We start from the raw sequence: 57,671 nt of genomic DNA on the forward strand, positions 1-57,671 counted from the left end.
CCATCGACCAGCTGCTGCGGCTGGCCGAGGTGGAACAGCATGGCTGGCTGCAGCGGCGCAGCGCGGTGGACCTGGCGGCGCTGTGCCGGCAGCTCGCCGAGGACGCGGCGCCGCGCCTGCAGGCCGCCCGCCTGGCGCTGCACTGCGAACTGCCCGCGCACGCCAGCGTGCAGGGCGATGCGTTCCTGCTGCGGCAGGCGCTGGACAACCTGCTGGACAACGCCATCGCGTTCTCGCCGGAAGGCGGGCGGATCGGGCTGCGGCTGGCGGCCGCGCAGGGCGGCTGGGAGGTGGCGCTGTCCGACCAGGGGCCCGGGGTGCCGGACTACGCGCTGGAACGGGTGTTCGAGCGCTTCTACTCGCTGGCCCGCCCCGGCAGCGGCCAGCGCAGTTCCGGGCTGGGCCTGCCGTTCGTGGCCGAGGTCGCGCGCCTGCACGGCGGCCACGCGTCCCTGCGCAACGGCCCGGCCGGCGGGGCGCAGGCCACGCTGTGGCTGCCAATGACGTAGGTGCCGGGCTTGCCCGGCACGGGGCTGCGCCGGGAAAGCTTCATGCGGGGCAAGCCCCGCAGCTACGCCGGCGGTGATGCGTCATCGCCCAGCGGAGCAGGTTCCGGCGCAGGGCGGTCGGCGAAGACCGGATGGTCGGCGCGCGGCCGGTCCAGGTGGTAGCCCTGCACCATGTCCACGCCCAGCGCGCGCAGCATCTGCAGCGTCGCCTCGTCCTCGACGAACTCGGCCACGGTCAGCTTGCCCATGCCGTGCGCCACTTCGATGATGGCGCGCACGAACACCTGGTTGTCGCGCTCGCTGGGCAGGTCGCGGATGAACATGCCATCGATCTTGAGCACGTCGGCCTGCAGATTCTTGAGGTAGGCGAACGAGGAAAACCCGGTGCCGAAGTCGTCCAGGCAGATCGGGCAGCCGGTGTCGCGCAGGGCGGCGATGAAGCGCGCCGCGTCGCCCATGTCCGAGACCGCCGAGGTTTCGGTCAGTTCCACCAGCAGCCGCCGCGGCGCGACCTGCCGCTGGCGCAACTGGCCGCTGATCCATGCCGGCAGCTCGGGGTCGTCGAACGAGCGCCCGGAAATATTGACGGCGATGGCCGGCAGGTTCGGGTGGCTGGCCAGCAGTTCGATGCTGCGGCCGATCACCCAGCGGTCGATCTGCAGGATCTTGCCGCTCTTCTCGGCGGGTTCGATGAACTGCGCGGGCATGATGAGCTGGCCGGGGTTGGCCTCGTCCTCCATCCGGATCAGCGCCTCCAGGTGCGCCAGGCGGCCGTCGGCGGCGTGGTGCACGCCCTGGAAATGCAGGCGCAGCAGGTCGTGTTCCAGCGCGCGCGCGATGCGGTCGTTCCATGCCAGGCGGGTGGCCATCTCACGCGAGCTGTCGCGGTCGGGGCGGTAGACGTTCCAGCGGTTCTTGCCGGTGTGCTTGGCCTGGTACATCGCCGCGTCGGCATGGGCGACCAGGTCCTCGGCATTGTCGGCGTGGGTGGGGAAGTGGGCGATGCCCAGGCTGGTGGTCAGGCGCACGGTGTGTTCGTGCAGGCGCAGCGGCGTCTGCGAGATCCGCGCCACGATGCGTTCGGCCAGGTGCTGGGCGTCGTCCAGACTCGCATGCGGCATCAGTACCGCGAACTCGTCGCCGCCGAGCCGGAACAGGGTCTCGCCGCTGCGCACCAGGGTGCGGATCTCGACCGCCATGCGGTTCAGCACCGAATCGCCGGCGCGGTGGCCGAAGGTGTCGTTGATGTACTTGAACTCGTCCAGGTCGAAGAACAGCAGCGCGGCCTGGCTGGGGATGCGTTCGGCGGCGTGGAAGAAGCGCGCCAGCTCGTCCTCGAAGCGGCGCCGGTTGTACAGGCTGGTCAACGGGTCATGCTGGGCCAGGCGTACCAGCTGTTCGGCGGTCTGGCGCTCGTGGGTGATGTCCTCCTGCACCCACAGCCGGCCGATGAAGTGTTCCTGCGCGTCGCGCACCGGGTAGGCGTCGTGCATGACGATGCGGCCGTCGTGCAGGCGGATTTCCAGCCGCTTGTGCAGTTCGGGCGAGACCTTGGCCTCGTCCATGTGCCGGCGGAACTCCAGCGGGTCGATCATCAGCCGCTGCGACGCTTCCAGCCACTGGTCGGTGGTGTTGCCGACCACAGTGATGCCTTCGGGGAAATCCCACATGGCCAGGAACGCGGCGTTGCAGTAGGTGGCGCGGTTCTCGTGGCTGACGAACAGGATCCCCAGGTTCATCGCGCCGAGCAGCGCCAGCAGGCGCGCGCGCTCCTCCTCCAGCCGGGTCATGAACTGGCGGCGTTCGTCGATCTCGGTCTGCAGCGCCTGGGCGTGCGCGAACTGCAGGGCGCGCTGCTGCACCAGTTCCTCGACCATGTCGTCGAACGCGTCGGCCAGGTGCCCGAGCTCGTCGTTGCCCTGCATCGCGATCGGCCTGGGTTCGCGGCCCTGGCTGAGCTCGTCCACCGCCTGGGTCAGGCGGGTGAGCGGTGCCCCGAACAGCAGGCCGACCCGCCGCCGCAGCAGCCACATCGCCGGCAGCAGGCCGAGGATGCCGAACGCGGACACCGCCAGCAGGCCCCACATCAACACGTGGTCCACCCGTGCCTGCGGCAGCAGGAACACCTGGTACCAGCCGGGGCCGTGGATCCTGGACCATGCGACCCAGTGGCTGCCGTCCGGGGAGCGGCCCACGCCGTGGTCGCCGCGGCCATGGGCGATCATCCCGTGCACCTGGGCCAGCAGCGGGTCGTCGAGCGCGGACAGCTTCAGTTGCCCGTCGGCGGCGGCGATGCGGCGGCTGAACTGCGGGTGCGCGATGAGCGCGCCGTCGGCGGCCATGACCAGCTGCACGCCGGTGCTGTCGTTGTCGGTGGCGTGGTCGATCAGGCTCTGCACAAGCACATCGTGGCCGAGCGTGCCGACCCAGCGCCCCTCCCAGTCCAGCGGCTTGATCACCGACACCATCCAGGTATTGGCCTGCCGGTCCAGGTAGACCGGCGTCCAGAACACCCTGCGCTGCGGGTTGCGTCGCGGGTCCGAGCCCTGCATGGTCGGGTAGCCGGCATTGGTGGCGCTGGCGTCGGCGTTGCTGCCCCAGTCCATGCCATGCGCATAGACCATCAGCCCGTCCTCGACGAAGTCCATGTAGACCGAGAAGAACGGCGGCACCAGCGCCGGGCCCTGTTCGCGCAGCAGGTCGTAGGCGACCACCGCGCGCAGGCGCGCCGAAGCGTCCAGGCCGTGCGCGGGCTGGTGCAGGTACAGGGTGGGCGCGCGCTCCGGGTCCACCTGCCCGGGCTGCAGCCGCCACAGGCCGTCGGGGCTGCGCGCGAACAGGGTGTCGAAGCGGGCCAGCGCGGCCTGCCGGTCGGCGTGGTCCAGCCGCCACAGCAGTTCCCGCTGCAGCCGCTGCACGCTCTGTTCGGCCTGCAGGAACTGGCCTTCGCTGGCCCGGGCGCGCAGGTCGACGCTGCGCTGCGCGACCATCGGCACCACCCGGTCGGTGATCACCCGCATGGCCACGTAGCCGAATGCGCAGAGCAGCACGAGGAGGGCGAGGAACAGGCCCCAGATGCTCAGGGACAGCCGGTGGATCAGCGACGTACGCGACCTGGCATGCAGCACGTAGGGTTCCTTCGGGGAATGGCGGCGCAGCCAGAGGGTGCCGGGCGGCGGGACAGCGCGGATTCATACTATGTCGTGGCAGGTGTCCGCAACCGGCCGCTGCCGCCGCTGCGCGGCACTCGCCGCCAGCGGCTTCACCCCCACTTCAAATTCGCCACAAACCGCGCCCATCCGGCACGGCCACGCTGTGCCCGTTTCCACACGAGGACGGGCCATGACTTCCCTGAAACTGCTGTTGCGCTTCGCCGTGGTCGGCGGGCTGGCGTTGCTGCTGCTGATTCCCCTGCTGCTGATCCGCGGCACCATCGCCGAGCGCGAGCGCTACCGTGACCAGGCCATCGAACGGGTGGCGCAGAGCCGCGCCGGGGCGCAGTCGCTGATCGGCCCGGTGCGGGTACTGCCGTGGACCCAGCAGCGCGAGGTCGAGGTGGTCGAGGCGGGCGTGCGCAAGAGCGAGCTGCGGACCGAGCACGGCCATGACCTGCAGATGCCGCGGCAGTTGCGGATACAGGGCGAGCTGCGCCCGGACGAGCGCCGGGTGGGCCTGTTCCGGGTGCCGGTGTACAGCTGGCACGCGCGGGTGCAGGCCGAGTTCGCCGATGCCGCCTATGCCGCCGTGCCGGGCCGCGTCTACGGCCGGCCCTACCTGGCGCTGGGCATCGCCGACGTGCGCGGCCTGGTGGGTACGCCCAACCTGCGGGTGGACGGGCGCGCGCTGCCGCTGCACGCCGGCTCGCTGGCGCTGGAGGGCGCGTCCAAGGGGCTGCACGCCATGCTGTCGCCGCTGGGCCAGCCGCAACAGGGCACCCTGGCCGAGGGCCGCAGGGTGGAGCTGGAGTTCGTGCTCGACGGCACCCGCTCGCTGTCGGTGGTGCCGGTGGGCGACGACACCCGCGTGTCGCTGGCCTCGACCTGGCCGCATCCGCTGTTCGGCGGCAGCTTCGCGCCCAATGAGCGCCACATCGACGATGCCGGGTTCAAGGCCGACTGGGCGGTGTCCTCGCTGGCCTCGGCCGCGCAGGAACAGCTGCGCCGCGACCTGCGCAGCGATGGCGGCGCGGTCGAGGCGCTGGAGGTGGCGCTGGTCGACCCGGTCGACGTGTACACGCAGGTCGACCGCGCCAGCAAGTACGGCATCCTGTTCGTGCTGCTGACCTTCGTCGGTTTCGCCCTGTTCGAGCTGATCAGGCGGCTGCGGATCCATCCGCTGCAATACCTGCTGGTCGGGCTGGCGCTGGCGATCTTCTTCCTGCTGCTGCTGAGCCTGTCCGAGCACATCGTCTTCTGGCAGGCGTACCTGGTGTCGGCGCTGGCGTGCATCGGCCTGCAGGGTTTCTACCTCAGCGGGGTGTTGCGCAGCTGGCGGCACGGGCTGGGCTTTGCCACCCTGCTGACCCTGCTGTACGGGGTCCTGTACCTGCTGCTGGCGTCGGAGAACAATGCGCTGCTGATGGGCTCGCTGCTGCTGTTCGGGATCCTCGCGGCGATCATGTGGCTGACCCGCAAGGTGGACTGGTACGACCTCGGCGGCGGTCTGCGGTGAACCCGATGCGGTTGAGCACACGGTTGCTCCGGCGGCTGCGGCAAGGGCTGCCGCCGGGGCTGGCGGCAGCGGTGCTGCGGGTGGAGCAGGGCGCTGGCTGGGCCGCTTCGCCGCTGGCGGCACTGGGACTGGGGACGGCCCCGCGCCACGGCTGCCTGTGCCTGCAACTGGACGCAACGCTGGTCGAGCGGATCCGCCAGCGCGGCGCCGCAGGCCTGCCCGCGCTGGACGGCGCGGGCCGCTGGCAGGCGCTGGGTCGTCGTGGCCTGCGCTTCAGGGCGGTGCTGCGGGAACGCCAGGTGGTGGTGTGCGATGCCGTGCACCGGCGGCTGTGGCTGTTGTGGCGCGAACCGGGAGCGGCCCGGTGCGCACGCGGCTACTGAAGCTGGAACGGGGGCGCGATGCGTTTCCATCATGCACTGTCACTGCTCGCGATCGTCGCGCTGCCGCTGCTGGCCGGCGTGGCGGTGGCCATCGAGGCGGGGTACAGGAGGGTTCCGGCCGTCGGCGTGGTGTTGTCGGCGTTGCCCGCGATGGGGCTCGCTTTGATCGTCATCGTGCCGTTGGCATCCCGGTGTTCGGCGTCATGGGATGTCAGCCTGGCGATGCCACGGCTGCTCGCGCCGGAAGAACGCCGGACCTTGCGGCGCACGAGCGTGCTGTGCCCTACGGTCTACCGGTTCAGGCGCGATGGCCGCGGCGAATGCCTCGTCTCCGACGGGGATGGCGGTGCCCTGGTCGGCTGAGGTTGAGGCGCTGCTGCGCGGCAAACGCGCGGCGCTAGAATTCCGCCATGGACGCCTCTCCCTCCATCGCCGCCCTGCGCGGCACCGACCTGCTGCCGGTACTGGACGACGTGGCGCGCCTGCGCATCCGGGTATTCAATGACTGGCCGTATCTGTACCGGGGCAGCCTGGACTACGAGCGCGACTACCTGGCCGCCTATGCGGCCACGCCGGATGCGGTGTGCGTGGTGGCGCGGGCCGGCGATGAGGTGGTGGGCGCCTCCACCGGCCTGCCGTTGCTCGATGACGGCCCGGCGTTCCGCGCGCCGTTCGAGGCGGCCGGCATCGATCCGGCGCAGGTGTTCTATTTCGGTGAGTCGGTGCTGCTGCCGGCCTGGCGTGGGCGTGGCATCGGCCATGCCTTCTTCGACGCCCGCGAGGCGCATGCGCGCGCGCTCGGGCGCTTCGCGATGACCGCGTTCTGCGCGGTGGACCGCGACCACGACGACCCGCGCCGGCCCGCCGGCCACCGCGACAACGACGGGTTCTGGCGCAGGCGCGGCTATGCGCGGCAGCCGGGCATGACCCTGCACCTGTGCTGGGACGAGGTCGGTCGCGGCGAGCTGTCGCACGCGCTCACTGTCTGGACCCGTGCATTGGAGCCGGCCGCATGAAGATCGCCGTTGCCCGTTACCGGATCGGCGCTCCGGCCGGTTTCGACGCCTTCGCCGCGCGCCAGCGCCAGCAACTGGAGGCCGCCGCCGCGGCCGGTGCGCGCATCGCGGTGCTGCCCGAATACCTGTCGCTGGAACTGGCGGCCACCTTCGACGCGGGCATCCAGCGCGACCTGGCGGCGTCGCTGGCGGCGATCCAGCGTTACCGACAACCCTGGCTGCAGCTGTTCGCCGGCCTCGCCCGCGACCTGGACATGCACGTGGTCGCCGGCACTTTCCTGCTCGACACCGGTCATGGCCGCTACCGCAACCGCTGCGACTGGCTGACGCCGCAGGGCACGCACCTGTGGCAGGACAAGCTGCAGCTGACCGGCTTCGAGCAGGCCACCGGGCTGATCGACGGCGGCGACGTACTGAAGGTGTTCGAGATCGACGGCATCCGCGCCGGCGTGGCGGTCTGTTACGACAGCGAGTTCCCGCTGCCGGTGCGCGCCCAGTACGAAGCGGGTGCGCGGCTGCTGGTGGTGCCCAGTTGCACCGACACCGAGGCCGGCGCCACCCGCGTGCGCGTGGGCTGCCTGGCGCGGGCATTGGAGAACCGCATGTTCGTGGCGCAGTCGGTGACCGCGGGCGAGGCCGGCTGGAGTCCGGCGCTGGACGTCAATACCGGCGAAGCGGCGGTGTATGCGCCGATGGACCGCGGCTTCCCCGACGACGGCGTGCTGGCGCGCACCGCTGACGGCCAGCCCTGGACGGTCGCGGAACTGGATTTTGCCGCCTTCCAGGCCAGCCGCGCGCAGGCGCAGGTGGCCAACGACCGCGACTGGCCGGGGCAGTGGCGACCGGCGCTGCAACGCGCCGTGGTGTCGCCGGGCTGAGCCCGCGCCGGCGCTGCGCGGGCCCGCTGCGGCGGCAACGTGCCGCTGCCCATGCGCGACCATGACCATTGGCCGGCTCGGCCGCCGGCGGCGCTGGCTAGACTCGGGCCTTTGTCGTGATCGGCCGCGGGCCGGGGGAAATGATGATCAAGCGGTGCTTGCTGGTACTGGGCATGGGGCTGGCGTTCGCCGGTGGCGCGGGCGCGGCCGAACAGGTCGATCTGGACATGGTGGGCAAGATCCGCCAGGAAGCGTTCCACCGTTCGCAGGTCATGGATACCTTTTCCTACCTCACCGAAAGCATCGGCCCGCGCCTGACCAACTCGCCGGCCATGACCCGGGCCAATGCCTGGACCCGGCAGAAGTTCGGCGAATGGGGGCTGACCAGCGCGCATGACGAGGCCTTCGACGACTTCGGCCGCGGCTGGGAGTTCGAGTCGGCCAGCGTGGAGATGCTGGAGCCACGCCTGACCCAGCTGTATGCGCTGCCCAAGGCCTGGACGCCGGGCACCAACGGCACCGTCGAAGGCGAAGTGGTCAAGGTCGACATCAAGAAGCTGGCCGACCTGGAAAAATACAAGGGTACGCTGCGCGGCAAGATCCTGCTGCTGGGCGACGCGCGTGAGTACAAGCGCGGCACCGAGGCCGACTCGCACCGGCACGACGCCACCTCGCTGGAGGGGCTGCAGGAGTTCACCATTCCAAAATCCGCGGACAAGGACCGCGCCAAGCGGGTCAAGGAGTACGCCGAACGCCAGGAACTGGTGCGTGCGACCAATGCCTTCTTCGCCGCGGAGGGCGCGCTGGCGTCGATCAGCATCAGCGGCTGGGACAACGGCATCATCCGCGTCGGTGGCGGCGGTTCGCGCAAGGCCGGCGAACCGGTGGGCATCCCCGAGCTGGCGATGATCGCCGAGCACTACAACCAGCTGGCGCGCGCGCTGGAGCGCAAGCAGCCGGTGAAGCTGCGGGTCAACGTCGATGCGCGTTTCACCGACGAGACCGACCAGCCGGGCCACAACACCATCGCCGAGATCCGCGGCACCAGCAAGGCCGACGAGATCGTGATGCTGGGTGCGCACATGGACTCCTGGCACACCGGCACCGGCGCGGCCGACAACGCCGCCGGCGTCGCGGTGATGATGGAGGCCATGCGCATTCTCAAGGCGGTGGGCGCCAAGCCCCGGCGCACCATCCGCGTGGCGCTGTGGAGCGGCGAGGAGCAGGGCCTGATCGGCTCGCAGGCCTACGTGGCCAGGCACTTCGCGCATTACCCCGAACCCACCGACCCGGCGCAGAAGGCGCTGCCGGCCTCGCTGCGCGAGCCGACCGGTCCGCTGCAGAAGCTGCGCGACTACGACAAGTTCTCGGTGTACTTCAACATGGACAACGGCTCGGGCCGCTTCCGTGGCATCTATGCGCAGGAGAACATCGCCGCGATGCCGATCTTCGAGGCCTGGCTGAAGCCGTTCAACGACGTCGGCGCCGCCACCGTGGCCAGCCGCAACACCGGCAGCACCGACCACATCAGCTTCGACCGCGTCGGCCTGCCCGGCTTCCAGTTCATCCAGGACCGGCTGGACTACTTCAGCAACGTCCACCACAGCAACCTGGACACGTGGGACCACGCCGAACCGGAAGACCTGAAGCAGGCCGCGGCGATCGTCGCCGCGTTCGCCTACAACGCCGCCATGCGCGAAGAGAAGATGCCGCGCAAGCCGCTGCTGGAAGACTGACGCCACGCACCGCTGGCGGAAACGACAAGGGGCCGCATCGCGGCCCCTTCGTCTTCCGGCGGTCCTTCGCTGCCGCCGGCAGCGGCCATGGCTCAGCTCGACGCCGCGCGCACGGCCTCGGGCAGTGGCGCGCTGCGGCCGGTCTGGGTGTCCATCCACACCACCACCACGTTGCCGTCGGAGTACAGCTTGCCCGGGTCCTTCTGGTCGACGATGCGGTGGCCGATGGTCACGCTGCTGTTGCCCAGGCGCTCGACGAACAGCTCGACCACGATGTCGTCGGGCCACACGATCGGCAGCCGGTAATTGATGTTGGTGTTGGCCACCACCGGGGCGATGCGGTCGTTCATCGACACGCCTTCCACGCCCAGCATCCAGCGCACGCGCGCTTCTTCCAGGTAGGAGACGTACTTGGCGTTGTTGACGTGGCCCATCGAGTCCATGTCGCGCCAGCGCACGCTGATCGGCACGCGGGCCAGCTGCTTGTGTGCGGTGCTCATCACGAAACCTTCTTCTTGCTGGTGGCGGATTTGTTCGCGGCCGCCACCTTTGCGGGCTTTTCCTTGCGCGGCGGTCGCGCGTCGGGCTTGTTGGCCACGGCCGCGGGCTGCTCCGGGCGCGCGCTGGTGGAGGGCAGCAGCTTGGCCAGGAACTGGCCGGTGTACGACTGCGGGCAGGCCGCCACGTCTTCCGGCGTGCCGGTGACCAGCACGGTGCCGCCGCGGTGGCCGCCCTCGGGGCCGAGGTCGACGATCCAGTCCGCGGTCTTGATCACGTCCAGGTTGTGCTCGATCACCACCACCGTGTTGCCTTCGTCGCGCAGCTTGTGCAGCACCCCCAGCAGTGCCTCGATGTCGTGGAAGTGCAGGCCGGTGGTCGGCTCGTCGAGGATGTACAGGGTGCGGCCGGTATCGCGCCGCGACAGTTCCTTGGACAGCTTCACGCGCTGCGCCTCGCCACCGGACAACGTGGTCGCGCTCTGGCCCAGCTTGATGTAGCTCAGGCCCACGTCGACCAGGGTTTCCAGCTTGCGGGCGATGGCCGGCACCGGCTCGAACAGCTTCAGCGCATCCTCGACGGTCATTTCCAGCACGTCGTTGATGTTGTAGCCCTTGTACAGGATCTCCAGCGTCTCGCGGTTGTAGCGCTTGCCGTGGCAGACGTCGCAGGGCACGTACACGTCCGGCAGGAAGTGCATCTCCACCTTGATCAGGCCGTCGCCCTGGCAGGCCTCGCAGCGGCCGCCGCGCACGTTGAAGCTGAAGCGCCCCGGCGAATAGCCGCGCGCGCGCGCTTCCGGCACCTGCGCGTACAGTTCGCGCAGCGGGGTGAACAGGCCGGTGTAGGTGGCCGGGTTCGAGCGCGGGGTGCGGCCGATCGGCGACTGGTCGATGTCCACCACCTTGTCGAACAGGTCCAGGCCCTCGACCTCGCGGTACGGCGCGACCGGGTGCGAGGCGCCGTTGATCTCGTTGGCCGCCAGCGAGAACAGGGTGTCGTTGATCAGGGTGGACTTGCCCGAGCCGGACACGCCGGTGATGCAGGTCAGCAGCCCGGCCGGAATGTCCAGGTCCACGCCCTTGAGGTTGTTGCCGCTGGCCCCGCGCAGGTGCAGCGTCATCTTCGGGTTGGGCCTGTGGCGCCGCGCCGGGATCTCGATCGAGCGCTTGCCCGACAGGTACTGGCCGGTCAGCGAGCGCGGCGCGGCCAGGATGTCCTCCAGCCGGCCTTCGCCGACCACCTCGCCGCCGTGCACGCCGGCGCCGGGACCGATGTCCACCACGTGGTCGGCCAGGCGGATGGCGTCCTCGTCATGCTCGACCACGATCACCGTGTTGCCGAGGTCGCGCAGCCGGGTGAGGGTGCCGAGCAGGCGCTCGTTGTCGCGCTGGTGCAGGCCGATGGACGGCTCGTCGAGCACGTACATCACCCCGACCAGGCCGGCGCCGATCTGCGAGGCCAGGCGGATGCGCTGCGCCTCGCCGCCGGACAGCGTGTCGGCCTTGCGCTCCAGGGTGAGGTAGTCCAGGCCGACATCGACCAGGAAGCCGAGCCGCTCGCTGATCTCCTTGACGATCTTGGCGGCGATCTCGCCGCGCCAGCCCGGCAGGCTGAGTTCGCCGAAGAAGCGCTTGGCCTCGTCGATCGGCAGCACCGCCAGTTCCGGCAGCGGACGGTCGGCGACGAACACGTTGCGCGCGGCCTTGTTCAGGCGCGCGCCGCCGCACTCGGGCAGGGCCGTTCGCTGATGAACTTGGCCAGTTCCTCGCGCACCGCCGGCGATTCGGTCTCGCGGTAGCGGCGCTCCAGGTTGGGGATGATGCCCTCGAAGCGGTGCTTGCGCTGGCTGCGGCCGCCGTTCTCGGTGAAGTAGGTGAAGGTGATCTGGTCCTCGCCGCTGCCGTACAGCACGGCCTGGCGCACGTCCGCGGGCAGCGACTGCCACGGCGCGTCGACATCGAACCGGTAGTGCTTGGCGAGCGAGGCGATCAGCTGGAAATAGTAGGCGTTGCGGCGGTCCCAGCCGCGCACCGCGCCGGCGGCCAGCGACAGCTCCGGGTGCACCACCACGCGCGCCGGGTCGAAGAACTCGGCCATGCCCAGGCCGTCGCAGCCGGGGCAGGCGCCGACCGGCGAGTTGAACGAGAACAGGCGCGGCTCCAGCTCCGGCAGCGCGTAGTCGCAGACCGGGCAGGAGTACTTGGACGAGAACAGCTGCGGTGGCGCCTGCGCGTCGTCCAGCGACTGCACGGTGGCCATGCCGTCGCCCAGCTTGAGCGCGGTCTCGAAGCTCTCGGCCAGGCGCTGCTTGAGGTCCTCGCGCGGGCGGAAGCGGTCGATCACCGCCTCGATGGTGTGCTTCTGGCGCAGCGCCAGCGGTGGTACCGCGTCGATCTCGTGCAGCTCGCCGTCCACGCGCACGCGCACGAAGCCCTGCGCGCGCAGCTGGTCGAACACCTGCACGTGCTCGCCCTTGCGCTCGCGGATCACCGGTGCCAGCAGCATGTAGCGCTGTTCCGGGTCCAGCGCCAGCACCTGGTCGACCATCTGGCTGACGGTCTGCGCTTCCAGCGGGTAGCCGTGGTCGGGGCAGCGCGGGCTGCCGACGCGGGCGTAGAGCAGGCGCAGGTAGTCGTAGATCTCGGTGATGGTGCCCACGGTCGAGCGCGGGTTGTGGCTGGTGGACTTCTGCTCGATCGAGATCGCCGGCGACAGGCCCTCGATGTGGTCCAGGTCGGGCTTCTCCATCACGCTCAGGAACTGCCGCGCGTAGGCCGACAGCGACTCGACGTAGCGGCGCTGGCCCTCGGCGTAGATGGTGTCGAACGCCAGCGACGACTTGCCCGAGCCGGACAGGCCGGTGATCACGATCAGCTTGTCGCGGGGCAGGTCGAGGTCGATGTTCTTGAGGTTGTGCGTCCGCGCGCCGCGGATGCGGATGAAATCCATCGCCATGGGAGGTCCGTTCTGGGCCGCGCGGCGGAAACCGGGCGCGGTGGGGGCAGGGGATGCAGCTGACGGCAGTCGATCAGCCTAGCGAGCTTGGGATTTGGGGGCAATTGCCGGAATTGCCAGCGCGCACGCCTGCGCCCGGGCCGGGTGCAGGCCGTTGTTCAGGCACGGGTTTTCCGCCCCGGGGGCGACTTGACCCGGGCGGCTGGGTGCCGGTAAAATCCCGCTTCTGTCCGCCCTCGATGGTGGGCAGATCCCAAGAATAACTACAGAAGAGACATCCCATGTATGCAGTCCTGGTAACTGGCGGCAAGCAGTACCGCGTCGCGCAGGGTGAGACCCTCCGCGTTGAGAAGCTCGAAGCCGAAGCCGGCAGCGAGATCAAGTTCGACACCGTCCTGATGCTCGGCGACGCCGACGGCATCAAGATCGGCGATGCCCTGAAGGGCGCTTCGGTGACCGCCAAGGTCGTGGCCCACGGCCGCGCCGACAAGGTGAAGATCATCAAGTTCCGCCGGCGCAAGCACCACATGAAGCGCCAGGGCCATCGCCAGTACTACACCGAAATCGAAATCACCGGCATCGCCGGCTAATCCAAGGAGAATCCGTCATGGCACATAAAAAGGGCGTAGGCTCCTCGCGCAACGGCCGCGACTCCAACCCGAAGTACCTGGGCGTCAAGATCTTCGGCGGCCAGGCCATCGAAGCCGGCAACATCATCGTGCGTCAGCGCGGCACCCAGTTCCACCCGGGCGCCGGCGTCGGCCTGGGCCGTGACCACACGCTGTTCGCGCTGGTCGACGGCAAGGTCGAGTTCACGGTGAAGGGCCCGAAGAAGCGCCGCACCGTCAGCGTCGTCGCGGAAGCCTGATCTTCCGCACGTGCAGGCGCCCGGGCCACGGCGTGGGCGCCGCCGACGAAAGCCCCGCTTCGGCGGGGCTTCTCGTTTGCAGGTGATCCCGCGGGCCGCGCATGGCAGGAGGCAGGGAAGGTGATCCGTTACCGGGCTGTGGCCCTGCTGTGCGGCCTGCTGGCCTGCGCGGGATGCGCGGCCGACATTCCCAGCGACCGTGACACCCTGGCCGTGACCGGGCCGCTGGCATCGCTGCAGGCTGATACCCTGGCCCTTCCGCCGGGTTCGCCGCAGTTGCCGGCGTTGTTGGCCGATCCGCAGGGCTGGCGGCCGGCGCCCGGCGCCGGGGGCGTCGAGCGCAGCAGTGCCCGTGGCGATTTCGATGCCGACGGCTGGCTGCGCACCACGGTATTCAGCTGGGACGGGAGTCGCGGCTGGGAAGTCCACATGGCGTACGGCGAGGACGGGCGCGCGCCGCCGGCCACGGTGCGGATCTGGCTGCGGGCGCCACAGGGCAGCGGGCAGCCGGACTGGCCGATGGGCGAGGGCACGGTCCGCTATGCTGGCGCCACGCGCACCCTGCGCTATAAAGGCCAGCGCCCGGGCATCGAAGGTCGCGAGGACTTTGAAAGAACCCTGACCCTTGGCGCGTCCAACCGGGTCGAGCTGGAAGAGTCCACCAGCGTCGCGCCCGATGGCGCCCCCGTGCGCAAGCGCCGCCAGGTCCTGGCGCGCGATGCGCAGGGGCGTCCACTGGACGACGCGGAGCTGCTGGAAGGTGCGCAGTACCGCGTCTCCAATCACTATTTCCTGCCCGACGGGCGGGGCAACCCCCGCCGCATCGTGCGCCTGTACCGCGCCGCCGGCGCGGCGCAGGACGCGCCGGTGCTGCGGGCCGAAGTAATTCTGAGAACCTTGCGATACCAAGATGAAACTCGTTGATGAAGCCGAAATCTCTGTAATCGCCGGCAACGGCGGCAATGGCTGCGTCGGTTTCCGCCGCGAGAAGTTCATTCCGCTTGGCGGGCCGGACGGCGGCGACGGCGGCGACGGCGGCAGCGTCTGGCTGCGCGCCGACGAAAACCTGAACACCCTGGTCGACTTCCGCCACGAGCGCATCTTCAAGGCGCAGCGCGGCGAGAACGGCATGGGCCGCCAGGCCTACGGCAAGGGCGGCGAAGACCTGGTCATCACCGTGCCGGTCGGCACCGTGGTCATCAACGTCGACACCGACGAGGTGATCGGCGACATGACCCGCCATGGCGACCGCCTGCTGGTGGCCAAGGGTGGCAAGGGCGGCCTGGGCAACATGCACTTCAAGAGCTCCACCAACCGTGCGCCGCGCCAGGCGCTGCCGGGCGAGGAGGGCGAGCAGCGCCTGCTCAAGCTGGAGCTGAAGCTGCTGGCCGACGTCGGCCTGCTGGGCTTTCCCAATGCCGGCAAGAGCACCCTGATCCGCGCGGTCTCGGCGGCGACGCCGAAGGTGGCCGACTACCCGTTCACCACCCTGTACCCGAACCTGGGCGTGGTCAAGGTGGAGAACTACCGCAGCTTCGTGATCGCCGACATCCCCGGCCTGATCGAGGGTGCGGCCGATGGCGCCGGGCTGGGCGCGCAGTTCCTGCGCCACCTGCAGCGCACCCGGTTGCTGCTGCACCTGGTCGACATCTCGCCGATGGAGGGGGGCGTGGAAGGCGTTTCCCCGGTCGAGCAGGTGCGCGCGATCGAGCGCGAGCTGGGCAAGCACGACCCGGCGCTGCTGGAGAAGCCGCGCTGGCTGGTGCTGAACAAGGCCGACCTGATGTTCGAGGACGAGGCGCGGGCCGCGGCCGAGCAGGTGGTCAAGGAGCTGGGCTGGACCGGTCCGTGGTACCTGGTCTCGGCGCTGGGCCGCGAGGGCACCTGGCCGATCATGAAGGACATCATGGCCTTCTTCGACCAGCAGAAGCTGCTCGAGGCCGAGGAACGCGAAGCACAGGGCTGAGGCGGCGTTTGCCCCGGAACGCGCGAAAAACCCGGCCGCGGCCGGGTTTTTCGTTCCTGTCCGCGCCCCCGGCGCCCGCTCGCGGGGTGCGGTTGCGGCCGCGCTGCCCCTTTCCGATGGGCTCCGCCCATGCCGTGACGGCAGCTGCCGGATGCCTCGCGGCGCCGGGCGGCAGAAATCCGCAGGGGGGGGGCTTTCCAGGTCTGCGGTCGGCGGCCCGGCTGCTGATCGGTGGGGGGGGGGGGCGCCCGGAAGCCGCCAGAGCGACTTTCTACATGCCCTGTCGCCATGGCCCGCAGCGTGTCGGCGATGGAAGGCAGGCACAGGGAAGCTGCCTGGAGCGGTTTCCGACATCGCCTGTCGATGGCCCGAAGGGTGTCCGCCCTGGATGGCGGACACAAAAAACCCGGCCGGAGCCGGGCTTTTCGCGTCGGGAGCCGGGCGGCTCCCGGTGATCGCGCCGATCAGGCGGCCTTGAGGGCCTTGATGCGGGCGGTCAGGCGGCTCTTGTGACGGGCGGCCTTGTTCTTGTGGATCAGGCCACGGGCGCTGAAACGGTCGAGGATCGGCTGGGCGACAGCAAAGGCAGCCTCGGCGCCGGCGGCGTCATTGGCATCCAGAGCCTTGATCACCTTCTTGACGGCGGTGCGCAGCATCGAACGCTGAGCCGTGTTACGCGCGTTGCGCACAACGGTCTGCTTGGCGCGCTTCTTGGCGGACTTGATATTGGCCACGGTGGTGGTTTCCTGAAAATCGGTATGGTGGGAACAGCAAGCACGCAAGTATGATGGTTGGCCGAATGAACGTCAAGTCAAGTTGTCAAGGGGGCCGTGGGTGAGTTCACCGCGCATGTTGCGGGGGCTGCTGTCGTTCAGCAGCATGACGATGATCTCGCGGGTGCTGGGCCTGGTCCGCGACCAGGCGATTTCCATCACCTTCGGTGCCAATGCCACCACCGACGCGTTCTGGGTGGCGTTCCGCGTGCCCAACTTCCTGCGCCGGCTGTTTGCCGAGGGTTCGTTCGCTACCGCCTTCGTGCCGGTGTTCACCGAAGTGAAGGAGACCCGTCCGCACGCCGACCTGCGCGAACTGATGGCGCGGGTGTCCGGCACCCTGGGCGGGGTGCTGCTGGTGCTGACCGCGCTGGGCCTGATCTTCACCCCGCAGATCGCCTGGCTGTTCGCCGATGCCGACGCCGCCGACCCGGTCAAGTACGGCCTGCTGGTGGACCTGCTGCGGCTGACCTTCCCGTTCCTGCTGTTCGTGTCGCTGACCGCGCTGGCCGGCGGGGCGCTGAACAGCTTCCAGAAGTTCGCGATGCCGGCGCTGACCCCGGTGATCCTCAACCTGTGCATGATCGCCGGCGCGCTGTGGCTGGCGCCGCGGCTGGAGGTGCCGATCCTGGCCCTGGGCTGGGCGGTGCTGGTGGCCGGCGTGCTGCAGCTGCTGTTCCAGCTGCCGTCGCTGAAGGGCATCAACCTGCTGACCCTGCCGCGTTGGGGCTGGAACCATCCCGACGTGCGCAAGGTACTGACCCTGATGGTGCCGACCCTGTTCGGCTCGTCGGTGGCGCAGATCAACCTGATGCTGGACACGGTGATCGCGGCCCGGCTCAGCGACGGTTCGCAGTCCTGGCTGTCGCTGGCCGACCGTTTCCTGGAGCTGCCGCTGGGGGTGTTCGGGTGGCGCTGGGCACGGTGATCCTGCCGGCGCTGGCCCGGCACCACGTCAAGACCGATGGCGAGGGCTTCTCCAACGCGCTGGACTGGGGCCTGCGCATGACCCTGCTGATCGCGGTGCCGTCCATGCTCGGCCTGCTGCTGCTGGCCCAGCCGCTGATCGCCACCCTGTTCCAGTACCGCGAATTCACCGATTTCGATACCCGCATGACCGCGCTGTCGGTCTACGGGCTGAGCTTCGGCCTGCCGGCGTTCGCGCTGCTGAAGGTGGTGCTGCCGGCGTTCTATTCGCGCCAGGACACCAGGACCCCGGTGCGCGCCGGCGTGGCCGCGCTGGTGGCCAACATGGTGTTCAACTTCGTCCTGCTGGCGGTGCTGTACCAGGTGATGGTGCCCGAGGCACTCAAGGCGCAGGGCGTGATGGCGGCGCTGGCGGCGCAACCGGGCCTGCACCTGGCGCTGGGCATCGCCAGCGCATTGTCCAGCTACCTGAACCTGGCACTGCTGTGGTACTGGCTGGGCAGGACCGGGGTTTACCAGCGCCGCCCGGGCTGGGGCGGCTACGTGCTGCGGCTGGTCGTGGCCTGCGCGGCCATGAGCGCGGTGCTGCTGGGGCTGCTGTACTGGCTGCCCGGCTTCGGCGGCATGGACAAGTGGCAGCGCATCGGCAGCCTGGCGCTGCTGGTGGGCGGCGGCGGCCTGACCTACCTGCTGGCGATGCTCGCCATGGGCTTCCGCCCGCGCGACCTGCGCGGGCAGTGAGGCGGCCGTGCCCGCGCCGCCGCTATACTTCCCGGCTACACATGGCAAAGCGCCGGCCCGCCAGGGCCGGATCCGGGTTTGAATGAGCAGGCTGTTTAGAGACGTCGAGGGCGGGGTGTTGTTCCCGCAGGGAAGCGTGGTCTGCATCGGTGCCTTCGATGGCCTGCACAGGGGCCACCGGGTGCTGGTGCGCCACGCGGTCGAGCGCGCGCGCGCGCTCGGCGTGCCGGCGGTGGCGCTGGCCTTCGAGCCGTTGCCGCGCGAGTTCTTCGCCCGCGACACCCCGCCGCCGCGGCTGATGCTGGCCCGCGACAAGGTGGCCACGCTGCGCGGGCTGGGCATCGACAGCGTCGGCCTGCTGCGCTTCGACGCGAAGATGGCGGCCATCACCGCCGAGGATTTCGTGCGCGGCATGCTGGTGCGTCGGCTGGGCGCACGCGAGGTCTGGATCGGCCCGAAGTTCCACTTCGGCCATCGCCGCGGCGGCGACCTGGCGCTGCTGCAGGCCATGGGCGCCGAGCTGGGCTTCGCCGCCGGCGAGATCGCGCCGGTGCACCTGAACGGCGAGCGCATTTCCAGCACCCGCATCCGCGAACTGCTGGTGGCCGGTGAATTCGGGCAGGCCGCCGACCTGCTGGGCCGCCCGTACACGATCGGCGGCCGGGTGGTGCGCGGGCAGCAGCTCGGACGCACCCTGGGCTTCCCGACCGCCAACTTGCGTTTCCCGCGGACGCCCGCACTTTCAGGGATCTACGCTACCTGGGTGCACGGCGTCTTCGAGCAACCGTGGCCGTCGGTGTCGAGCTTCGGCACGCGCCCGACCGTGCAGGGCGTGGAGCCGCTGCTGGAAGCCCATCTGTTCGATTTCCAGGGCGACCTGTACGGCCGCCACATCGAGGTCGAGTTCGTCGCCAAGCTGCGTGACGAAGAGAAGTTCAACGATCTGCCGGCGTTGACCGCGCAGATGCACCGCGATGCCGAACAGGCGCGCACCCTCCTCAACGAATATTCGAGTCCCTCGCAACAGCCCGCACATCCCTGTGCGGACGCCGGAAATGCGAGTCCCCCAACAGCCCGCACATCCCTGTGCGGACTCTTCAATAACCGCCGCGCAAGGGTAAGTACCCGTGACCCAAGACTACAAAGCTACCCTCCACCTGCCGGCGACGGAATTCCCGATGCGCGGCGACCTGCCCAAGCGCGAGCCGGGCATCCTGGCGCGTTGGGAAGAGCAGGGCATCTACGCGCAGCTGCGCGAGAACGCCAAGGGCCGGCCGCTGTTCGTGCTGCACGACGGCCCGCCGTACGCCAACGGCCAGATCCACCTGGGCCACGCGGTCAACAAGATCCTCAAGGACATCATCGTCAAGTCGCGCTACCTGGACGGCTACGACGCGCCCTACGTGCCGGGCTGGGACTGCCATGGCCTGCCGATCGAGATCGCGGTCGAGAAGAAGTGGGGCAAGGTCGGCACCAAGCTCGATGCCGGGCAGTTCCGGCAGAAGTGCCGCGAGTACGCCGAGGAGCAGATCAACCTGCAGCGCGCCGACTTCAAGCGCCTGGGCGTGATCGGCGACTGGGACAACCCGTACAAGACGCTGAGCTTCGATTTCGAGGCCAACGAGATCCGCGCGCTGGCCAAGATCGTCGCCAACGGCCACCTGGTGCGCGGCGCCAAGCCGGTGCACTGGTGCTTCGACTGCGGCTCGGCGCTGGCCGAGGCCGAGATCGAATACCAGGACAAGACCTCGCCGGCGATCGACGTGGCCTACACCGCGCGCGATCCGCAGCAGCTGGCCGCCCGTTTCGGCGTCACGCTGCCGGCCGGGGTGGAGGTGGCGGTGCCGATCTGGACCACCACCCCGTGGACCCTGCCGGCCTCGCTGGCGGTGTCGCTGGGCGCGGACATCGAGTACGCGCTGGTCGAAGGCCCGGCCCACGACGGCCGGCCGCGCTGGCTGGTGCTGGCCGCGGCGCTGGCCGAGCGTTCGCTGGCCCGCTACGGCGTGGCCGAGGTGGTCGTGCACGGCCATGCCAAGGGCGCGGCGCTGGAGAACCAGCTGCTGGCCCACCCGTTCTACGCCGGGCGCGACCTGCCGCTGCTCAACGGCGAACATGTCTCCGATACCGACGGTACCGGTGCGGTGCACACCGCGCCCGGCCACGGCCAGGAGGACTTCGCGGTCAGCCAGCAGTACGGGGTGATGGATGCGTACACCGCCGCCCAGATCAACCCGGTCGATGGCCGTGGCGTCTACCTGCCGTCCACGCCGCCGGCCGGCGACGTCGAACTGGCCGGCGTGCACCTGTGGAAGGCGCAGCCGCTGATCGTCGACGTGCTACGCGGCAACGGCGCGCTGCTGGCCTTCGCCGAGATCCAGCACAGCTACCCGCACTGCTGGCGCCACAAGACGCCGGTGGTGTTCCGTGCCACCCCGCAGTGGTTCATCTCGATGGACAAGGCCGGGCTGCGCGCCGATGCCATGGCCGCGATCGACAACGTCGGCTGGTTCCCGGGCTGGGGCAAGGCGCGCATCGCCAGCATGGTCGATGGCCGCCCGGACTGGTGCATCAGCCGCCAGCGCACCTGGGGCGTGCCGATCGCGCTGTTCACCCACCGCGAGACCGGGCAGCCGCACCCGCGCACGGTCGAACTGATGCAGCAGGTGGCCGACCGCGTGCAGGACGGCGGCATCGACGTGTGGTACTCGCTGGATCCGGCCGAGCTGCTCGGCGACGAGGCCGCGCAGTACGAGAAGGTCACCGACATCCTCGATGTCTGGTTCGACTCGGGCGTCACCCATGAAGGGGTGCTGCTGGCGCGCGGTTTCGGCAAGCCGGCCGACCTGTACCTGGAAGGCTCGGACCAGCACCGCGGCTGGTTCCAGTCCTCGCTGCTGACCGGCGTGGCCATCGACAAGGCGGCGCCGTACAGGCAGTGCCTGACCCATGGTTTCACCGTGGACGAGCACGGCCGCAAGATGTCCAAGTCGCTGGGCAACGGCATCGAGCCGCAGGAAATCATGCGCACGCTGGGCGCGGACATCCTGCGCCTGTGGATCGCCTCGGCCGACTACAGCAACGAGATGTCGCTGTCGCAGGAGATCCTCAAGCGCAATGCCGACGCCTACCGGCGCCTGCGCAACACCGCGCGCTTCCTGCTCGGCAACCTGGACGGCTTCGATCCGTCGCGGCACCTGCGCCCGCTCGAGGACATGGTGGCGCTGGACCGCTGGATCGTGCACCGCGCATTCGAGCTGCAGGAGAAGATCAAGGCCGCCTACGCCAGCTACAACATGGCCGAGATCGTGCAGCTGCTGCTGAATTTCTGCAGCGTGGACCTGGGCTCGCTGTACCTGGACGTGACCAAGGACCGCCTGTACACGATGCCGGCCGATTCGCGCGGGCGCCGTTCGGCGCAGAGCGCGATGTACCGCATCGCCGAAGCGTTCGTGCGCTGGGTCGCGCCGATCCTGACCTTCACCGCCGACGAGCTGTGGGGCTACCTGCCGGGCGAGCATGCCGGCAACGTGCTGTTCACCACCTGGTACGACGGCCTGGCGCCGCTGCCGGCCGACGCGCAGCTGTCGGCCGCCGACTTCGAGCAGTTGCTGGCGCTGCGCGAGCAGGTGGCCAAGGTACTGGAGCCGATGCGCGCCAATGGCGCCATCGGTGCCGCGCTGGAGGCCGAGATCACCGTGGCCGCCAGCCAGGAGCAGGCGGTGCGCTGGCAGCCGCTGGCCGATGAACTGCGTTTCCTGTTCATCAGCGGCGACGTGAGCGTGCGCCCGGCGACCACCGACGAGGTGTTCGTCAGCGCCCAGCCGACCGAGAAGGCCAAGTGCGTGCGCTGCTGGCACTATCGCGGCGACGTCGGCGCCAACGCCGACCACCCGGAGCTGTGCGGCCGCTGCGTCGGCAACATCGACGGTGCCGGTGAAGACCGCCGCTGGTTCTGATCCGCGCGTTACCCGGGACGGAGGCCGCGCGATGGCGCCGCCTCCGTCCCATGCCACTCCACTACAGGCGCATTACATGCAAGCAAAGGCTGTCAAACCCAACGCATTGATCTGGCTGCTGGTGTCGGCAGCGGTCATCGGCCTGGACCAGTGGAGCAAGGCCTGGGTGCTGGCCAGCCTGCCCGAATTCACGCCGGTGCCGGTGATCGAAGGCTTCTGGAACTGGTACCGCACCTACAACACCGGCGCGGCATTCAGCTTCCTCAGCGACGCCGGCGGCTGGCAGCTGTGGTTCTTCACCGCGCTGGCGGTGGCCATCAGTGGCCTGATGGCGTTCTGGCTGTCGCGCACCGCGCGCGGCAACTGGCGCGCGGCGCTGCCGTACGCGCTGGTGATCGGCGGTGCCATCGGCAACGTCATCGACCGCCAGCTCCACGGCCACGTGGTGGACTTCATCCAGTGGTATGTCGGCGACCACTACTGGCCGTCGTTCAACATCGCCGATTCGGCGATCGTGGCCGGCGCCATCGGCATCGCCCTGTCCGGGCTGTTCGACGGGAAGAAGCGCGAACAGGGCGCCGGGAGCGGGCAATGACGCGGCGCGGTTTCGCTCCGGTTCCCCTTGTTTCCCGTTGCCGCCGTTAGAATCGCCGCATGGACGTATTGCTTGCCAACCCCCGCGGCTTCTGCGCCGGCGTCGACCGCGCCATCGAGATCGTCAAGCGCGCGATCGAGACGCTGGGCGCCCCCATCTACGTGCGTCACGAAGTCGTGCACAACCGCTTCGTGGTCGACGACCTGAAGCAGCGCGGCGCGATCTTCGTCGAGGAGCTGCACGAGGTGCCGGACGGCAACACGGTGATCTTCAGTGCGCACGGCGTGTCGCAGGCGGTGCGCGACGAGGCCGACCGGCGCGGGCTCAAGGTGTTCGACGCGACCTGCCCGCTGGTGACCAAGGTGCATTTCGAGGTCGCGCGGCATTGCCGCGCCGGCCGCGACGTGGTGCTGATCGGCCACGAGGGCCATCCCGAAGTCGAGGGCACGATGGGGCAGTGGCGCAATGAAGCCGGGGCCGGTGCGATCTACCTGGTCGAAGACGAGGACGACGTGGCCGCGCTGGTCGTTGGCCAGCCCGAGAACCTTGCCTACACCACCCAGACCACGCTGTCGGTGGACGACACCCGCAGCGTGATCGCCGCGCTGCGGGCCAAGTTCCCCGCCATCCAGGGGCCGAAGAACGACGACATCTGCTACGCCACGCAGAACCGCCAGGACGCGGTGCGCGAACTGGCGCAGCAGTGCGACCTGGTGCTGGTGGTCGGTTCGCCGAACAGTTCCAACTCCAACCGCCTGGCCGAACTGGCCCGCCGCGAGGGCGTGGAGTCGTACCTGATCGATGGCGCGCACGAGATCGACCCGCAGTGGGTGGCCGGCAAGCAGCGCATCGGCCTGACCGCCGGCGCCTCGGCGCCGCAGGTGCTGGTCGATGGCGTGATCGAGCGCCTGCGCGAACTCGGTGCCGGCGGCGTCGCCGAGCTGGCCGGCGAGCCGGAGTCGATGGTGTTCGCGCTGCCCAAGGAACTGCGCCTGCGCCTGGTCGATTGACCACATCGCCGGCCAGCCCCTACAATTCGCGGCTCCGCCGGAATAGCTCAGTTGGTAGAGCGGCGCATTCGTAATGCGTAGGTCGCAGGTTCGACTCCTGTTTCCGGCACCAGCATCGAACCAGAGGCCAGGCGTCCGCGCCTGGCCTTTTGTTTTGCCGCGCATGCCGGCCAGTGGCGGTCAGTGGAACTGCAGGGTGAGCTGGAAATAGCGCCCCAGCGGATCGTCCAGGCCGGCGGACAGGCCGCCGTTGCCGGGCAGGTAGTTCACCGGCTGGGTGTCGAGCAGGTTGAGGACGTCCAGCGCCGCGGTCATGCGCGTGCCGATGCGGCGATCCAGGTGCAGGTTCCAGCGCAGCTGCGCCGGGTTGCTGCACTGGTCGTTGCCGCGCTGCGCCGCCGGGCAGCTGCCTGCGGCCGGCCAGGCGCGGGTGCTGCCGGCATAGCGCGCATGCAGCGCACTGCCCCAGCGCGCGCCCTGCCAGTGCAGCGAGGCATTGGCCGCCGTGCCCGGGGTGGCGTGGCCACGCAGGTCGATCCAGCGGTTGCCGGCGCGCTCGCGACGGCGCAGCGTCTGCTGGTGGACCGCGTCCAGCGACAGTCGCCACTGGCCGGCGGCGGAGCTGCGCAGGTAGTCGCCGTGCAGCACCCAGTTGCGCGACACGGTGCGCCCGATGTTGTCGAAATACAGGCGCAGCGACTGCAACCGGCCGCGCTCGTCGAGCAGCCAGGTATCCGCGTTCCAGCCGGCATCGGCCGGGCGCAGCGCCAGGATCTCGTTGCGCAGTTCGACGCGGTTGTGGGTGAGCGACAGGCTGAGTGCGGGCGTTGGGCTCCAGATGGCGCCCAGGCTCTGGTTGCGCGAGGTTTCGGCGCGCACGCCGGTGTTTTCCACCACCTGCACGTCCACCAGGCAGGCGCCATCGACGGGGTGCGCGCAGGCTGGCAGCGTGGGCGACCACGGCACGGCTTCGGCGCCGAAGTAGCCCGGTGGGCGGCGTCGTTCGAACAGGCTCGGCGCGCGGTAGCCGCGGCCGCCCGAGAACAGCAGCGACCACGCCGGCGAGGGGTTCCAGCGCAGCCCGGCGCGCGGCGAGAACGAGAATTCGCCGGCGTCGTGGTCCAGCCGTGCGGCCAGGTCCAGGCGCAGTGGCTCGGCCAGCGGCAGGCCCAGTTCGACGTAGCCGGCGTTGCTCTGGCTGGAAAGGCGCCGGCGGTCGGTGGGCAGGCCCAGCGCCAGTTCGCCGTCCTCGAGCAGCCGGTCCGGGCGCGAGGTCCAGGTTTCGTGCCGCAGGTCGATGCCCGTCGCCAGTTGCGCGGTACCGCCTGCCAGCGTGCCCAGGGCGTGGCGCACGCCCCACCACGCCAGCCACTGGTCGGTGCGGCCGCGGTTGCGGCTGCGCGGGAACAACTGCGCGCGCAGTGCCGGGTCCAGCGCGGTGAAGCCCGGGATGTAGCCGTCCGCCACGGCATCGAACAACCGCGCGGTGCGCACCGCGCCCTCGGTCGAGAGCGTGGTTTCGCTGCGCTGCCGGCCCAGCCCGGCTTCCCAGCCGCCATCGCCGCGGTCGCGGCCGATGCCGGCGGCAAGGTCCAGTTCGAGGCTGCGGACCGCCGGGCGCACGCTGCCGCCTTCCTGGAACACATGGTTGATCAGGCTGCCGTCGGCCAGGCGCAGCGCCGCCGCCGTCGGCCCCAGTTCGTAGCGCTGGCGGGCAAGGCTGGCGCGCAGTTCGGCATGGGCGTGCAGGCCGTTGCCCGCGTCGTGCCGCCAATGGCCGTAGGCGGCGGCGGTGGAGGCGGCGGGCTGCAGCGAGCGCGGGCGCGAACTGTCGTACCAGCAGCCGCTGTCCTCGCGCATGCCCGACGGGCACAGGTAGGCCGGCAGGTAATACCCGTCGCGGGTCAGCAGGCCGATCGGATAGCGCTGCCGTTCGCGGTGCCAGCCACGGCGGTCGCCGGCGACATGGTCGGCCCGTTGCAGGTCGATGCCGAGGAACCAGTCATCGCCGGCAGCGCCATTGCCGGTGGCGGCCTGCACCCGGTACTGGGCGCCGTCGCCCTGGTTGCTGGTGCCGGTCTGCAGCATGGCCTCCGGGCCATCGGCGTGGTCGCGCAGCACGATGTTGACCACGCCGGCCATGGCATCGGCGCCGTAGATGGCCGAGGCGCCGCCGCGCACCAGTTCGATGCGTTCGACGAAGCTCAGCGGCAGGCCGCCCAGGTCGGTGAGGGCGCCCTGCTGCAGCGACACCATGGGGTAGCGCGGCAGGCGCCTGCCGTTGACCAGGAACAGGGTGGCGCGCGGCCCCATCCCGTCCAGGCTGGTGGCCGCCGCGGCGCCGCCGGGCAGGTAGGGCGAATCGCCATCGCGCGCGCCCTCCACCGGCGGCCGCCCGTTCATGCCGGGCAGGTGGCGCAGCAGGTCGAACAGCGAGCCGTAGCCACTGCGTCGAATGTCGTCGCGCTCGATCACCTCCACGTTCATCGTGGTCTGCAGCGAGGTGCGCGGCAGGCGGCTGCCGGTGACGTGCAGCGGCGCCAGCTCGACCTCCGGCGCCGTCACCACTGGCGCGGCCACCGCCGCAGGCGCAGCGGTGGGTTTGCGGACGGGGCGGCGCGCTGCCTGCTGGCGGCGTACGGTGAAGATGCCCGCCGGCGAGCGCGCCAGCCTGACCGGCAGTCCCTGCAGCAGGTGTTCCAGTGCGGCCACCGGCGGCAGCGTGCCCTCGACGCCGGCGCTGTCCAGGCCGGCCAGTTCGCGGGCGTCGAACAGCAGCGGGGTGTCGCCCTGTCGCGACCATTCGCGCAGGGCCTGCACCAATGGACCGCGCGCGACCCGGTACTCCACCTTCTCGCCCGCCGGCGCGGCCATGGCCGGCGACACGGCCAGCAGCGCCAGGCACAACAGGGTCGGGCGCAGACGGTCGATCAGCGTACCCATTGCGCGGTTCAGCGCTCGCCGCGCAGCTCGAGCGCACCGTCGGCGCGCGCGCGCGCGGTGACCGACCAGCCCAGTTCCAGCGCGGACAGCAGCGCGGCCTGGTCGCCGGCGGCGAAGCTGCCGCTCACGGCCAGCGGCGCCAGTGCCGGATCGCCAATGACAAGTGGCGTGGTGGTGTAGCGGTTCATCCGCGCGATCACCACCGGCAACGGCGTGGCGTCGAACAGCAGCCGGCCCTGCGGCCAGGCCTCGGCCTGTGGCTGCACAAGCGCGCGGGCCGGCTCGATCCGGCCCGAGCGCAGCACCCGCAGCTGCTGCCCCGGGCGCAGCGCTGCGTGCATGCCCTGGGTGCCGTGGCTGTCGACCTCCAGCGCGCCGTCGAGCAGGGCGATGTCGATGCGTCCATCGTCCAGCAGCTCGACCTGGAAGGTGGTGCCGATATCGCGCAGCACGCTGTTGCCCGCCTGCACCCGCATCGGTCGGGACGACGCCGCCACCTGCAGTTGCATCCGGCCCTGCTGCAGTTCGATGCCGCGCCTGCGCCAGCCGAACCGGGCGGTCAGGGTGGTGCGGGCATCGAGCACCACGACGCTGCCGTCGCCGAGCACCTGGCGTTGCGGGGCCAGGCCGCTGTTGACGTAGGTGTGCGGGGTGGGGCTGCCGTCGGTGGCCAGTACCCAGGCGGTTCCCACCGCCAGGCACAGCGCCGCGGCCGCGGCCAGCCCGAACAGCGGGCGCCGGTAGAGAGGGCGCCGGACCACGGCGCGCGCGCCGGCGCGCAGCCAGGGGTCATCGCGCAGCGTGGCCGCGCGCGCGTGCAGCCGTTCGGCCTCGGCCCAGGCGTGTACGCGCGCCGGATCGGCCGCCAGCCACTCCTCGAACGCCGCGCGTTCGGCGCGCGTGCAGTCGGCGGCATCCAGCCGTGCCACCCAGGCCGCGGCGCGCGCGAACAGCGCGTCGCCGGCCGCTGCATCGCGCCCGCTCATTCATCCCCGCCCATGCCGAACGCGTCGGCACCCAGTTCCCGGCGCAGCCCCTGCAGGGCCCGCGCGACATGCTTTTCCACGGTCTTGGCGGTGATGCCGCGGTGGCGGGCGATCTGGCTGTAGCTCATGCCGGTGATGCGGTTGAGCAGGTAGACCTCGCGGCAGCGCTCGGGCAGTTTCAGCAGCGCCTGGCGCAGCGCATTGAGCATCTGCCCGGATTCGGCCTGGCGCAGCGGCCCCGGCGTGGCGAACGGCGCCTCGGTCGGCAGGTCCTGTTCGGCCAGTGGCAGGTGTGGCGCGGCGAGCGGCGAGCGGCCACGGTCGGCCAGGCGGTTGCGCGCGATCCGGTACAGCAGCAGCTTCAACTCCGTGTGTGGATGCCCGCGGTAACGGATCAGCCGCTCCATGCAGTCCTGCACGATGTCCTCGGCGTCTTCCTCGCCGGCGCCGCGCGCGCGCAGGAAGGCGCGCAGCGGCTCGCGCTGTTCGCGCAGGAACAGCGCGAAGCCATCGCCGGCGGGGGCGGCGCCATCGACCGGGGCACGGGAAGCGGACAGTCGGGGGGATCCGATGCGGAAGATGGCGGAGAGTGTACGCAGCACGGCGCCGGTGGGCAGCCCCGGGGGAATTCCGGGCGCCTTGATGAATGTGTTCATGTCCGGCGGACCGGGCGACTGGGGGTGATGGGTGCCTCGTCGCGTTCTGCTGGGGTCCCGCAGGCGCGGGATGAGCGGGAATACCGCTGCAACCATGGAGAGAGAAGTGCGAATGAAACGATCGGTATTGAGTATGGCGCTGTCCGGACTGCTGGCCACCGCCGCTGTCGGTGTGGCCGGCGACGCGAGCGCGATGACGGTCCACGTCAACGGTGACCGCATCTTCCTGAGCGGCGACGTCACCCTGGCCGACATCGTGGCGCTGCCGGCGATGCTGGCCAAGGCCGAGGCCGAAGGGCGGCCGTTCCGCGAGGTGGTGCTGCGCACGTCCAACGGCGGCGCGCTGATCAGCGGCGAATGGCTGCAGGCGGTGATCCGCACCGCCGGCCTGAACACCATCGTTTCCGGCCGCTGCATCTCTTCCTGCTCGATCATGCAGTCCGGTGGCGTCGAGCGTTACATGGCCGGCGACCTGCCGACCGAAGTGGACTCGGTGCAGATCCACGCCGCCAGCTCCGGCGGCCGCGTGACCTACGGCCCGTCGCCGCGCATGTTCGGCATCTACACCGGCAACTACGGCGGCGGCATGGACGAGGGGCTGCTGTACAAGGCGCTGTTCGAGGTGACCCAGCCCAACGGTCTGCTGGTGTTCGCCGACCCGGCGCGCACCAACGGCGACTCGGTCAGCTTCGATCCGGACGGTACCGGCCGCGCGGAAGAGACCTTCCCCGGCCAGGACATGTTCAACAACAACATCATGACCTCGGCCGACTACCGCAACCCGGGCGACACCCTGCGGGTGACGTCCAACGTGACCGGCGACATCAATCCCGGCTACCTGCGTACCGGCCGGCTGCTGCAGGCGCTGGTGGACGACGATTTCGCCCGCTGGACCGACGCCGATTACGGCACCACCTACATCAACCTGGCCGTCACGCTCTACAACCTGGCGCAGAACGGCCCCAACGGCATCGGCCAGTTCTCGCTCCAGGATTACCTGAGCGATCCGGGGATCCAGGCGCTGCTGGGCTCCAAGCTGCGGCTTGACCAGCTCGATGCCTCGGCCCTGGCCGACTCGGCCGGTGTGATCAGCATCGGCAACGGTGCGGTATGGCGGACCGCGGCCACCACCGGCGCCGACCTGATGCGCGTGGAGAACGGCACGATCGCACTGGAGGGCGGTGCCCTGCGCACCACCGAGCTGCGCGTGCAGCGCGCCGGCGCGCTGGTCGGCCATGGCGACATCGGCTCGGCGACCATCGACTCGGACGCCATGCTCGGCATCACCGGGCCGTCGTGGCGCGAGGACGGCTTCAGCCGCGTGGTCGTCAATGGCCTGCTGATGCCGCGTGGCGGCGACCTCACCACCCATGGCTACGTCAACATCCAGCCGGGCTCGCTGGTGGCCTTCGACGTGACCGAGGCCGGCGGCGCGGCCGCGGGCCGCCTGCGCGTGGGCGGGTTCTTCGACGGTGGCATGAACGAGGGCGCGCTGGTCGTGGCGCCGGGCGCACAGCTGGCGCTGAACGTGGCCGAGGGCTTCTATGGCGCCGACTACACCCGCGAGCTGATCGACGGCCCGATCTACATGGCCGGGGCCTACAAGGGCTTCCAGCAGGTCGCGCGCCTGGGCGATGACGCCTACAGCGCCAGCATCGTCGACGGCGAGGTGTTCCGCCCGCGCGCCAACTCGCTGCTGAGCTTCAACGTGCACCAGAGCGCCGATGGCCTGTGGCTGACCGCCAACACCGGCTTCGAGCAGACCGGGTTGTTCGCCAACACCCAGTCCGGCGATGGCCTGGGCCGCGCGCTGGCCGCGGCCGCCAACAGCGGTCGCGCCGGCATGAAGCCGCTGCTGGGCGCGCTGCAGTTCTCCGACCGCGACGTGATCCGGCAGCAGGCCGGTGCGCTGCGCGGCGACGCGCACGCCACCCTGCAGCTGGCCGACGCCGCGCTGGTCGACAGCATCGGCAACGTCATCCAGCGCCACCAGTTCGACATGCGCAGCAACGGTGGCGATGCCGATGGCCTGGCCGCGCGTGCGGCGCAGGCGGCGTCGGCGCAGCCGGGCATGGGCAGCAGCAGCCTGTTCAGCCAGCTGGCCATGCACCTGGTCGAGCCGGCCGCCAATGGCGAAGGCGAGGGTGGCATGCAGAGCGGCGACAACCGCCGTGGCGTCGGCATCTGGGGCCGCGGCTTCAGCACCCAGGGCCGGATCAAGGCGCAGGGCGACGTTGCCGGGATGAAGCAGAACATCGGCGGCATCGTGGTCGGCGCCGACACCCGGGTGGCCGACGACAAGGTGGCGCTGGGCGTGAGCGTGGCCGCGGCCGACATGTCGGCCAAGGGCCGCGATGGTTCGGATTTCCACGGCGACGTGCGTGCCCTGGACATCGGCGGCTACCTGGACGCGGCCTATGCCAAGGGCTACGTGACCGCCTCGGTGCGCTATACCGACCTGCGCCACGACACCCGTCGCGGCATTGCCGGCATCGCCGGCCTGGACGCCCCGCTGCGCGCCAAGTACGACAGCGACGCGCTGTCGGCGCGCGTGGAGCACGGGCTGTCGTTCACCACCGCCGGCGGCACCGTGGTGCAGCCGCTGCTGCCGGTGGTCGACTACACCCGCCTGTCCAACGCCCGCTTCAACGAAGGCCAGGCCGTGGGCGCGCTGAGCGGCCGCAGCGGCAGCCTGGAGAGCCTGCGCGTCGGCGCCGGCCTGCAGCTGTTCAAGAGCTTCCACGGCAGCAACGGCGAGCGCATCACCCCGCACGCGCGGGTGCTGTGGCAGCAGGAGCTGGGCGATTCGCAGGCCCGCTTCACCTCCGCCTTCGCCGCGGCGCCGGACCTGACCTTCGGTGCGGCCAGCCAGGCCGTGGGCGAGCAGCTGCTGTCGTGGAACCTGGGCGTCAGCAGCCGCGCCAGCGAACGCCTGTCGGTGATGTTCGACTACGTCGGCGAGCGCCGCGACGGCCAGACCGTGAACGGCGTCATGCTGGGCGTCGGCTACCGCTTCTGACCCTGCAAGCCCCCCGGTGGCCGGCGCCGGCCACCGGGAGGCGGCATGAATCCGCGCCCTGCGCGCGGGTGCGACAACATGTCGCATGCTGAATCGGGCTCCAGCTGCGCTGGATCATTGTCAATGCCTTTCTAAAGTGATGGGCGAAGCCTAGAATTGCCGCGCTGAATCCGGCAGTCCCGTATACGTTTTCCCCGGTGGTCCTTCACCGGGTGGTCGTTTCGCGCAAGCGTGCAAGGGAGTGCCGGACCAGGCCCCCCTCGCAATTGGATCGACCGATGATTCCGTTGAAATCACTTGGACGCAGCCTGCGTCCGGGCATGCTGCTTGTCCTGTCCGCGCTGCTGGCGGGCTGCGACGCGGCCATCCTCAACCCCAAAGGCCAGATCGGCCAGGACGAGAAGACCCTGCTGATCACCGCCACGGTGCTGATGCTGCTGGTCGTCGTCCCCGTGATCGTGATGACCCTGGCGTTCGCGTGGAAGTACCGCGCGTCCAACACCAAGGCCCGCTACGAGCCCAAGTGGTCGCATTCCACCGCCATCGAAGTGGTGGTGTGGTCGATCCCGTGCATGATCGTGCTGGTGCTGGCGGTGCTGACCTGGCGGTCCTCGCATGCGCTGGACCCGTACCGGCCGATCGAATCCGAGCGCGCCCCGGTGGTGGTCGAGGCGATCTCGATGGACTGGAAGTGGCTGTTCGTCTACCCGGAAGAGAAGGTGGCCGTGGTCAACGAGCTGACCTTCCCGGTCGATGCGCCGCTGAACCTGAAGATCACCTCCGACACGGTGATGAGCGCGTTCTTCATCCCCAGCCTGGGCAGCATGGTCTACTCGATGGCGGGCATGCAGACCAAGCTGCACCTGATCGCCAACGAGGCCGGTGCGTTCGAGGGCATGGCCTCGCATTACAGCGGCTCGGGCTTCAACAAGATGCATTTCACCGCGCATGCGGTGAGCGAGGAGCAGTACCGCGCCTGGCTGGACAAGGTCCGCGCCAGCGACAGGCTGCTGGACAAGGCCGCGTTCACCGACCTGGGCGCCGAGAAGAACCATGACTGGTATCCGGTGACCTATTACGGCCGCACCGAAGCCGGCCTGTTCGACTGGATCCTGGCCCGCCACATGGGCGACAACCACCACTTCGGCATGAAGAAGCACGACCCTGCGGCCGCGCCGCATGACGCCGCTGCGCACGAGGGCCACGAGGGCCACGACGCGGGCGACAGCCGGCCGAACGCTGCCGATGCCGCTGGACACAACGCTGACGAGCACGCCGCCCACGCCGGGCACGGCGCCTCGGGAGAATGACAATGCTGGGCAAACTGACTATCGAAGCGGTCCCGTACCACGAGCCGATCATCATGGTCACGCTCGGTGCCGCCGGGCTGATCGGCCTGCTGGTGCTGGGCCTGATCACCCGCGCCAGGCTGTGGGGCTACCTGTGGAACGAGTGGTTCACCTCGGTGGACCACAAGAAGATCGGCGCGATGTACCTGATCGTCGCCTTCATCATGATGTTGCGCGGCTTCGCCGACGCGATCATGATGCGCCTGCAGCAGGCCGTCGCCGCCGGCGGCGCCGAGGGCTACCTGCCACCGCATCACTACGACCAGATCTTCACCGCCCACGGCGTGATCATGATCTTCTTCGTGGCGATGCCGCTGATCACCGGCCTGATGAACCTGGTCGTGCCGCTGCAGATCGGCGCGCGCGACGTCGCCTTCCCGTTCCTGAACTCGCTCAGCTTCTGGCTGTTCGTGGCCGGCGCGGGCCTGGTGATGATCTCGCTGGGCGTGGGTGAGTTCGCGCAGACCGGCTGGCTGGCGTTCCCGCCCCTGTCGGGCAAGGAATACAGTCCCGGCGTCGGCGTGGATTACTACATCTGGGGCCTGCAGGTCTCCGGCCTGGGTACCACGCTGAGCGGCATCAACTTCTTCATCACCATCCTCAAGATGCGCACCCCGGGCATGAAGCTGATGCACATGCCGGTGTTCAGCTGGACCGCGCTGGTGACCAACGTGCTGATCATCGCCGCGTTCCCGGTGCTGACCGTCACCCTGGTGCTGCTGACCCTGGACCGCTACCTGGGCATGCACTTCTTCACCAACGACGGTGGCGGCAACGCCATGCTGTACATCAACCTGATCTGGATCTGGGGCCACCCCGAGGTCTACATCCTGGTGCTGCCGGCGTTCGGCGTGTTCTCCGAAGTCATCGCCACCTTCTCGCGCAAGACCCTGTTCGGCTACAAGGGCATGGTCTACGCCACCGCCTGCATCGGCGTGCTGTCGTTCATCGTGTGGCTGCACCACTTCTTCACCATGGGTTCGGGCGCCAACGTCAATGCCTTCTTCGGCATCACGACGATGATCATCTCGATCCCGACCGGCGTGAAGATCTTCAACTGGCTGTTCACGATGTACCGCGGCCGCGTGCACTTCACCTCGCCGGTGCTGTGGACCATCGGCTTCATGGTCACCTTCGTCATCGGCGGCATGACCGGCGTGATGCTGGCGATCCCGGCCATCGACTTCGTGCTGCACAACTCGCTGTTCCTGATCGCCCACTTCCACAACGTGATCATCGGCGGCGTGGTGTTCGGCATGTTCGCCGGCATCACCTACTGGTTCCCGAAGATGTTCGGCTTCAAGCTGGACGAGACCTGGGGCAAGCGTGCGTTCTGGTGCTGGTTCATCGGCTTCTACGTGGCCTTCATGCCGCTGTACGTGCTGGGCTTCATGGGCGTCACCCGCCGCCTGCAGAGCTATCCGAACGCCGACTACCAGCCGTACTTCGTGGTCGCCGCGATCGGTGCGTTCATCATCGGCGCCGGCATCCTGTGCCAGGTCATCCAGATCATCGTGTCCATCCGCGACCGCAAGAAGAACGTGGACCTGACCGGCGACCCGTGGGATGCGCGCACGCTGGAGTGGGAAACCGCTTCGCCGGTGCAGTTCTATAACTTCGCCGTGCTGCCCAAGGGCGAGGAACTGGATGACTTCTGGGAGCGCAAGCAGCGTGGCGAAGCCTGGCCGAAGCCGGCCCGCTACAGCGACATCCACATGCCGCGCAACACCGGCACCGGCGTGGTGATCGGCGCCTTCAGCCTGGTGTTCGGCTTCGCGATGATCTGGCACATCTGGTGGCTGGCCATCGTCGGCCTGGTCGGCATGATCGGCACCTTCATCTACCGCACGTTCGACAACGACGTGGATTACTGGGTGCCGGCCGCCGAAGTGGAACGCATCGAAAACGAACATCGCCGCCACCTGGAAGCGCAGGGGCTGGTGAAGACCGAGGTGAAGGCATGAGCACGACCGCCCACACGCTGAACCATGGCCACGCCGCGCACGCGGCGGACCATGGCCACGACCACGAGCACCACCACGACACCGGCGAGAAGACCATCTTCGGTTTCTGGGTGTACCTGATGAGCGACCTGCTCATCTTCGCCTCGCTGTTCGTCACCTACGTGGTGCTGGCCGGCGGTACCAACGGCGGCCCGGGCGCCAAGGAGCTGTTCGACCTGAAGTTCGTGGCCGGCGAGACCGCGCTGCTGCTGATCTCGTCGCTGACCTTCGGCCTGGGCATGATCGCCATGCACCAGAAGAAGGTCGGCCTGATGTTCACCTGGCTGGTCATCACCTGGCTGCTGGGTGCCGGCTTCATGGCCATGGAGATCTGGGAGTTCAACCACCTGGTGCACCAGGGCTACGGCCCGGACCACAGCGCCTTCCTGTCGGCGTTCTTCGCCCTGGTCGGTACCCACGGCCTGCACGTCAGCGCCGGCCTGCTGTGGCTGCTGGTGATGTTCATCCAGCTCAAGCGCAACGGCCTGACCCAGACCAACAAGACCCGCATGGCGTGCCTGAGCCTGTTCTGGCACTTCCTGGACCTGGTCTGGATCGGCGTGTTCTCTGTCGTCTACCTGTCGGGAGCCCTCTGATGTCCGCACATGACAACCACGCCCACGGTGCCGGCGGCGAGAGCCACGGCAGCGTCAAGTCCTACCTGATCGGCTTCGTGCTGGCGGCCATCCTGACCATCATCCCGTTCTGGGTGGTGATGAGCGGCGGCCTGTCCTCGACCTTCGCCACGGCGATGGTGATCCTGGTCTCCGGCCTGCTGCAGCTGCTGGTCCACCTGGTGTTCTTCCTGCACCTGGACCGCTCCTCGGCCGCGCGCTGGAACGTCAACGCCGGCCTGTTCACCGTGGTGGTGATCGGCATCATCGTCGCCGGCACGCTGTGGGTCATGTGGAACATGAATTACCACATGATGCACTGACGCCTGACGACGTCGTGATCGAAAAGGCCGCCCCCGGGGCGGCCTTTTCCTTTGCCGGGTGGCGGACGCCCGCGCCGCGCTGCGCGCGCAGTGCGGCAGCCGTTCGCGGCCTGTGCGGCTCGCGGGGCGGCACCCCGACCCGGGCGTGCGTGGAAGGCGGGCCGCGGCGCCGGGCCCGCGCCGTGGACGCCCCGCGCGCTCAGCCGGCCTGGCGCAGGAACGTCTCCGGGTCCATCGGCCGGCCGAGGTGGTAACCCTGCAGCAGGTCGCAGCCCAGCTGGTCGAGGAAATCGCGCTGGGCCTCGGTCTCCACGCCCTCGGCCACCACCTGCAGCTGCAGCGAGCGGCCCAGCGCGACGATCGAGGACACGATGGCCGCGTCCTCGGTGTTGTGCTCCAGGTCGCGCACGAAGGCGCGGTCGATCTTCAACTCCGTGGCCGGCATGCGCTTGAGGTACAGCAGGCTGGAATAGCCGGTGCCGAAATCGTCAATGGCGATCTTCACGCCCATCGCGGTCAGCGTGTTGAGCCGCTGCAGGCTGTCCTCCACGTCCCTCATCGCCGTGGTCTCGGTCACCTCCAGGGTCAGGTGGCCGGGGGCCAGCGCATGGCGCTGGAGCGTGTCGCGCACCGTCTCCACCAGCCCCGGCGAGGCGAACTGCAGCGGCGACAGGTTCACCGCCATCGACCAGCCGCCGTGGCCGGCATCGTGCCACGCGCGCAGCTGCGCGCAGGCGCGGTCGAGCACCCAGTCGCCGATCGGCAGGATCAGCCCGCTGCGCTCGGCGATCGGGATGAAGGTGTCCGGGCCGAGCAGGCCCAGCTCGGGGTGCTGCCAGCGCAGCAGCGCCTCGGCGCCGATCACCGGGTGGCCGCTGGCCGGGAACTTGGGCTGGTAATGCAGCACCAGTTCGTCGCGGGCGAGCGCGCGGCGCAGGTCCTGCAGCAGGCGCAGGCGGCGGCTGGCGCTGGCCTGCATGGCGGGGGTGAAAAACGTGTAGCCGTTCCGGCCCGCCTGCTTGGTGTGGTACATCGCCGCGTCGGCGTGCGCCATCAGTTCGCGTTCGCTGGTGGCATCGTCCGGGTACAGGGCGATGCCGAGGCTCGCGCTGAGCTGCAGTTCGGCCGCCTCGATCACGAACGGCTCAGCCACGGCCGCGGTGATGCGCTCGGCCACCACCACTGCGTCGTCGGTGGTCTCCACGTCCAGCACCACGACGAACTCGTCGCCGCCCAGCCGCGCCAGGGTGTCCTGCGGCCGCAGCAGCCCGCGCACGCGCTCGGCCATGCGCACCAGCAGGCGGTCGCCGAACTGGTGGCCGTAGGCATCGTTGACCAGCTTGAACCCGTCCAGGTCGCAGAACACCACCGCCACCGCGGTGCCGCGCCGCTGCGCCTTCTCGATCGCCTGCTCGATGCGGTCCTGCAGCAGCATGCGGTTGGGCAGCCGGGTCAGCGGGTCGTGCAGCGCCGCCTCCACCAGTTCCTGGTTGGCGCGCGCCAGCGAGTCGGCCAGGCGCCCGGTACGCCGGTGCAGGCGCTTGTCGAACAGCGAGGCGATCAGGGTGATGCCGATGATGCCCAGGGTGGTGACCACCACCAGCACCGCCAGCCAGCGGGTCTCCAGCCCGCCGTCGACCACCGCGCCGCAGATGCTGCCGGGCGGGAAGTCGGCAGCGGCCATCCCGGTGTAGTGCATGCCGACGATCGCCAGCCCCATCACCAGCGAAGCGGCCAGCCGCAGCGGCCGCGTGTGGCGGCCTTCGCGGCGCAGGCGCAGGGCGATCCACAGCGCCGCGCCCGAGGCGCCGATGGCGACCAGGATCGACGCGCTGAACCACAGCGGGTCGTAGTCGATGCCCGGCTGCATGCGCATCGCCGCCATGCCCAGGTAATGCATGGCGGCGATGCCGCTGCCCATCAGCACGGCGCCGGCCAGCAGCCGCGGCCACGGCAGCTGCGGCCGCGACGCCAGCCACAGGGCATAGGCCGACGCGCCCACCGACGCGGCCATCGAATACAGGGTGATGGCCAGGTCGTAGCCGACCGGGATCGGCAGGTGGAAGGCCAGCATGGCGATGAAGTGCATCGACCAGATGCCCAGGCCCATGGCCAGGGCGCCGCCGGCCATCCAGCCATGCAGGCTGCGGCCGCTGGCCGTGGCCAGGCGCCCGGCCATGTCCAGGGCCGTGTACGAAGCCAGGATGGCGACCAGCAGCGAAATGACCACCAGGGTCGGGTTGTAGGTGCCAACCATGCGCGCAGCGTCCGCCGATTCGTGGCCAAAGAATGCACCAGACAACGGCATGCCGCCGTGCTTCTTTAGTCGTGCCGGTCGCATCGGCTGCGACGGCCGGCGGGTATCCTGTGCGCGCATCCACTCGAGGACCCCCGATGGCGAAGAACCGCACCGCCTATGTCTGCAGCGAATGCGGCGCCGAATACAGCAAGTGGCAGGGCCAGTGCACCGAATGCGGCGCCTGGAACGTGCTCGGCGAGGTCGTGCTGGAGAGCGCGGCCGCGGTGAAGGCGCCGGCCGCGCGTCGTGGCGGCTGGGCCGGCAAGGTCGAATCGCCCAAGATCACCGCGCTCAAGGACGTGCGCCAGAGCGAGCACGCGCGGGTGTCCACCGGCATCGGTGAGTTCGACCGGGTACTGGGCGGCGGCCTGGTCGAGGGCGCGGTGGTGCTGGTCGGCGGCGACCCGGGCATCGGCAAGTCGACCCTGTTGCTGCAGGCGCTGGCGAAGATGGCCGGCACCCTGCCGGTGCTGTACGTGACCGGCGAGGAATCGCTGGCGCAGGTGGCCGGGCGCGCGGTGCGCCTGGACCTGCCGCTGGACGGCCTGGACGCATTGGCCGAGACCGGCATCGAACTGATCCTGCAGCATGCCGCCGCGGCGCGCCCGAAGCTGATCGTTGCCGACTCGGTGCAGACGCTGTGGACCGAGACGCTCACCGCCGCGCCCGGCTCGGTCAGCCAGGTGCGCGAGAGCGCCGCGCGGCTGGTGCGCTTCGCCAAGGAGACCGGCACCGCGGTGTTCCTGGTCGGCCATGTCACCAAGGAGGGCGGCATCGCCGGCCCGCGGGTGCTGGAGCACATGGTCGACGCGGTGCTGTATTTCGAGGGCGAAAGCGGCAGCCGCTTCCGCGTGCTGCGCGCGTTCAAGAACCGCTTCGGCGCGGTCAACGAACTGGGCGTGTTCGCCATGGGCGAGAAGGGCCTGAAGGAAGTGCCCAACCCCTCGGCGATCTTCCTGTCCGGCGGCAGCACCCGCCAGCCCGGCAGCTGCGTGATGGTCACCCGCGAGGGCACCCGGCCGCTGCTGGTGGAGGTCCAGGCGCTGGTCGATTCCTCGCCGCTGTCCAACCCGCGCCGGGTCGCGGTGGGGCTGGAGCAGAACCGGCTGGCGATGCTGCTGGCGGTGCTGCACCGCCATGGCGGGGTGATGGTCGGCGACCAGGACGTGTTCATCAACGTGGTCGGCGGCATCCGCGTGCAGGAGACCGCGGTCGACCTGCCGGTGCTGCTGGCGGTGCTGTCGTCGCTGCGCGACCAGCCGCTGGCGGACAAGACCATCGCCTTCGGCGAGGTCGGCCTGTCCGGCGAGATCCGGCCGGTGCCCAACGGCGAGGAGCGCCTGCGCGAGGCGGCCACGCATGGTTTCAAGCGCGCCATCGTGCCCCGTGCCAATGCGCCCAAGGCCGGGTCGGTGAAGGGCATGGAGGTGATCGCGGTCGAGCGCCTGGCCGAAGCGATCGAGGCGGCCTGAGTGGCGCGCGCTGGATCAGTGATGCGCCGCCGGGGCAGGGCATCGATGCGTATTCCCCGGGGCATGACCGGCGTCGGGGTGCTGGGGCTGCTGCTGGCGCCGGTGGCGCAGGCCGCGCCCGCCTGCGCGGCCCCGCTGGTGGTGGCGCGGGCATTGTTCCAGGCCGGGACGTCCGCGCGCTTCCTCGACACGCCCGATGCCCTGCTGGCCCCGGGGTTCGCACGGCTGATCGCGGCCGAGCGCGATTGCCAGCAGCGCGAGCAGGGCATCTGCCGGCTCGACCATGACCCATGGCTGGACGGGCAGGATGGCGAAGTGGATGCCGGACCCGGCTACCAGTGGGTGGCGCGGTCGCCGGCGGCCGGGACGGTGGAAGTGCGTTTCGCGGTATGGGGCGAGCCGCGCCTGGCGCGGTTGGCGATGCGCCGCCAGGCCGATGGCTGCTGGCGGGCCGAAGACCTGATCACCGATCGCGGGCAATCCCTGCGCGCGCTGCTGGTGCGGCCGTTTCCCTGAGTCGCCGGCGCGGCGCCGGGGCGTGGGTCAGCGCGCGTGCCCGAACACCAGTTCGATCACGAACTGGCTGCCGAAGAAGGCCAGCAACAGCAGCACCATCGCGCTCAGCGTCCAGTGCACCGCCTTCACCCCGCGCCAGCCATGCCGGCGGCGGCCGATCATCAGCGTGCCGAACACCAGCCACGACAGCACGCTGAGCACGGTCTTGTGCACCAGTTTCTGCGCCAGCAGGTCGTCCACGAACAGCACCCCGGTGACCAGGGTCAGGGTCAGCAGGCAGAAACCGACGGTGATGGTGCGGAACAGCAGCGTTTCCAGGTCGTTCAACGGCGGCAGGGCGCGCAGCCACGGCCGGAAATCACGCCGGCGCAGCGCCCGTTCCTGCAGCCACAGCATGATCGCCAGCAGCGCGGCGATGCTCAGCGTCGCGTAGGCCAGCAGCGCCAGCCAGGCGTGGGTGGCCAGGCGCCAGCCCAGCACCCGGCTCGGTTCATGGCCATAGCCGTGGTAGGCCAGCAGCAACAGCGCGGCCATCGGGAACACCAGTACCCCCAGCGCCGCCATGCGCCCGCGCGCGCCCATCACGGTGGTGAGCGCGGCCATGCCCAGCGCCACCAGCGACAGCGCGGCGAAGAAATGCATGTCCGGCCCGCCACTGGTGCGCATCGCCACCAGCAGGTGGTAGCCGGCGTGCAGCACCACCGCCGCGGACGCCGGCCACAGCCAGCTGCGCGAGCCGCTGGCGCGTTCGGCGGCCAGGCCATGGACGAGCAGGCCGGTGGACAGCAGGTAGAGCGCGGTCGCGATGAGAACGATTGTCATCGCCACAGTTTCGCACACGCGCCCGCCGCTGGCGATGCGCGCGGCGCCAGGGCGGCGGCAAGCGCCGGCGGCCGCTATAATTTGGCCTCTTTGCCAACGTTCCCGCAGGTTGCACCGCATGTTCGAGTCCCTGACCCAGCGCCTTTCCGGCACCATCGAGCGCCTGCGCGGCCGTGGCCGCCTGACCGAGGAGAACATCCGCGAGGCGACCCGCGAGGTGCGCATCGCGCTGCTGGAGGCCGATGTCGCGCTGCCGGTGGTGCAGGCGCTGATCGAGAAGATCAAGATGCGCGCGGTCGGCCAGGAGGTGCTCAAGTCGCTGACCCCGGGCCAGGCGCTGATCAAGGTCGTGCGCGACGAACTCACCGCGGTGATGGGCTCGCAGGCCACCGACCTGAACCTCAACGTGCCGGCGCCGGCGATCATCCTGATGGCCGGCCTGCAGGGCGCGGGCAAGACCACCACGGTCGGAAAGCTCGCCAAGCACCTGAAGGAAAAGCGCAAGAAGAAGGTGATGGTGGTCTCGGCCGACGTCTACCGCCCGGCCGCGATCGAGCAGCTGAAGACGCTGGCCGAGCAGGTCGGCGTGCTGTTCTTCCCGTCGTCGGCCGCACAGAAGCCGGTGGACATCGTGCGCGCGGCCATCGACGACGCCCGCAAGTCGTTCGTCGACGTGCTGCTGGTCGACACCGCCGGCCGCCTGGCCATCGACGAAGCGATGATGGCCGAGATCAAGGCCCTGCACGCGGCGGTCAACCCGGCCGAAACCCTGTTCGTGGTCGATTCGATGACCGGCCAGGACGCGGCCAACACCGCCAAGGCGTTCGGCGAGGCGCTGCCGCTGACCGGCGTGGTGCTGACCAAGACCGACGGCGACGCCCGCGGTGGCGCCGCGCTGAGCGTGCGCTACATCACCGGCAAGCCGATCAAGTTCACCGGCACCGGCGAAAAGGTCGACGGCCTGGACGTGTTCCACCCCGAGCGCGTGGCCAGCCGCATCCTGGACATGGGCGACGTGCTGTCGCTGGTGGAGCAGGTCGAGCAGCAGGTCGACAAGGACAAGGCGCAGAAGCTGGCCGAGAAGGTCGCCAAGGGCAAGAAGTTCGACCTCAACGACATGCGCGACCAGCTCGAACAGATGCAGAACATGGGCGGCATCGGCGGGCTGATGGACAAGCTGCCGGGGCTGGGGCAGATCCCCGAGCACCTCAAGCAGCAGGTGCAGCAGAGCAAGGAAGTGCCGCGCATGATCGCCATCATCAACTCGATGACCAAGAAGGAGCGGCGCAACCCGGGCCTGCTCAACGGCTCGCGCCGCGCCCGCATCGCCCGCGGCTCCGGTACCCAGCCGGCCGACGTCAACAAGCTGATGAAGCAGTACATGCAGATGGAAAAGATGATGGGCAAGCTGTCCGGCGGCGGCATGAAGGGCATGCTGCGCAACATGAAGGGCATGCTCGGCGCGATGGGCGGCAAGGGCGGGCTGCCGTTCCGCTGAGCCGCGCAGGCGCCGGTGGCGGCGCTTGTGCCGGTGCGGCCGAACCCGGCACCCGCCATCGCGTCGCCGCCGGGCGGGCCACCGTTGGCGGCGCCGCACGGCTCGGCGATGATGGCGGCTCCCGATTGGAGTGCGGCATGAACCCGGACATCCGTCAACGCACCGAGCGTTTCTGCCAGCGTTTCGGCCTCGAACTGCCGGTGCTGCTGGCGCCGATGGCCGGTAGCTGCCCGGTCGCCCTGTCCGCCGCCGTGGCCAATGCCGGCGGCATGGGTGCGATGGGCGCGGTGCTGTCCACGCCGGAACAGATCGGGCAGTGGATGGACGACTTCCGCCGGCAGTCGCGTGGCCCGGCCCAGGTCAACGTCTGGGTGCCGGACCCGGCGCCGGTGCGCGATGCCGCCGCCGAGGCCGCGACCCGCGCCTTCCTCGAGCGCTGGGGGCCGGCGGTGCCGGCCAGCGCCGGCGATGCCGGCCCGGCCGATTTCGACGCGCAGTTCGACGCCCTGGTCGCGGCGCGGCCGGCGGTGGCCTCGACCATCATGGGCGTGTTCTCCGCCGCGCAGGCCGCACGGCTGAAAGCCGCTGGCATTGCCTGGTTGGCCTGTGCCACCACGCTGGACGAGGCGTTGCAGGCGCAGGCCGCCGGCGCCGACGCGGTGGTCGCGCAGGGGATGGAGGCCGGTGGCCACCGCGGTGCGTTCGTGGACGCGCGCGCCGAAGCGCAGATGAGCGGCCTGTTCGCGCTGCTGCCGCGCCTGGCCGACCGGCTCGAGGTGCCGGTGATCGCGGCGGGCGGCATCGGCGACGGTCGCGGCGTGGCCGCGGCGCTGCTGCTGGGCGCCAGCGCGGTGCAGGTGGGCACGGCGTTCCTGGCCACCGACGAATCCAGCATCGCCGAGGCCTGGAAACAGGCGCTGCCCGTGGCGGAACCGGAACATACCCGCACCACCCGCGCTTTCAGCGGCCGCCTGGGCCGCGCGCTGGACACCGCCTACGTGCGCGCCGCCGGGGCCGCCGATGCGCCACCGCCGCGGCCGTACCCGGTGCAGCGCGGGCTGACCGCCGGCATGCGCCGGCAGGCCCAGGCCGACGACCGCCTGGACGCGATGCAGGCCTGGGCCGGGCAGTCGGCGTGGATGGCGCGGCGCGGCCCCGCCGCCGGCCTGGTGCAGGGGATGTGGCAGCAGGCGCAGGCGCTGCTGTGACTGCCGTGTCCTGCAATGGCCAACCGGTCGATGCCGGGCTGCTCGACGCGGCCCTGGTCAACTATGGGCATTTCACTTCGCTGCAGGTGCGCGACGGCGCGGTCCAGGGCTGGGCGCTGCACCTGCGGCGCCTGCAGCAGGGCACGCGCGAACTGTTCGACGCCGAACTGGACGAAGCGCGCCTGCTGGGCTGGCTGCGCCAGGCGCTGCAACGCAGCGGCATGACGGACGCCTCGCTGCGCATCACCGTGTTCTCGCGCGCGTTCGACTTCCGCCAGCCGTTGCGGGCGGTGCCGGTGGACGTGCTGGCAAGCGTCGCGGCGCCGGCCACGGTGCCCGCCGACGCCCGCGCGGTGCTGCCGGTGCGCTACCAGCGCGACTCGCCGCAGCTCAAGCACGTCGGCACCTTCCCGTTGTTCCGGCAGCGGCGCCTGGCCATGGGCCAGGGCTTCGACGATGCGCTGTTCGTCGACGCGGCCGGGCGGGTCAGCGAGGGCAGTACCTGGAACATCGCCTTCCTGGCTGGCGAAGAGGTGGTGTGGCCGCAGGCGGAAGCGCTGCGCGGCACCGCCGAACAACTGCTGGTGGCCGGACTGCAACGGCTGGGGCGGGCGCAGGCGTGGCGGGAGGTGCCGCTGGAGGCCCTGCCGGGCTTCTCCGGGGCCGTGGCCTGCAACGCCACCGGGCTGTGGCCACTGGCGCGCGTCGGCGACTGCCGGTTCGCGGAGTCGGCGGCATTGCTGGAGCGGCTGCGGCAGGCGCTGGCGCAGGAACCCTGGCGGCCGCTCTGAACCGGCCCGTTCAGGCGGGGCAGGGGACGGGCTTGGAATGGGCCGGGGGCGCGGCTATAATCGCCGGCTTACCGCGCCATCCTGGCGACTGGGCTACAAAGGAAAAACCACCATGGTCAAGATTCGACTGACCCGCGGCGGCGCCAAGAAGCGTCCGTTCTACCACATCATCGTCACCGACGTCCGTAGCGCCCGCGACGGACGCAACATCGAGCGCGTCGGCTACTACAACCCGGTCGCCCAGGGCGCCGAGCAGCGCGTGGTGCTGGACATCGCCGCGGTCGACAAGTGGGTCGCCAACGGCGCCCAGCTGACCGACAAGGTTCGCAACCTGTACAAGGAAGCGACCAAGGCCCAGGCCGCAGCGGCCTGATCCTGGCGGGCCGCGCGCAAGCGCGGCCCGACTGCTTTATGAAGAAAGATTCCGAGCGCCGGATCCTGCTGGGCAGGGTGACCGGCGCTTTTGGTGTGCGCGGCGAGCTCAAGCTCGAGTCCTGGACCGAGCCGCGGCTGGCCATCTTCAACTATCAGCCCTGGATCCTGCGCAGCCCCTCGGGGCAGGAGTCGCAGATCTCCGGCGTGCGCGGCCGCGAGGCCGGCAAGACGCTGGTGGCGACCTTCCCCGGGGTGGACGACCGCAATGTGGTCGAGGCCATGCGCGGCACCGAGATCCATATCCCGCGCAGCGCGCTGCCGCCGCCGAAGCCGGACGAGTATTACTGGGTCGACCTGGAAGGCCTGGACGTGCGGACCGTGGACGGCGTCAGCCTGGGCCGCGCCTCGCACCTGTTCAATACCGGCGCCAACGACGTGCTGGTGGTGCGTGGCGACCGCGAGCGCATGGTGCCGTTCGTGATGGACGACTTCGTCAAGTCGGTCGACTTCGATGCCAACCTGATCGTGGTCGACTGGGACCCGGAGTTCTGAGCCCGGTGCGCATCGACGTCATCACCCTGTTCCCGGAGTTCATCGCGCAGTCGGCCGCGCTGGGCGTGGTCGGCCGCGCCCGGGAGCGCGGCCTGCTCGACCTGCACGGCTGGAACCCGCGCGACCATGCCGAGGGCAACTACCGCCGCGTGGACGACCGCCCGTTCGGCGGCGGCCCGGGGATGGTGATGCTGATCGAGCCGCTGCGCGCGGCGCTGGCCGCCGCCCGTGCCGCCGACCCGGCCCCGGCGCCGCTGATCTACCTGAGCCCGCAGGGCCGGCCGCTGACCCAGGCCCGGGTGCGTGAACTGGCGGCGCTGCCGCGGATGATCCTGCTGTGCGGCCGCTACGAGGGCGTGGACGAGCGTTTCCTGGCCGCCGAGGTGGACGAGGAAATCTCCCTGGGCGACTACGTGCTGTCCGGCGGCGAGCTGGGCGCGGCGGTCATCATCGACGCGGTGACCCGGCTGCAGGAGGGGGCGCTGAACGACGCCGAATCCGCGGTCCAGGACAGTTTCGAGGGCGACGGCCTGCTGGACTGCCCGCACTACAGCCAGCCGGCCAGCCACGCGCTGGGCGACGTGCCGGAGGTGCTGCGCTCGGGCAACCATGCCGCGATCGCGCGCTGGCGCCGGCAGCAGTCGCTGCTGCGCACCGCCCTGCGCCGTCCCGACCTGCTGGACGAGGCCCGCCTGGGCAAGGCCGACCGCAGGCTGCTGGACGAGGCGCGGCAGGCCCTCGCCGGCGAAGGGGATGCCCCCACTGGCGCCGGCGGCGGCGCATAGGCTAGAATTGCGGATTCCCATGGCCCCCGGGTCCTGCGGACCGCCAGAACAACAATCGTGCAGCGCAATCCGGCGACTGCATCAGCCCAAGTTGTCGAAACGACACGTCCACCCGAATACATCGGTGCAATCATGAGCAAGCTGAACAAATCCATCGTCGCGGACTTCGAATCCGCCCAGATCACCCGCGAACTGCCGAAGTTCAGCCAGGGCGACACCGTTGTCGTCAACGTCAAGGTCAAGGAAGGCAACCGCGAGCGCGTGCAGGCCTACGAAGGCGTCGTGATCGGCACCAAGAACGCCGGCCTGAACTCCTCGTTCACCGTGCGCAAGATCTCGCACGGCTACGGCGTCGAGCGCGTGTTCCAGACCCACAGCGCGCTGATCGACTCGGTCGAAGTCAAGCGCCGCGGCAAGGTCCGTGCCGGCAAGCTGTACTACCTGCGTGGCCTGGAAGGCAAGGCCGCCCGCATCAAGGAAGACCTGGCCGCCGCTGCGCAGGCCAAGGCCGCCCGCCAGGCCGCCAAGTCCGCCGAGTAATTCCCGCCGCGCGGGCCGCGTGCCCGCCGTCGCGCAACGGCCGCCTCCGGGCGGCCGTTTGCGTTTGTGCCTTCCACGCGGGGGAGGTGCGGCATCCAGCGATGGCGCGCCTGCGCTGCCGCGCCTCGGGCGTGGGGGCGCCGGTTGCTTGCGGTTGCGGGTGCAGGTGCCCGGAACGGGCGGTTGAGGGCACGGCGAAGCCGCACGGCATGTCTGCCGCCGGTGTTTCGCGTAACGCGCGGGGCGGTGCGGTTGCCGCCGCGCCGCCGGGGAGGGGCTTGCGGCACGACGGGTTCCCCGCGTGCGCCGCCCGGGTTCCGGCCACGCCTGCGGCGCGCAGCCGCGCGTTGCCGCTCCGGGCGAGGGCCGGGTTGCGGGGGGCGTCCGGTTCCGGCCTATGCCGCCGCTTCGGCGACCACGACCTCGATGCCGCGGCGCTGCAGCCCCTCGCGCGTGGCCTCGTCGATGCCGGCGTCGGTGATCACCGCGTGGATCTGGTCCAGGTAGGCGATGCGGTGCAGGCTGACGCGGCCGAACTTGGAGGCGTCGGTCAGCACCACGATGCGCCGCGCGCGCTCGACCATGCGGTGGTTCAGGCGTGCCTCGGCCTCGTCGTGGGTGGTCAGCCCGAACTGCAGGTCCAGCCCGTCCACGCCGAGGAACAGGGTGTCGAAGCTGTAGGGGTTGAGGCTGGCCTCGGCCTGGCTGCCCTGCAGTGACAGCGACTGCTTGCGCAGCTGGCCGCCGGTGAGCAGCACGTTGACGCCGGTGGCGTTGGCCAGCTCCCAGGCGATGTTCAGGCCGTTGGTCATCACCGTCACGTCGCGGTGCCCGCGCAGGTGGCGGGCCAGGGTCATGGTGGTCGAGCCGGAGTCGATGATGATGTTGTCGCCGGGTTGCACCAGCTGCGCGGCGCGCGCGCCGATGGACTCCTTGAGCGGCAGGTTCAGCGCATCCTTTTCGTGGATGTCCTGTTCCTCGGGCGGGGTGCGCACCAGGGTGGCGCCGCCATGGGTGCGGGTGGCCAGGCCCTGCTCCTCGAAATGGCCCAGGTCGGTACGGATGGTCACTGCCGACACTGCGTAGCGCGCGACCAGTTCGGCGACCTGCACCGAGCCCTGCTCGATCAGTTGCTGCAGGATCTGCTGGCGGCGGGAGCGGGTGTTGCGCATGGCCATTGCGTGCTTTCTCCGGGAAAGGGCGAGCTTAGCCGTTCGCAAGGTTTGCCGGGGCGGAACTTGCGTTGTGCCTGCGCGGGCCGGCGTTGTTGGCGGCGCAGGCGCGCGCGTACGCGTCCAGGCACAGGCCGATGCGGTGCCGCACCAGCGCGTCGGGCGTGTTCGCCAGGCTGCCCTCGCGCACCGCGCGGAACTGCTCCGGCAGGTATTGGCTGAGCAGTGGCAGCGGCGGCGCGTGCCGCTCCAGGTTGGCGAACAGCGTGCGTACCGCCTCGCGCAGCGCCGGCTCGCCCCAGTAGTAGCGGCAGCGGTCGCTGAAGGCGAACGCGCGCAGCCGCCGCAGCGTGTCCGCGTCGCCGTGGTAGTGCGCCTGCCAGTGCCGGGGCTGCGCGGTCATCACCTCTTCCAGCACCTGCGGCAGCCGCGAGCATTGCGCCGCCGGCAGCAGCTCGGCTTCGATCGCCGCCAGCGCGAACAGCGCCTCGCGGTAGGCGAAGGTCGCGGCCGGGCCGACCTTGAGGATGGCGAAATGGTCGCGCACCAGCGCGTGCAGGCCGCTCTCGCGCTGGTAGTCGGTGGAGTGCGCCTCGAACACGATGCGCGGCTGCCGCTCCAGGAACGCGGCCAGCGCATCCGCGGCGACCGGGTCGTAGTCGTGCACGCTGCTGTGGTCGAAGTCCACGCCCGGCTGCACCACCATCGCGATCACCCGCTGCCAGGCGTCGCGCAGGTGCGGGGTGTCGAACGCCTGGCGGTGGATTTCCAGCGTCTGCGCGGCCGCGGCCGGCGTGGTCACCTGCAGGCCCCCGGCCAGCGAGGCTTCGCCACCGGGAACCGGCACCTCTGTGCCGATCACGTAGACCGGCGGCGGCAGGCCGTGTTCGGCGGCGGTGTGCTCGGCGATGGCGGCCAGCTCGGCCGAGCGCGCGGCGACGATGGCGTCGGGCAGCGGCACCGGATCGTCGGCGCAGGACATGCTGCAATCGAGGTGGATCTTGTGGAAGCCGGCGGCGACGTAGGCTTCGATCAGCACCCGTGCGTGCGCCATCGCTTCGGCCGCGGGCTGCTTCTGCCACGCATTGGGGCCGAGATGATCACCGCCCAGGATCAACCGCTCGCGCGGGAAGCCTTCCTCATCGGCCAGCGCGCACACGTAATCGCGGTACTGCGCCGGGGTCATGCCGGTGTAGCCGCCGAACTGGTCGACCTGGTTGGAGGTGGCTTCGACCAGCAGCACGGTGGCGTGGCGCGCGGCCACGTCCAGCGCCGCGCGCAGCACCTGTTCATGGCTGCAGCAGACGCTGTACAGGCCGACGCTGTGGCCGGCGCGATGCGCGGCGAGCAGGGATTGCAGCGGGGACATGGACCAACTCCCGGGGTCAGGAAAAAGTGGGCTGGCAGGCGAGCAGGGCGGCGCCACGCGCGCCACCGGCATCGCCGAAGCGGGGCGGCACGATCGGCGGCACCTGCACGCCGGCGAAAAGGTGCGCGGCGATCGCCGCCGGCAGCTGCTGGTACAGCGGCGCGTACTGCGACAGGCCGCCGCCGAGCACGATCACATGCGGGTCCAGCGCCAGCACCAGCGCGGCCAGGCTGTGGCCGAGCAGGTCGCGGTGGATGTCCAGCGCCTGCCGCGCGCGCGCGTCGCCGGCCGCGGCCAGGGCGATGACGTCGCTGGCGTTGCCGGCGCTGCCGCCGAGGTGGCGCTCGATCATCGCCACGCCGCTGCCGGAGACATAGCGCTCCACGCAGCCGCGCAGGCCGCAGCCGCAGTCGAGCAGCGGCAGGCCGTGGCGCTGCAGCAGGTTGGCGGGCACGCTCCAGTGGCCCCATTCGCCGGCCAGGCCGTTGAAGCCGCCGATCAGCCGGCCCTGCACGCAGTAGCCGCCGCCGGCACCGGTGCCGAGGATCGCGCCGAACATGCTGGGGTAGCCCTCGGCGGCCCCGCCATGCGCTTCGGACAGTGCGAAGCACTGCAGGTCATTGCCGAAATGCAGCGGGCGCTGCAGCAGCGCCTGCAGGTCGCGGGCGACGTACTGGCCGGTGAGGGCCGGTACGTTGGCACTGAGCTGGCGGCCGCTGGCGCGCTCGCGCACCCCGGGCAGGGCGATGCCGATGGCCCGTGCGCCCCGGCCCAGTGCCGCATCGGCATCGGCGACCAGTTGCTGGACGGCCAGCAGGAAGCCGGCATAGTCGCCCTGCGGGGTGGCGATGCGCTTGCGCCAGGCCACCTGCAGCGCCGCATCGCAGGCCACCAGTTCGATCTTGGTGCCGCCGATATCGATGCCGTAGCAGGCGTTGGCGATGTGCTCAGCCATGGTGGATGGTGACGCCCTTGACCACGCGGTTGACGGTGCCGTCGGGGAACGGGTTGTCCGGCGTCAGCCCCAGCGCGGCCGAGCGGCGCAGCGCGTAGAGCTGGGCGAACGGCAGCCACGCCGGCGCCAGCCAGGCATCGGCCAGCGCCGGCACCTGCAGGGTGAAGTCGTCGCCGGCGCCGATGTCCGAATGCGGGCCGAGCGACAGTACCCTGCCGGCCACGCCGTCGCCGCGCAGTTCTTCCAGCAGGTCCTGCTCGTAGCGGCGCGCCAGCGGTTGCACGCTGCGCAGCATCACCACCAGGGTGCGCGGGTCGAGGGTGGATTTGGGGCCATGGCGGAAGCCCAGCGGGGTGTTGGCCATCGCCAGCACGCGGCCGGCGGTGAGCTCCAGCACCTTCAGCGCGGCTTCGCGCGCCAGTGCCTCCAGCGGGCCGCTGGCCAGGTAGATCACCCGCTCGAACGGCTGCGTGGCGAGCGCGGCCACCGGCGCGTCCCATGCACGCAGGCCCTGCCGCGCCAGCGCGGCGACCTGGCCGATGCGCGCGCCGCGTTCGTTCCACGGGGCGCGCTCGAACACCGCCAGCGCCGCCAGCAGCATGCAGCTCAGGCTGCTGGTCATGGCGAAGGCGCGGTCACAGCTGGCCGCCGGCATCAGCAGGGTGCAGGTGTCGGCGCGGCCGGCGCCACGCCGCGCCAGTTCGCCGTCCGCATTGCAGGTGATATCCAGGAAACAGGCATCGTCCACGTCGGCACGCACGCGCTCGACCGCGGCCACGCTTTCCGGGCTCGAGCCGCTGCGCCCGAAGGACACCAGCAGGGTCGGGCGTTCGCGCTGCAGATACAGCGCCGGATGGGTCAGCAGGCTGGTGGTATGCACCGCGCGCACGTCCGCCGGCCACTGCGCGTTGATGTGGTCGGCGACCATCTCGGCGATGAAGCCAGAGCTGCCGGCGCCGGTGAACAGCACGCGCTGCGCCGGGTCGGACAGGCGCTGGCCGAGGAACGCCTGCAGGCGTTCGCGGTCGCGCCCCAGGTCTGCGGCCAGAGCGTCCCACAACGCCGGCTGCTGGGCGATTTCGGCGGCGGTATCGGCTCCGCCCAGGCGCTGCCAGGCAGATAGATCGGTAAGCAGGGTGGCGTCCATTCTTGGTTCCTGTTGGGCCAGCGCACGATCTGCTTTTTCTTTCGAAATGTCAAACATCGAAAGAAAATGGAAAGATAACTTTCGGCGCACGAGCCTGTGCGGGTCATGACGCCGAACGAAAGTTCTGTGCGCCCTATCTTTCGTTGCCGCGATACGGCAGATGAATGCCGATATAGAAAGTGGTGCTTTGCACAAACTTTCGATTTATCAAAAAATCCTTATCTTTTGCTTTCATTTTGTTGACATCTTTCGAATTGCTGCCCTAGAGTCGGCGCAACGCCATCGGATGCCCGATCGGGCCTGGGGAGCAAGGGTGCACAACCGCGTACGACGTCTGCCACTGCCGGTGGCGCTGCTTTCCGTCCTGCTGCTGCCGGCGCTGCCGGCGCAGGCCGAGCCGGTGGGCAACCTGCGCGCGGTCAGCGCCGGCGATGGCCGCGACGGCGTGCGTGGCTGGGACCTGCTCACCGACACCGGCACGCGCGTGCGCATCGAACTGCCGGCCGCCGACATCGTCCGCGTGCAGGCCGGGCGCAAGGGCAGGCTGAGTGGTGCCGGCGACAAGGCCGCGCCCATCGTGCTGCCGCAGCCCACGGCCGCCGTGCAGGCGCAACTGGAACAGGACGCGCAGGAAATCCGCGTGCGCACCGATGCCCTGGTGCTGCACGTGCAGCGGCAGCCGCTGCGGCTGCGCCTGGAGCGGCTGGACGCTGGCCGGCCCACCGCCCTGTGGCAGGAACTGCAGCCGCTGGACCTGGATGCCGCGCAGAGCGTGCAGGTGCTGTCCTCGCAGGCCGACGAGGCGTTCTTCGGCGGCGGCCAGCAGAACGGCCGCTTCCAGTTCAAGGGCCGCGAGCTGGAGATTTCCTATTCCGGCGGCTGGGAGGAGGGCGACCGCCCGAGCCCGGCGCCGATGCTGCTCAGCTCGCGCGGCTGGGGCATGCTGCGCAACACCTGGAGCGATGGCAGCTACGACCTGCGCCAGCCCGACCAGGCCACGCTGCTGCACCGCGAGGACCGCTTCGACGCCTATTACTTCGTCGGCGCCGACCTGCCGCGGCTGATCGAGCGCTACACGCAGCTGACCGGCCGCCCGAACATGGTCGCGCGCTGGGCGCTGTCCTACGGCGATGCCGACTGCTACAACGACGGCGACAACATCAAGAAGCCCGGCAGCGTGCCCGAAGGCTGGAGCGATGGCCCCACCGGGACCACGCCGGACGTGGTCGACAGCGTCGCCAGGCAGTACCGCGAGCACGACATGCCCGGCGGCTGGATCCTGCCCAACGACGGTTACGGCTGCGGCTACAAACAACTGCCCGAGACCGTGCAGGGGCTGGCGAAGTACGGCTTCAGGACCGGCCTGTGGACCGAGAACGGGGTGGACAAGATCGCCTGGGAAGTGGGCAAGGCCGGCAGCCGCGTGCAGAAGCTGGACGTGGCCTGGACCGGCCAGGGCTACCAGTTCGCGATGGACGCCAACCGCCAGGCGTTCAACGGCATCCTCGACAATTCCGACTCGCGCCCGTTCCTGTGGACGGTGATGGGCTGGGCCGGGATCCAGCGCTACGCCGTGGCCTGGACCGGCGACCAGAGCAGCAGCTGGGACTACATCCGCTGGCATGTGCCGACCCTGGTCGGCTCGGGCCTGTCCGGCATGGCCTACGCCAGCGGCGACGTCGACGCGATCTTCGGCGGCAGCGCCGAGACCTTCACCCGCGACCTGCAGTGGAAGGCGTTCACCCCGGTGCTGATGGGCATGTCGGGCTGGTCGTCCAACGCACGCAAGCACCCGTGGTGGTTCGACGAACCCTATCGCTCGATCAACCGCGACTACCTCAAGCTGAAGATGCGCCTGACCCCGTACATGTACGGGCTGGTGCACGAGGCCGCGCAGACCGGCGCGCCGCCGGTGCGCGGGCTGATGTGGGACTACCCACGCGATCCGCACGCGCGCGACGAAACCTACAAGTACCAGTTCCTGCTCGGCCGCGACCTGCTGGTGGCGCCGGTGTACCGCAGCCAGGCCGCCAGCCGCGGCTGGCGCCGCGACATCCACCTGCCGGCCGGCGGCTGGATCGACTACTGGGACGGCCGCCGCGTGCAGGCCGGCGCCGACGGCCGCCAGCTCGACCGCCAGGTGGACCTGGCGACGCTGCCGGTGTTCGTGCGCGCCGGCGCGATCCTGCCGATGTACCCGGCCATGCTGTTCGACGGCGAGAAGCCGCTGGATGAGGTGACCTTCGACCTGTATCCGCAGGGCGATTCGCAGTACACGCTGTACGAGGACGACGGCAACACGCGCCGCTACCAGCAGGGCGAATCGAGCACCCAGCAGATCCGCGTGCAGGCGCCGGCGCAGGGCAGTGGCCCGGTGCAGGTGCGCATCGAGGCGGTGCAGGGCGAATACCGCGGCCAGCTGGCGCAGCGCCGCTACGGCCTGCGCGTGCTCAACCGGCAGGCACCGGCCGCGGTGCGGCTGGACGGCCGCGCGCTGCCCGCGCTCGCCGATGCCGCCGCTTTCGACGCGGCCGGCGAAGGCTGGTACTTCGACGCCGGCGAGCGCCGCGGCACCCTGCACGTGCGCACCGCGGCGGTGGACATCCGCCAGCCGCTGCAACTGCAGCTGGACTTCCCGGTGGCCGCCGCGGCAGCCGACGACGCGTTCCCGGCCGCCCCGCAACAGGGTCGGGCGCTGCCGCCGGACAGCCTGCTGGTGGTCAACCGCCCGGCCGAGGAGAACGGCTACCCGCTGGAGAACGCCTTCGACGACGATCCGGCCACCTGGTTCCGCACCGTGCGCAACCAGGCCATCCGCACCGGCGCCCACGAATGGGTGATCGGCTTCGGCGAGCGCAGGATGATCGATGGCATCGAACTGGCACCGCGCAACGACCAGCACTGGAAGCACGGCCAGGTACGCGACTACGAGATCTACCTGGCCGACAGCAACGGCGAATGGGGCGAGCCGGTCGCACGCGGCCGCCTGCCGCTGAAGGAAGGCCTGCAGCGCGTCGATTTCCCGGCCCATGCCGGCCGCCTGCTGCGCTTCCGCGTGCTCGGCGTGCAGAACCCGGACGGCGACGGTGCCGCGGCCAGCGACCCGATGGTCAGCGCCGCGCAGGGCGCCACGGCACGCGCCGTCGATGCGCTGCGGCCGCGCGACGTCGGCCCGATCGCACTGTCCACTTTCCGCATCCTCGAGCAACGCCGACCGGAGCGGCCGGCACGGCAGCAATACCTCTCCCGGCTGCCGCTGCCGGCCGCGCTGGCCGGCCAGGTGCGGGCCGACCGCGCGTTCCGCGGCGATGCCGGCATGCGCATGAACGGCCTGCAGTTCCGCAGCGGGCTGGGCGTCGGTGCCGACAGCCGCATCGACCTGGCACTCACCGGCCACTGGCAGCTGCTGCGCGCCGACCTCGGCATCGACGATGCCTGCCGCGCCGCCGGCGGCCTGCAGTTCCAGGTCTGGGGCGATGGCCGCCTGCTCTACGACAGTGGCCTGGTGAAGGCGCCCGGCGTGGTCAAGCCGGAGCTGGACATCCGCGGCCTGTCCGCGCTGAGCCTGCGCACGCTGGGCGCGCAGGGCAGCCAACCCGCCCAGGTCTGTGGCAACTGGGCCAATGCCGTGCTGATCGGCGAGGAGGGCGACTCCGCCGAACTCGTCGCCCCATGACCCCCGCGTAACACCGCTGCTCCCCCAACACACCGCCCACGGCCGTCGCGGCCGTGGAACGGGATCGCCATGCCCGCCATCCGCTGTTCCGTGCGTCACCGCCAGGAGAGAACCCCGATGTTGCCAGCCCGCCGCAATCCCACCCGTTGCCTGTCCACGCCGCTGTCGCTGGCCGTGGCCAGCGCCCTGATCGCCATCGCCGCGCCGGCCCTCGCGCAGGATGCCGGCAAGGACAAGGACAAGGAAAAAACCACCGAACTGGCCCGCGTCGAAGTCACCGGTTCCAACATCCGCCGCACCGACGTGGAAACCGCCTCGCCGGTGCAGGTGATCAGCAAGCAGGACATCCAGAACATGGGCGCCCGCACCCTGCTGCAGGTGCTGGACAACCTGCCTGCCGCGCGCCCGGCCCAGGTCGATTCCAAGTCGCTGTTCACCGGTTCCGACGGCGCCTCGCAGGCCAACCTGCGCGGCCTCGGCCCGCAGGGCACGCTGGTGCTGCTCAATGGCCGCCGGCTGTCGTACTACGGCGCGCCGTCGGGCTTCCAGACCCAGTTCGTCAACATCGACGCCATCCCCGCCGCCGCGATCGAACGCATGGAAGTGCTGACCGACGGCGCCTCGGCGGTGTACGGCACCGACGCGGTGGCCGGCGTCATCAACGTCATCACCAAGCGCAGCTACCAGGGCCTGGAGGTCAGCGGCACCTGGGACACCGCGCCGCGCTTCGACTCCTACGGCGAGAAGCAGGCCAGCATCACCGGCGGCTTCGGCGACCTGTCCCGCGACCGATACAACGTCTACGCCAGCGTCAACCTGTACGAGCGCGACGGCATCCCCGACAGCGAGTGGTACGACAAGAACCCGGCCCAGTTCTACGTCAACAATCCGGACTACATCAAGAACCTGCGGCTGGGCACGGGCAGTGCGCCGGGGGTGTTCAACCCGGGGTACTACTTCGCCTTCGACCCGGTCACCAAGGCGCGCGTGGACGAGGCCGCGCCGGGCTGCAAGAACGTGCTGCAGGTGAGCAGCGGCACCCGCTGCATCTGGCAGACCTGGATGAACCGCCAGATCAACGGCGGCGCCGACTCCCGCCGGGTCACCGCCTACGTCAACGGCCACTTCGTGGTGAACGATGCCACCGAGGCGTTCGCCGAGGTCACCTATACCGACATCGACCTGCGCGCCAATGGCGGCACCCGCGCGCCTACGGCACCACCACCGGCAACCCGCAGAGCTGGTTCTCGCGCAATACCGGCAACACGGTCAACCAGTTCCTGTATCCGTTCCTGGGCCCGAACAACGAGTACAACCACGCCAGCCCCGAGCTGAAGGCGCTGATGGGCGGCGTGGTCGGCCTGGGCTACCTGCTGCAGGACGTGGGCGGCAACCACTTCGGCCAGCGCAATACCGACAAGAGCTACCGCGCGGTGGCCGGCCTGCGCGGCAGCATCGGCGACTGGAACTGGGAAACCGCCTTCGCCACCGCCGGCTCGCATTCGGTCACCTACCAGACCACCAACGTCAACCTGCGCGGCTTCGAGAAGGCCTTCGGCCCGTACACGGTCGACCCGGGCACCGGCCGGGTGATCATTTCCGACCACCCGGCCTACAAGTTCGGCGAGCTGAGCGAAGCCAATGCCGCGCTGATCCGCGAGGCGTTCCCGACCTTCGACATCCAGTCGTGGACGCGGCTGCATACCCTGGACGGCAAGATCGAAGGCCCGCTGTTCAACCTGCCGGCCGGCGAAGTGCGCGCCGCGTTCGGCTTCAACGCCACCCGCGAGACCTTCTATACCCCCGGCAACCCGGACGCCGCCAACGGCCTGATCACCCAGCAGGGCGGCTCATGGTTCGACGGCAAGCGCAACACCTACGCGCTGTTCTCCGAAGCGGTGGCGCCGATCACCGACAAGCTGGAGCTGGACGCCGCGCTGCGCGTGGACAAGTACCCGGGCTTCAGCGCCAACCTGGCGCCGAAGATCGGCCTGAAGTACCAGGCGCTGCCGCAGCTGATGCTGCGCGGTACCTATTCCGAAGGCTTCCGCGCGCCCAGCCTGGCCGAGTCCGGCAGCGGCGGCGTGTACGCGCAGATCGGCGGCTACCGCGACGAGACCCGCTGCGCCGAGACCAATGCCATCGCCGGCCTGCTGCGCCAGTCCGCGCGCGGCGTCGACAAGGACCTGGGCAACAGCCTGTGGAACAGCGACTGCAGCCGCAACGTGGCGCGCATGACCCAGCCCAACCCGGAGCTGAAGCCGGAGAAGGCCAAGATCGCCACCGTCGGCTTCGTGCTCGAGCCGACCGACTGGCTGTCGCTGTCGGCCGACTACTGGTTCGTGTACCGCCGCAACGAGATCGTCGCGCCGGACTACAGCAAGCCGGAAGAAATCAGCGCGATGACCCGCTTCCCGATCACCGAGACCGACCTGGCCAACCTGGCCGCGCTGGCCCGCATGTGCGCCGACCCGGCCAGCGGCGTGGCCTGTCCGGCGACCCTGCCGGGCTACAGCACCGGCAACGTGGCCAGCGTGATCGGCCAGTACAAGAACCGCGGCCGCACCCTGGTCGACGGCCTGGACGTGGACGCCCGCGGCCGCTTCGACCTGGGCGAGTGGGGCCGGCTGAACGTCGGCGTGGCCGCGACCATCGCCAACCGCAACATGTACAACGCCGATGATGCCGACGGCTGGTACTACGGCAACTTCGTCGGTTACTACAACAACCCGCGGCTGCGCGCCACGTTCAACACCAACTGGACCTACGGCAACTGGGACACCGGCTTCTACATCAACTATGTCGGCGGCACCAAGTGGGCGTATGACCGCATCGACGCGGAAGACAACAACGCCGAAACCTGCACCGGCAGCTACGTCGACGTGTCGCCCAGCCAGTGCGAGGGCGCGCCGTCGTGGTGGACGGCCAACCTGAGCGTGAACTGGCGGCCGGTCGAGAAGCTGAGCGTGGGGGTGACGGTGAAGAATCTGTTCAACCGCCTGCCGTTCTACGACCCGAACGACTGGATGAACTTCCCGGGCTACACCAACAACTTCGGCCGCATCTACAGCGTGACCGCCACCTACCGGTTCTGATGCCGCACCGTTGCGTGC

General features: G+C 70.0%; 41 protein-coding genes, 1 tRNA gene and 4 pseudogenes (1 of these 46 cut by a window edge). 33 read left to right on the forward strand and 13 right to left on the reverse strand.

Annotated elements, in window-relative coordinates; genetic code table 11:
- Positions 1-509, forward strand: the end of a protein-coding gene (locus B1L07_05140) for a two-component system sensor histidine kinase CreC (GenBank protein AUZ54591.1). Its footprint begins 928 nt before the window's first position; only the last 509 of its 1,437 coding nucleotides appear in the window; its start codon lies off the left edge, out of view; the stop codon is at positions 507-509.
- A 62-nt stretch (positions 510-571) separates the two neighbouring features.
- Here B1L07_05140 and B1L07_05145 read toward each other — a convergent pair whose 3' ends face one another.
- On the reverse strand, positions 572-3,637 hold the full coding sequence (locus B1L07_05145) for a hypothetical protein (GenBank protein AUZ54592.1): 3,066 nt from the start codon (positions 3,635-3,637) through the stop codon (positions 572-574).
- Positions 3,638-3,851: 214 nt separating this feature from the next.
- On the opposite strand from B1L07_05145, the gene B1L07_05150 reads away from it, so the two are divergent.
- From B1L07_05150 to B1L07_05175, 6 genes are all read left to right on the forward strand, one after another.
- Positions 3,852-5,180, forward strand: coding sequence for a cell envelope integrity protein CreD (locus B1L07_05150; GenBank protein AUZ54593.1), 1,329 nt, complete (start codon positions 3,852-3,854; stop codon positions 5,178-5,180).
- A gap of 23 nt (positions 5,181-5,203) precedes the next feature.
- Positions 5,204-5,563: a hypothetical protein gene (locus B1L07_05155; GenBank protein AUZ54594.1), complete on the forward strand. Its 360-nt coding sequence runs from the start codon at positions 5,204-5,206 to the stop codon at positions 5,561-5,563.
- An 18-nt stretch (positions 5,564-5,581) separates the two neighbouring features.
- Complete coding sequence (locus tag B1L07_05160; GenBank protein ID AUZ54595.1) at positions 5,582-5,926, forward strand: hypothetical protein; 345 nt, start codon at positions 5,582-5,584, stop codon at positions 5,924-5,926.
- A 47-nt stretch (positions 5,927-5,973) separates the two neighbouring features.
- Entirely contained in the window at positions 5,974-6,579 is a 606-nt protein-coding gene (locus B1L07_05165) for a GNAT family N-acetyltransferase (GenBank protein ID AUZ54596.1), read from the forward strand.
- Entirely contained in the window at positions 6,576-7,457 is an 882-nt protein-coding gene (locus B1L07_05170; protein ID AUZ54597.1) for a nitrilase, read from the forward strand. Before B1L07_05165 ends, B1L07_05170 begins: the two co-directional genes overlap by 4 nt.
- Before the next feature lie 143 nt (positions 7,458-7,600).
- Positions 7,601-9,193 (forward strand): peptidase, encoded by a 1,593-nt coding sequence (locus B1L07_05175; GenBank protein ID AUZ56465.1) that lies wholly within the window; start codon positions 7,601-7,603, stop codon positions 9,191-9,193.
- Between the two features lie 92 nt (positions 9,194-9,285).
- Here the strand turns inward: B1L07_05175 and B1L07_05180 are convergent, their stop codons facing one another.
- A complete protein-coding gene (locus B1L07_05180) occupies positions 9,286-9,696 on the reverse strand; it encodes a thioesterase (protein ID AUZ54598.1) in 411 nt (136 codons plus the stop codon).
- A pseudogene (locus tag B1L07_05185) lies at positions 9,693-12,649 on the reverse strand (excinuclease ABC subunit A). The gene B1L07_05180 and the pseudogene B1L07_05185 overlap by 4 nt, the downstream one beginning before the upstream one ends.
- Positions 12,650-12,930: 281 nt before the next feature.
- Between B1L07_05185 and B1L07_05190 the strand changes: the two are divergent.
- The 4 genes from B1L07_05190 (at position 12,931) to obgE (ending at position 15,483) form a co-directional block, all read left to right on the forward strand.
- A complete protein-coding gene (locus B1L07_05190; protein AUZ54599.1) occupies positions 12,931-13,239 on the forward strand; it encodes a 50S ribosomal protein L21 in 309 nt (102 codons plus the stop codon).
- A 17-nt stretch (positions 13,240-13,256) separates the two neighbouring features.
- A complete protein-coding gene (locus tag B1L07_05195) occupies positions 13,257-13,517 on the forward strand; it encodes a 50S ribosomal protein L27 (protein AUZ54600.1) in 261 nt (86 codons plus the stop codon).
- Positions 13,518-13,655: 138 nt separating this feature from the next.
- Positions 13,656-14,441, forward strand: a complete 786-nt coding sequence (locus B1L07_05200; protein AUZ54601.1) for a hypothetical protein — start codon at positions 13,656-13,658, stop codon at positions 14,439-14,441.
- Positions 14,428-15,483 (forward strand): GTPase ObgE, encoded by a 1,056-nt coding sequence (gene obgE, locus B1L07_05205; GenBank protein AUZ54602.1) that lies wholly within the window; start codon positions 14,428-14,430, stop codon positions 15,481-15,483. The genes B1L07_05200 and obgE overlap by 14 nt, the downstream gene beginning before the upstream one ends.
- Before the next feature lie 464 nt (positions 15,484-15,947).
- On the opposite strand, the gene B1L07_05210 is transcribed toward obgE, so the two are convergent.
- A complete protein-coding gene (locus tag B1L07_05210; GenBank protein AUZ54603.1) occupies positions 15,948-16,217 on the reverse strand; it encodes a 30S ribosomal protein S20 in 270 nt (89 codons plus the stop codon).
- 100 nt (positions 16,218-16,317) lie between these two features.
- On the opposite strand from B1L07_05210, the pseudogene B1L07_05215 reads away from it, so the two are divergent.
- The 6 genes and pseudogenes from B1L07_05215 (at position 16,318) to B1L07_05240 (ending at position 23,600) form a co-directional block, all read left to right on the forward strand.
- Positions 16,318-17,924, forward strand: a pseudogene (locus B1L07_05215) (murein biosynthesis integral membrane protein MurJ).
- 82 nt (positions 17,925-18,006) lie between these two features.
- A pseudogene (locus B1L07_05220) lies at positions 18,007-18,960 on the forward strand (riboflavin biosynthesis protein RibF).
- Between the two features lie 91 nt (positions 18,961-19,051).
- Positions 19,052-21,883 (forward strand): isoleucine--tRNA ligase, encoded by a 2,832-nt coding sequence (locus B1L07_05225; GenBank protein AUZ54604.1) that lies wholly within the window; start codon positions 19,052-19,054, stop codon positions 21,881-21,883.
- Positions 21,884-21,959: 76 nt separating this feature from the next.
- Positions 21,960-22,478: a signal peptidase II gene (locus tag B1L07_05230; GenBank protein AUZ54605.1), complete on the forward strand. Its 519-nt coding sequence runs from the start codon at positions 21,960-21,962 to the stop codon at positions 22,476-22,478.
- A gap of 59 nt (positions 22,479-22,537) precedes the next feature.
- Entirely contained in the window at positions 22,538-23,488 is a 951-nt protein-coding gene (locus tag B1L07_05235; protein ID AUZ54606.1) for a 4-hydroxy-3-methylbut-2-enyl diphosphate reductase, read from the forward strand.
- Positions 23,489-23,524: 36 nt separating this feature from the next.
- Positions 23,525-23,600, forward strand: a tRNA-Thr gene (locus tag B1L07_05240).
- A 68-nt stretch (positions 23,601-23,668) separates the two neighbouring features.
- Here the strand turns inward: B1L07_05240 and B1L07_05245 are convergent.
- Genes B1L07_05245 through B1L07_05255 form a run of 3 tightly spaced genes read right to left on the reverse strand, consistent with a single transcriptional unit; the run spans position 23,669 to position 27,911 of the window.
- On the reverse strand, positions 23,669-26,431 hold the full coding sequence (locus B1L07_05245) for a TonB-dependent receptor (protein ID AUZ54607.1): 2,763 nt from the start codon (positions 26,429-26,431) through the stop codon (positions 23,669-23,671).
- A gap of 8 nt (positions 26,432-26,439) precedes the next feature.
- Entirely contained in the window at positions 26,440-27,417 is a 978-nt protein-coding gene (locus B1L07_05250; GenBank protein AUZ54608.1) for a hypothetical protein, read from the reverse strand.
- Positions 27,414-27,911, reverse strand: a complete 498-nt coding sequence (locus tag B1L07_05255) for an RNA polymerase subunit sigma-24 (protein AUZ56466.1) — start codon at positions 27,909-27,911, stop codon at positions 27,414-27,416. Before B1L07_05255 ends, B1L07_05250 begins: the two co-directional genes overlap by 4 nt.
- 274 nt (positions 27,912-28,185) lie before the next feature.
- On the opposite strand from B1L07_05255, the gene B1L07_05260 reads away from it, so the two are divergent.
- The 5 genes from B1L07_05260 (at position 28,186) to B1L07_05280 (ending at position 35,381) form a co-directional block, all read left to right on the forward strand.
- Entirely contained in the window at positions 28,186-31,092 is a 2,907-nt protein-coding gene (locus B1L07_05260; protein AUZ54609.1) for an autotransporter outer membrane beta-barrel domain-containing protein, read from the forward strand.
- Positions 31,093-31,370: 278 nt separating this feature from the next.
- On the forward strand, positions 31,371-32,402 hold the full coding sequence (locus B1L07_05265) for a ubiquinol oxidase subunit II (GenBank protein ID AUZ54610.1): 1,032 nt from the start codon (positions 31,371-31,373) through the stop codon (positions 32,400-32,402).
- Positions 32,403-32,404: 2 nt separating this feature from the next.
- Complete coding sequence (locus B1L07_05270) at positions 32,405-34,405, forward strand: cytochrome o ubiquinol oxidase subunit I (GenBank protein AUZ54611.1); 2,001 nt, start codon at positions 32,405-32,407, stop codon at positions 34,403-34,405.
- Complete coding sequence (locus B1L07_05275) at positions 34,402-35,040, forward strand: cytochrome o ubiquinol oxidase subunit III (GenBank protein ID AUZ54612.1); 639 nt, start codon at positions 34,402-34,404, stop codon at positions 35,038-35,040. Before B1L07_05270 ends, B1L07_05275 begins: the two co-directional genes overlap by 4 nt.
- Complete coding sequence (locus B1L07_05280; GenBank protein AUZ54613.1) at positions 35,040-35,381, forward strand: cytochrome o ubiquinol oxidase subunit IV; 342 nt, start codon at positions 35,040-35,042, stop codon at positions 35,379-35,381. The genes B1L07_05275 and B1L07_05280 overlap by 1 nt, the downstream gene beginning before the upstream one ends.
- 199 nt (positions 35,382-35,580) lie before the next feature.
- Here B1L07_05280 and B1L07_05285 read toward each other — a convergent pair whose 3' ends face one another.
- Positions 35,581-37,638, reverse strand: a complete 2,058-nt coding sequence (locus tag B1L07_05285) for a hypothetical protein (GenBank protein ID AUZ54614.1) — start codon at positions 37,636-37,638, stop codon at positions 35,581-35,583.
- Between the two features lie 137 nt (positions 37,639-37,775).
- On the opposite strand from B1L07_05285, the gene B1L07_05290 reads away from it, so the two are divergent.
- Complete coding sequence (locus B1L07_05290; protein ID AUZ54615.1) at positions 37,776-39,152, forward strand: DNA repair protein RadA; 1,377 nt, start codon at positions 37,776-37,778, stop codon at positions 39,150-39,152.
- A 63-nt stretch (positions 39,153-39,215) separates the two neighbouring features.
- Positions 39,216-39,668: a hypothetical protein gene (locus B1L07_05295; GenBank protein ID AUZ54616.1), complete on the forward strand. Its 453-nt coding sequence runs from the start codon at positions 39,216-39,218 to the stop codon at positions 39,666-39,668.
- A 27-nt stretch (positions 39,669-39,695) separates the two neighbouring features.
- On the opposite strand, the gene B1L07_05300 is transcribed toward B1L07_05295, so the two are convergent.
- On the reverse strand, positions 39,696-40,490 hold the full coding sequence (locus B1L07_05300; protein ID AUZ54617.1) for a hypothetical protein: 795 nt from the start codon (positions 40,488-40,490) through the stop codon (positions 39,696-39,698).
- 118 nt (positions 40,491-40,608) lie between these two features.
- Here B1L07_05300 and B1L07_05305 point away from each other — a divergent pair, with 118 nt between their 5' ends.
- The 7 genes from B1L07_05305 to B1L07_05335 all read left to right on the forward strand — a co-directional run bounded on the left by B1L07_05305 (position 40,609) and on the right by B1L07_05335 (position 46,239).
- Complete coding sequence (locus B1L07_05305; GenBank protein ID AUZ54618.1) at positions 40,609-41,988, forward strand: signal recognition particle protein; 1,380 nt, start codon at positions 40,609-40,611, stop codon at positions 41,986-41,988.
- Between the two features lie 137 nt (positions 41,989-42,125).
- The gene (locus B1L07_05310; protein AUZ54619.1) at positions 42,126-43,196 is read left to right on the forward strand and encodes a 2-nitropropane dioxygenase; all 1,071 of its coding nucleotides are present in this window, start codon (positions 42,126-42,128) and stop codon (positions 43,194-43,196) included.
- A 5-nt stretch (positions 43,197-43,201) separates the two neighbouring features.
- A complete protein-coding gene (locus B1L07_05315) occupies positions 43,202-43,987 on the forward strand; it encodes an aminotransferase (protein AUZ56467.1) in 786 nt (261 codons plus the stop codon).
- Positions 43,988-44,099: 112 nt separating this feature from the next.
- On the forward strand, positions 44,100-44,360 hold the full coding sequence (locus B1L07_05320; GenBank protein ID AUZ54620.1) for a 30S ribosomal protein S16: 261 nt from the start codon (positions 44,100-44,102) through the stop codon (positions 44,358-44,360).
- A 38-nt stretch (positions 44,361-44,398) separates the two neighbouring features.
- Positions 44,399-44,914, forward strand: coding sequence for a ribosome maturation factor RimM (locus B1L07_05325; GenBank protein ID AUZ54621.1), 516 nt, complete (start codon positions 44,399-44,401; stop codon positions 44,912-44,914).
- 5 nt (positions 44,915-44,919) lie between these two features.
- Positions 44,920-45,699, forward strand: coding sequence for a tRNA (guanosine(37)-N1)-methyltransferase TrmD (locus tag B1L07_05330; protein ID AUZ54622.1), 780 nt, complete (start codon positions 44,920-44,922; stop codon positions 45,697-45,699).
- A gap of 132 nt (positions 45,700-45,831) precedes the next feature.
- Complete coding sequence (locus tag B1L07_05335; GenBank protein ID AUZ54623.1) at positions 45,832-46,239, forward strand: 50S ribosomal protein L19; 408 nt, start codon at positions 45,832-45,834, stop codon at positions 46,237-46,239.
- Positions 46,240-46,634: 395 nt separating this feature from the next.
- Here B1L07_05335 and B1L07_05340 read toward each other — a convergent pair whose 3' ends face one another.
- Genes B1L07_05340 through B1L07_05355 form a run of 4 tightly spaced genes read right to left on the reverse strand, consistent with a single transcriptional unit; the run spans position 46,635 to position 50,882 of the window.
- Positions 46,635-47,411, reverse strand: coding sequence for a DeoR family transcriptional regulator (locus B1L07_05340; GenBank protein ID AUZ56468.1), 777 nt, complete (start codon positions 47,409-47,411; stop codon positions 46,635-46,637).
- A 34-nt stretch (positions 47,412-47,445) separates the two neighbouring features.
- Positions 47,446-48,780 (reverse strand): D-tagatose-bisphosphate aldolase, class II, non-catalytic subunit, encoded by a 1,335-nt coding sequence (locus tag B1L07_05345; protein ID AUZ54624.1) that lies wholly within the window; start codon positions 48,778-48,780, stop codon positions 47,446-47,448.
- 16 nt (positions 48,781-48,796) lie between these two features.
- Positions 48,797-49,735 carry a sugar kinase gene (locus tag B1L07_05350; protein AUZ54625.1) on the reverse strand — a complete coding sequence of 313 codons (939 nt, stop codon included), beginning with the start codon at positions 49,733-49,735 and terminating at the stop codon, positions 48,797-48,799.
- Positions 49,728-50,882, reverse strand: a complete 1,155-nt coding sequence (locus B1L07_05355; GenBank protein ID AUZ54626.1) for a tagatose-6-phosphate ketose isomerase — start codon at positions 50,880-50,882, stop codon at positions 49,728-49,730. Before B1L07_05355 ends, B1L07_05350 begins: the two co-directional genes overlap by 8 nt.
- A 313-nt stretch (positions 50,883-51,195) precedes the next feature.
- On the opposite strand from B1L07_05355, the gene B1L07_05360 reads away from it, so the two are divergent.
- Together B1L07_05360 and B1L07_05365 are read left to right on the forward strand one after the other, a co-directional pair.
- Positions 51,196-54,558 (forward strand): glycosyl hydrolase, encoded by a 3,363-nt coding sequence (locus B1L07_05360; GenBank protein AUZ54627.1) that lies wholly within the window; start codon positions 51,196-51,198, stop codon positions 54,556-54,558.
- 117 nt (positions 54,559-54,675) lie between these two features.
- Positions 54,676-57,653 (forward strand): annotated as a pseudogene (locus B1L07_05365) (TonB-dependent receptor).
- Positions 57,654-57,671 lie beyond the last annotated feature (18 nt).

The sequence above is a fragment of the Stenotrophomonas acidaminiphila genome (assembly GCA_002951995.1).
GTDB lineage: Bacteria > Pseudomonadota > Gammaproteobacteria > Xanthomonadales > Xanthomonadaceae > Stenotrophomonas > Stenotrophomonas acidaminiphila_A.

What these genes read in the sequence shown, in the direction of transcription:
- B1L07_05150 (AUZ54593.1), top strand. Translation starts at nt 3,852, where the DNA reads ATGACTTCCCTGAAACTGCTGTTGCGCTTCGCCGTGGTCGGCGGGCTG.
- B1L07_05160 (AUZ54595.1), top strand. Translation starts at nt 5,582, where the DNA reads ATGCGTTTCCATCATGCACTGTCACTGCTCGCGATCGTCGCGCTGCCG.
- B1L07_05165 (AUZ54596.1), top strand. Translation starts at nt 5,974, where the DNA reads ATGGACGCCTCTCCCTCCATCGCCGCCCTGCGCGGCACCGACCTGCTG.
- B1L07_05170 (AUZ54597.1), top strand. Translation starts at nt 6,576, where the DNA reads ATGAAGATCGCCGTTGCCCGTTACCGGATCGGCGCTCCGGCCGGTTTC.
- B1L07_05175 (AUZ56465.1), top strand. Translation starts at nt 7,601, where the DNA reads ATGATCAAGCGGTGCTTGCTGGTACTGGGCATGGGGCTGGCGTTCGCC.
- B1L07_05190 (AUZ54599.1), top strand. Translation starts at nt 12,931, where the DNA reads ATGTATGCAGTCCTGGTAACTGGCGGCAAGCAGTACCGCGTCGCGCAG.
- B1L07_05195 (AUZ54600.1), top strand. Translation starts at nt 13,257, where the DNA reads ATGGCACATAAAAAGGGCGTAGGCTCCTCGCGCAACGGCCGCGACTCC.
- obgE (AUZ54602.1), top strand. Translation starts at nt 14,428, where the DNA reads ATGAAACTCGTTGATGAAGCCGAAATCTCTGTAATCGCCGGCAACGGC.
- B1L07_05230 (AUZ54605.1), top strand. Translation starts at nt 21,960, where the DNA reads ATGCAAGCAAAGGCTGTCAAACCCAACGCATTGATCTGGCTGCTGGTG.
- B1L07_05235 (AUZ54606.1), top strand. Translation starts at nt 22,538, where the DNA reads ATGGACGTATTGCTTGCCAACCCCCGCGGCTTCTGCGCCGGCGTCGAC.
- B1L07_05245 (AUZ54607.1), bottom strand. Translation starts at nt 26,431, where the DNA reads ATGGGTACGCTGATCGACCGTCTGCGCCCGACCCTGTTGTGCCTGGCG.
- B1L07_05250 (AUZ54608.1), bottom strand. Translation starts at nt 27,417, where the DNA reads ATGAGCGGGCGCGATGCAGCGGCCGGCGACGCGCTGTTCGCGCGCGCC.
- B1L07_05260 (AUZ54609.1), top strand. Translation starts at nt 28,186, where the DNA reads ATGAAACGATCGGTATTGAGTATGGCGCTGTCCGGACTGCTGGCCACC.
- B1L07_05265 (AUZ54610.1), top strand. Translation starts at nt 31,371, where the DNA reads ATGATTCCGTTGAAATCACTTGGACGCAGCCTGCGTCCGGGCATGCTG.
- B1L07_05270 (AUZ54611.1), top strand. Translation starts at nt 32,405, where the DNA reads ATGCTGGGCAAACTGACTATCGAAGCGGTCCCGTACCACGAGCCGATC.
- B1L07_05275 (AUZ54612.1), top strand. Translation starts at nt 34,402, where the DNA reads ATGAGCACGACCGCCCACACGCTGAACCATGGCCACGCCGCGCACGCG.
- B1L07_05280 (AUZ54613.1), top strand. Translation starts at nt 35,040, where the DNA reads ATGTCCGCACATGACAACCACGCCCACGGTGCCGGCGGCGAGAGCCAC.
- B1L07_05285 (AUZ54614.1), bottom strand. Translation starts at nt 37,638, where the DNA reads ATGGTTGGCACCTACAACCCGACCCTGGTGGTCATTTCGCTGCTGGTC.
- B1L07_05290 (AUZ54615.1), top strand. Translation starts at nt 37,776, where the DNA reads ATGGCGAAGAACCGCACCGCCTATGTCTGCAGCGAATGCGGCGCCGAA.
- B1L07_05295 (AUZ54616.1), top strand. Translation starts at nt 39,216, where the DNA reads ATGACCGGCGTCGGGGTGCTGGGGCTGCTGCTGGCGCCGGTGGCGCAG.
- B1L07_05300 (AUZ54617.1), bottom strand. Translation starts at nt 40,490, where the DNA reads ATGACAATCGTTCTCATCGCGACCGCGCTCTACCTGCTGTCCACCGGC.
- B1L07_05305 (AUZ54618.1), top strand. Translation starts at nt 40,609, where the DNA reads ATGTTCGAGTCCCTGACCCAGCGCCTTTCCGGCACCATCGAGCGCCTG.
- B1L07_05310 (AUZ54619.1), top strand. Translation starts at nt 42,126, where the DNA reads ATGAACCCGGACATCCGTCAACGCACCGAGCGTTTCTGCCAGCGTTTC.
- B1L07_05320 (AUZ54620.1), top strand. Translation starts at nt 44,100, where the DNA reads ATGGTCAAGATTCGACTGACCCGCGGCGGCGCCAAGAAGCGTCCGTTC.
- B1L07_05325 (AUZ54621.1), top strand. Translation starts at nt 44,399, where the DNA reads ATGAAGAAAGATTCCGAGCGCCGGATCCTGCTGGGCAGGGTGACCGGC.
- B1L07_05335 (AUZ54623.1), top strand. Translation starts at nt 45,832, where the DNA reads ATGAGCAAGCTGAACAAATCCATCGTCGCGGACTTCGAATCCGCCCAG.
- B1L07_05340 (AUZ56468.1), bottom strand. Translation starts at nt 47,411, where the DNA reads ATGCGCAACACCCGCTCCCGCCGCCAGCAGATCCTGCAGCAACTGATC.
- B1L07_05345 (AUZ54624.1), bottom strand. Translation starts at nt 48,780, where the DNA reads ATGTCCCCGCTGCAATCCCTGCTCGCCGCGCATCGCGCCGGCCACAGC.
- B1L07_05350 (AUZ54625.1), bottom strand. Translation starts at nt 49,735, where the DNA reads ATGGCTGAGCACATCGCCAACGCCTGCTACGGCATCGATATCGGCGGC.
- B1L07_05355 (AUZ54626.1), bottom strand. Translation starts at nt 50,882, where the DNA reads ATGGACGCCACCCTGCTTACCGATCTATCTGCCTGGCAGCGCCTGGGC.